Origin of the sequence: Flavobacterium microcysteis, from assembly GCF_006385255.1 — a bacterium.
Classification (GTDB): Bacteria; Bacteroidota; Bacteroidia; order Flavobacteriales; family Flavobacteriaceae; genus Flavobacterium; species Flavobacterium microcysteis.
In genome coordinates, this window is sequence record NZ_VFJE01000053.1 from 115,344 (window position 1) to 173,014 (window position 57,671).

The following is a 57,671-nucleotide window of genomic DNA, read 5'->3' on the forward strand; positions in this document are numbered from 1 at the left end:
CAACTGCAATACCTGATTTTTGTCGGCAATGAGTTCGCTTATTTTTTCAGCATATAAATTATGGTCTTGTGGATGTACCAAATAACCACTTTCCCCATCGATAATTAATTCTTTTGCCCAACCAATATTACTATTTACAACAGCTTTTTGCATTGCCATGCATTCAATTGTTACCATGCCTAAAGTTTCGGCAAAGGTTGGAAATACGCAAACATTGGCCTTTTTGATATGTTCCCGAATCTCATTATAAGGTACTCTGCCCAAATAACTGACTTTCTCTTTCAGCGATTCATCCAGCATGGAATGTAATAATTGCCAGGTTGAAGGTGATTGCGTCTGCAAATCATACGAATCCGAACCGATTAGCAACAATCGGATTTCAGGATTTTTTGCAACAGCTTTTTCCAGAATAGCCGGCAATTCCAAGACGCCTTTTTTTCTGATGATAGTACCGATATATAAAATCAGTCCGGGTTCAAAATCCTGTGGTGTTTCATTTGAAAAATCAGAAAGCAGGATTCCGTAATGCAGTGTCTGAATCGGTTTGTTCTTGATTTTAAAAATTTCTTTTGTCAAATCACCGGCAAATTGTGTCGGTGCGATATAGGCCTTTGCTTTTGCCAATCCGAGCTTTTCAAACCAGAAGTTTTTGGGTTTCTGTTTTCGGTTTTCCAAATGGCAGAAATAGGCATCACTGCCATGAAAACGAATAACCAAAGGCGCATTCAGATTCATAAAGGCCGTAATTCCTGTCCAATCCGGAGCCTCTACCAAATCAATTTTATCTTGAGAAATGTACCTGTTTAGATAGTTCTGAAGATGTTTTCTATAAAAATACCAACCAAAAGCTTTGTATTTTTTATGTTGTATCAGATGAATCTTTATACCGTTTTCTTCCAGAACTTCATTTGTTTTTTGGGAATACACAAAAACCGAAACCTTGATTCCTTCCTTATGCAAAGCCAGAACAAGGTTCTTGATGCTGGTTCCGATTCCGGCTGCATGTCGTACCTTTTCATGAGGGTATTCTGGTGTTAGAAAAGCAATGTGCATTATTGAAAAAATTTATCTAAAAGAAACTGTGTAAAAATAGTGGCTCCTTTTTCGTTCATATGTCCGCAGGAAGAAAAATAATCATCGCTGGTTACTACAGCTTCAAAATTATGAACTTCCGGATATAGTTTGACAACATCTTCAAAATATGCTGCATTTTTTACGTTCTCGCACATTGGTGTCGTTACAGCAATCAAACGTATTCCGTTAGTCTTACAGATTGTTTTAATCCTTTCATACGCCTTGTTTCGTTTGGGTTTGTATTTTGAAAGGTCATACTTCATATTTTTCCCTTTCCCTTTTAATGGATAAAACCCATGACGCTGTAGGGATTTCGACGGTCTTTCCGCTACCGTAAAAAACAATTCTCTGGCTCCTATTTTCGCATCGTATTTTAGATAACGATAAAACGGCAGATAATACAGTTGGTCAAAATCTTTTATGTTTTTATAATAATCGCTAATCTGATCTGACTCTTTTAAATAAGGATAAAAGTAAGCTCGGGTACCGTCAGAAAATCCATTGGAATTGATGTTTAAGTCTACCTCAACGACAAGGTTTTTAATTTTTGTTCCTTTTGCCAATAGCAGTTCCAGCAGCAAAGCGCTCTCCTCCAATCGGGAGCCACTCATTCCAAAATTATAAGCCGAATAGCCTTTATCAATAAACAATTGCGGAACAAAATGATTATTAGCTCTTGATGAACCTAAGAAAATCACATCATAATTTTCAGGTTTTCCTGCATAGGCCAACGCAATCTTATTTCTGGGCTTGCTGTTTATATAACCAGCCGTGAAAGCATAATCCAACAGGTATAGTACGGCTATAAAACCGATAAAAACCTTAAGTAGATAAAGCAAAAATCTTCTCATCAGAACTGGAAATAAATAAAACTTTTGTACTCGCTATACACTCCAAACAACAGTAGAACAGCAATGGCTAAAGCAATTTTTAGATAGCTGTATCGTCCTGAAACAGGTTCAACTTTATAGCGGTTGAACCACTCAAAACCAACAAACAATACAATCATGAGTATCAGTTCATAATTATAGCGTTCAATACTAAAGTACTGGCTTTTGAATTTCAAATTGGTAAACATTCTCTGTATATAACCAAATGCATCAGTAATTGTTGGCGCCCTAAAAAATATCCAGGCAAAACATGTCAATAGAAATGTCAATCCGATTTGAGGAATCAGTTTGAATCCCTGAACCACATTTACATTTTCGATATTTCCGGTATGTATCCTATTTTTCTGACTCAAAAGTAATGGCAGGAAATACAAGGCATTTAAGAATCCCCAAACCAGATAGGTCCAGTTAGCGCCATGCCAAAAGCCACTTACCAAAAAGATGATAAATGTATTCCTGATTTTCATCCACGTTCCGCCTTTACTGCCTCCTAAAGGAATATAAAGATAATCCCGGAACCAGGATGAAAGCGAAATATGCCAACGACGCCAGAATTCTGCAATATCCCGGGAGAAATACGGATAGTCGAAATTCTTGAGCAAGTTAATCCCAAATAATTTAGAGGTTCCCAAAGCAATATCTGAATAACCTGAAAAGTCTCCATAAATCTGGAAAGCGAAATAAACGGCTCCCAGCATAAGCGACAGGCTGTTCATGTTTTCGTAATTGTCAAAAATAGCATTGGCATATTGGGCACAACTGTCTGCGATTACTATTTTTTTGACCAACCCCCATAAAATCTGGTGTAGACCTTCTTTAGTTTGCTGATAGTCAAAATTTCTTTTGACTTTTACCTGTGGCAAAAGATGTGTAGCTCTTTCTATTGGTCCTGCAACTAACAATGGAAAATAGCTCACAAAAAGCGCATAATCTATAAAATTCCGTTCGGCACGGATACGTTCTTTGTAGATATCAATAATATAAGAAAGTCCGTGGAAGGTATAAAATGAAATTCCTACCGGTAGTACCAGATTCAACAATAATGGATTGGCCTGCAAGCCAAATCCTTCTAACAGTTTAGAAAAGGAAACCGCAAAAAAGTCATAGTATTTGAATACACCAAGAAATCCCAGATTGATACCTATGCTAATCCAAAACCATGTTTTTCTACTCGCTTTAGATTGGCTGTTTTCAATTTTTAATGCCGTAAAATAATCCAGTCCTGTAGAGAAAATCAAAAGAAACAAAAATCTCCAATCCCAACACGAATAAAAAAAGTAGCTCGCTATAATCAACAATGCATTTTGTGCTTTCTTGGATGTTTTGAACACAAACCAATAAAGACAAAAAACGATAGGAAGAAAAACCGCAAACGACAGGGAGTTGAAGTACATATTCTAGCGGATTATGTTTCGTATAGCTTCCCAAATTCGTGCAGAAGCATCCTGGATAGGTTGTTCGTTAATTACTTGAAACCATTCTTTTGCCGCAACTACATTCGATTCCGGATTTAGTAAGCCTGCTTCGATACGGTCAGCTATTTCCTCTGGAGAATTTAGCCAGATTACCGCATTTTTATGTGGCATGGAACGAAAATGGACGTAGTTATAAATCTTTTTGACTGATGAGTTGCCGCCTACAGTACGGTCAGTATCATAGTTGACAAAACAACAAGGCTTATCATAACATACATAGTCAAAAACCATTGACGAACCCAGATTGACAACCATTTCTGTATGGAAAATTGTGTTCTGTTGCAAGATTACATCTTCCTTAGTAGGCAGAATAGTATTCCAGCCTTCTCCAATCTTTTTCCACAATGGTGGCAGATTGACAATCAAATCTTTATTGGCTTCCAATACCGCATCGTAACGTGAGGAGAAGTCTACAGGACAACGACGGAACAGGATTCCTAAATTATGTCCTTTCGCATTTAAACTGCGAACAGCTTTTGCCGTGTCTGCCAGATATTGCTGGTCATCTGGAGAAGTCGTAATATCATCTCCCGAATAACAAATGTATTTTTTTGCTCTATCCAAGCCATTTGCTTCAAAAAAAGCCTGTTTTGACTGAATAGTAGCCTTGTTGGCATGGGATTCAAATTGCGGCGTGCCCGTTACAAAAACCTGTTCCGGACGTATATAGTCATAATAATATAGCAGTTCCTTTTTCATATGGTCGCTCCATACAAAATAGTAGTCGGTTTCAACAACCATAGTTGCTTTTGGGAGATTGTCCCATGAAAAAATAAAAGAAGCCGTTGGAATTCCTAAATCACGGGCTGCTAAAAGTGGAGCAATTGCCAGTACAGGACGCTGATTGGTACAAAAAACCATAGCCGGTTTTTCTTTTTGTAATGTGGCTAAAGAGTCTCGGTAAAAATCAGTCTTTCTTTCCAGTTGCTGTATTTTCTCCCGAACTTTTTCTAGTCCTTTTTTTGAGGAATTGGTTGCAATAATACCACGAGTAGCCAAACTCTTTAGCGAACTTTTCAGATTCTTATACGAAAAAGGAAAACGATAGGCATCATACACCTTATCATCGCTTTTTTGGATGTTTAGGTTCAGTTCGATATGCTTTCGGGCATTTTTATAAATATCAGTCAGCGGATGCGTTTTTGCCCTGCTAATTTTTACTTCTTCATAACCCGATGCTTTTAAGTCAAAAGGCGTATTGTTCCAGAAAACCGGTTCAAATCCTTCCTTTTGCCCCAATTCATGAAAATGTGAATATGCAAAATTACGCAGGCCAATGCCGTCTGGCAGTAGTATAAAGATTTTTTTATGGTGCATCAATATCTCTAAATTGCTTCTGATGATTCAGTTGCCAAATATCTTGATTTTTTAGTGAACTGAGGAATAATTCAGCGCTGTTTCCGGCACCAAAATCTTCTTCTTCCGGATTGACCGTATGGCTATCAATAGTTTTAAGTGCATTATTTATAGCTTCAACACTATAATCTACGTTGATAATTTCGGAATGTACGGCTCTGTTTTGCTGACGTGTTCCGATATTGATAATCGGAATACCATAATACGGAGCTTCACGGATTCCCGCACTGCTGTTTCCAATTATGAATTGGGCATTTTTCAATAAGGTTAGGAAATATTCAAAGCGAAGTGAAGGAAATATCCTGAACCTCGGATTGTCTTTTAATTGTTGGTACGAATCTAATATTGCTTTGCTTCCCAAATCATTATTTGGATAAATAACCACATAGCTATGATTGTCATTGAGCAAGGCTTGCGTGAAATTAGCAGCATACTCCATCATGTATTTTGCCTCCGTTGTTACGGGATGGAACATGGCAATGGCAAAATCATCATATTTAATATCGTAATATGTTTTTGCAGTTTCCAGATCAGGAAGGTTTTCAGAAAACATAATATCAACATCAGGAGAACCAATAGTAAAGATTGAAGAAGATAGTTCTCCCATCTGAATCAGTCTTTTGGCGGCTTGTTCATTAGACACAAAATGGATATGGCAGAGCTTACTCACACTATGACGAATCAATTCGTCTACAGTTCCTGAAATCTCTCCGCCTTCAATATGTGCCACCAGAATGTTATTGAGTGAACCTACTATGGCTCCTGCCAATGTCTCTACTCTATCGCCATGAACGATAATCAGGTCTGGTTGACATTCTTTGACGTATGCAGATAAACCTTCTATTGTTTTTGCCAGCGTCAAATCCATCGTTGTTTCGTGGGTATGATTCGAAAACGTATGGATATTTTCAAAACCGCAGCGTTCAATCTCAATAAGCGTATAGCCATATTCTTGTTGCAGGTGCATTCCGGTTACGGCAATATAGGGTACAAAATCCTGGTCTTTTTCCAATATCTGGATTAACGATTTTATCTTCCCGAAATCAGCCCGGGTTCCTGTAAGAAAAAGTATTTTTTTCACGGCCTACTGAATATCATTCCAAACTAGCTGTTCATCGTTTCCGATGGCTCTTGTTGCTTTTTTGCCCAAAATATCATTAAAGTGTTCTGCAAGAATTTTTCCGGTTCCCGGTCGTTTTACCCAGATGTTTTCTTTGGTAAAAATTTCTCCTTCTGCAATTGGTTTTATAGAACAGACTGTAGCAAAAGCAAAATCAATGGTAACCTGTTCTTCTTTTGCGGGTTCTTTGCTTCCACCTCGCATTTGCCAGATCTCGTTACTGCCTGTAATCAATTCTTTACAGGCTGTTTCATCCATACTGCAAACAATATCCGGTCCTGTACGGTTCATATAGTCTGTAAAATGTCGCTCTAAAATAGAAGCACCCAAAGCCACAGCTCCAAGACAAGCATTATTATTTAGCGTATGGTCGCTCAATCCAAAAACCTTATCCGAGAAAGCTTCATGCAGTTCTGTCATCGCACCAAAACGTACCAAATGGATAGGCGTTGGATATAGATTTGTCGTATGCAAAAGCGCTACGGGAATATTATGTTTGTCAAAAATAGCTACTGCTTTTCTGACACTTTCAATCGTATTCATTCCGGTACTCAATATAACCGGCTTTCCAAAACTGGCAATATGCTCCAATAATGGATAATTATTGCATTCTCCTGAACCTATCTTATAGGCTGGAATATCAAATTTCTTTAAACGTTCTGCCGCAGCACGAGAAAAAGGCGTTGAAATAAAAATCATGCCTTTACTTTCTACATATTCTTTTAATTCGAGTTCTTCTGCTTCATTTAAGGCACAACGTTCCATGATTTCGTAAATAGAAACCGTTGCATTCCCGGGAACTACCTTTTTGGCTGCACCACTCATTTCATCCTCAACAATATGCGTCTGGTGTTTTACTACTTCGGCTCCTGCCCTATGGGCTGCATCCACCATTTCTTTGGCAACAGCAAGCGAACCTTCATGGTTGATGCCTATTTCTGCAATGACCAATGGCGGATAGTCCATTCCTATTTTTCTTCCTGCGATTTCTATGTAGGGCTTCATTATCTAGTATTCTGTTTTATTTATTTTTTTGGTATAGGTATTCGGCATAATCAAAATCTTCAGCCGTATCGATGTCAACTCCGGCAAAAGCGTGTTCTATCAATAGCGGATAGGCATTTTTGCTAATAATTGTTTCTTCTAAAATCAAATCGGATTTGCAGATATACAACAGCCCGTTTTCAAAATATAAAGGTTCTAAATCCTGGCTTCGTTGTCCCGGTTTATAATTAAATGGTACAAATCTATTGTTTTCTATTTTCCCTAATTTGTGATGGCTGCGTGTTACCGTAAATAGGCTTTCACAGTTCTCCTTTTCATATAGTTCAAAAGCTTGCTGTAGTAATTTTTCAGGACGCAACGGATTGGTAGGCTGTAACAAAATTACTGTTTCAGGTCTTGTTTCTAAAGATTCAAGAACATGTTTTAATGCTGTTACCGTAGGTTCATGGTCTCCTGCCAAATGAGCCGGCCTGTCAATTACCTTAGCGTCATATTCCAAAGCTATTTTTTTGATTTCAGGATCATCCGTGCTTACAAAAACAGCATCAATAACATTTGAATTCACTTTTGCATATAAAATGCTATGGGCGATTAATGGAATTCCATCAAGCAGCATCACGTTTTTTCCCGGCAGTCTTTTTGATCCCCCTCTGGCTGGAATTATGGCTATCGTTTTCATCGTTCCAAACTTTTTTTAGCTTCTGCAATTCTTTCGTTCATGCCTTTATTCCATGCTGTTCTTGAATAGAGATCCTCCGAAAGTGAAGGGTAGCTTCGACTTCCTGATAAAAATTCTTCTATTGCCTCCATCCATTCAGCAATAAAATGTGGATTTTCAACCAGTCTTCCTAAATCACCATGTTGCATAACTTCCGGAACACCACCCAAAGCAGATACAATACTATAACAACCACAATGAAGTGCTTCAATCAGGCTTAGTCCGAAGCCTTCGTGCCATAAAGTCGGGAAAAGATACACATCAGAAGCTTGGTAATATTGAGGCAATTCTTCATTCGGGATTCTTCCTAAAAATGAAACGCCTTCAATAGCTTCATCACGTTTAGCACCTATGACCAACAATGTGCAGTCGTTATGTTTTTCATAAATACGAGTCCATACATCCAAAATCAAATCCAATCCTTTTTTAGGTCGGTCTTGCGAACACCAGATAAAAACATTTTTTGATGTCAGTCCTAGTTTTTCACGTAACTTTTGTTTTTGTGATGCTTCGACTTTATAAAATTTGCTGTTATCGATTCCATTATGCAATACAGAAAAACGACAAGGCAATATGGTGTAGTAGTCTTTATGGGCTTTATAGCTGTCATAAGTCAAAAGTACCATTTCGTCTATAAACTCATAAAAATTTCTGCTTTCGAAATTGCCATAAAAAGGAGCAAAACCATGATAGAAAAATTGAATATAGCATTGGTTTCGTTTCCCTTTGGATTCTAAAAATTCCTGTAATGGTTTGATAATCCCGAAATTATCGACAATCTGAATGATACACTTTTCTCCAGATGTCACTATTTTTTCAAGGGCTTCGATATAGCCGATGTAATTATTCTTTTGGTATTTTTTCTTGAGCTTAAGCGTGAGTGTCTTGCTTACAATACTATATTCCACATTTTGGAATGGCGCATCAGGCTGTTCGCAAATGATGTAATCAATCGCATGGTTGCCATTCAGGTAATTTTGATACAAAGTAGTCCAGCTTCCTATTTTTGGATAAGGCAGCGGGAGTTGGGATATCAAAATTACTTTGGCCATATTTATTTTTTAAAAGGACATACGTCCATTAGGTTATTCTGTATTTCTTCAATTTTTTCGACTTTCGGAAGTGAATTTGTTTGGCTAAAAAGTAATTCTGTCTGGCTATTGTCCAGTGCTTGCGTCAGAAATTGTGGCGTATAGTTTTCAAGACCTACTGATTCAAAATAATCCTGGTATTTGATTCCGTCTCCAAAAACATTTTCTGAAAACTTGACCCAAACAGCCGGAATCTGGTAAGCGTGGGCTATTATGACTCCGTGCAAGGAAGACGATATTATTCTCCTACATTGCAAAATCTGGTCAGTTACACTTTCAACATCATTGGTCATCAAGTCAATAATCAGAACGTTTTTTTGGTCTTTATATAGTTCTGTAACGATTTGGTAATCAGCATAATGCGGAATTATTCCCAAATCATATTGTATTTTCCTTTCAGGATTATAAAATCGTGGCATTAAAAGCGCCGGATCTCCATAGATTTCAGGAACATCATATCCCTGTGCCATGAGATGCTTTCGTGTTTGTGGTCCACGAACAGCTAAAAATACGGCTTTTTTTATTTTATATTCTTTTGAAATGATACCACTTCCCCAAACCACACATTTTCCACTCACTTGCGTCAGAATGCTTCCTGCTGTGAAATACACGGTTTTGAAACTATCCAAAAAAGAACGTTTTTTAGGATGTGTCCAAACTGCTTTCTTTCCGGAAATCTTTTCCACAAGATAATGGCCTACCAAATCGCCATAGTTTTCCTTTTTCTTACCGGCAAGCTGGATTTCGCTCCACCAAAAAAGTCTGATATTTCCGTTTTGGGACATAAACCGGTTACGTTGTTTTAAAAGTTTTTAGGAAAAGCTGTATCACTTGAATACAAATTTATAGAGAAGACAGGAACTATTTACAACGGTGCCTGTTGCACTATATTTTCAATCTGTTCCCCATTAGTTCAAAGCGAAAGTAGAAAATTTTATCTGATTTGCGAAAAGTAATTACGGTTTGGCACTCTATATTTTTTTACATTTGAGAATGTTAAATTGAAATCAGGGATAATTGCAAGAGAATAAAGGCAAAACTTGTGGGCATTCTAAATTTCTTCAAAATTGTATTTTTAATTTGCAGAATGAAAGCACCGAAAAAATGAAAATCCTGATAATAGAAGACGAAAAGGAGCTTGCAAAAAGCATAGTAGAATATCTTTCTGAAGAAAGCTATTTATGTGAAGTTGCCCCTACTTTTACGGAAGCAATGAACAAAATAGAAACGTTCAATTATGACTGTATTTTATTGGATATCACACTGCCGGATGGTAACGGACTGAAAATCTTAGAAGAATTAAAGAAAGAGAACAAACAGGACGGTGTTATTATTATTTCTGCCAAAAACTCTCTAGATGATAAGATAAAAGGATTGCAGATTGGTGCCGATGATTATCTGACCAAGCCTTTCCACTTGTCAGAACTCACAGCCCGGATTTATTCTCTTATGCGTAGGAGGCAGTTTAACAACTCTAATATTATAACGCAGGATGAACTGGTTATTGACCTTTTGGCAAAAACCGTTTCTGTAAACTGTGAATCTATTGCGCTTACAAAAAAGGAATTCGATTTGCTTATTTACTTTATTGGGAATAAAAATCGTGTACTTTCCAAAAGTATTTTAGCAGAACATCTTTCAGGGGATTTTGCCGACATGCTTGACAATCACGATTTTGTATACGCCCATGTTAAGAACCTGAAGAAAAAACTAAGTGATGCTGGTTGTGAACAATATATAAAAACCGTTTACGGTACAGGCTATAAATGGGAAGGATGAAAAATTTATTACAGAAATCGCTTAGACAGCTTACCATCTTTGCATCTATCGTATTTGCATTGAGTATTCCGTCCTATTTCTTTTTAGTCGATTGGATTTGGCTAAAAGAACTAGACGAAAACAATTATCTTATTGCTCAAAGAATAGAGAATGAATTTAATGAGCAAAACATCAGCGACGAAAAATTAGCTGAAAGTATTAAATTCTGGAATGAGATACAGCCGGTTAGTAAAATAAAATACTCCCTACAGCCTTTATTGAAAGACAGCCTATACACCATCAAACGGCAAAATGTATATTCTAAAAAAGAAATCATAGACCGTTTTCGGGGTTTAAAAACCAATATTAAAATCAATAACAAAAACCATGTATTGATTGTCGAAACCAATGTGGAAGAAACCGAAGAAACCGTTGCTTATATTGCTATGGCAACAGTATTTTTCTTTCTTATTTTAGTCATTGGATTTTGGGTTTTAAACAAAAGACTTTCGAAAAAAATATGGCAACCGTTTCAGGATACTTTACAGAAATTAAAGTCGTTCCAATTAAACAGCCAGAAGTCAATTGACTTTCTGGAAACCGATACTATTGAATTTGCCGAACTGAATGCAACACTTGATAAATTACTTCAACATAGTATTGCTACTTATAGAAACCAGAAGGAATTTACAGAGAACGCTTCCCATGAATTGCAGACACCATTGGCAATTTTAAAAAACAAAGTGGATATTTTACTGCAAAGCGATGACCTGACCGAAAAACAATACCACATCGCAGAAGAAATGAACAAGGCGCTGTTAAGGAGTTCGCGCACAAATAAAAACCTCCTATTGTTAGCCAAAATCGAAAACAGCCAGTTTGATAGTTCTGAGCTTATCAATTTCGATACGTTGGCTGCTCAAAGCATAGACGGACTGCTTGAACATTTTAAAGAGAAGAATCTAACGGTCAGTTCTGATATTCAACCAGGCATTGAAGTAAAAGGTAATAGTGCATTAACTGAAATCTTAATCAACAATCTTATCATTAATGCAATTCGCTATACTTCGCCAGGAGGTACAATAAAAGTAGGATTGTCAAAATCAGGTTTTGAGATTAGAAATTCTGGTGATGAGACTCTCAATCCCGATTTATTGTTTAAAAGATTTTCAAGAATTGCTACCGATGATAATGGCAGCGGATTAGGCCTGTCTATCGTTCAGGAAATATGCAGTTTTCACAGCTGGAAGACAACCTATAATTTTGAAAATGGCGAGCATATTTTTAAAGTCCTATTTTGAAATAGCTTTAACTGTTCCTGATAAAAATTCATTGCTTATATAGAATTCTAAATTTCTTCTAAATTGATAATGTTCTTTACTCGTTTTTTAACGTGTAACTATGGACACCAATGTTATCAATAATTATTCAAGACTTAAGGCAACTCTGTTTTTACTGCCACTGTTTCTGTTAGCTGCGATTGCCTTGTTTCTGTATAGCCAAAATGCTTTATGCGTTGAAGGTTATATACAAATCCAAAAGAATAGTTTCTTTTTTATCAATCAGCATCTTGGGCAATTTCCGAGCCTACAATATAACCTTACCCAATTCGGAGATGCTTTGGTTTTTCTGTCATTTTTAAGTATTTTCATAGTTTATGCTCCAAAAATCTGGGAGGCGCTGCTGTCTGGCTCTCTGGTTTCTCTCCTGTTTTGCAGTTTCTTGAAGAAAATATTTGCTATACCAAGACCGCCTGTGGTGTTTGACAACGAAAGCTTTACCATTGTCGGGAAAAGACTATCCGGGTGTACCAGTCTTCCTTCCGGGCATTCAATTACTATCTTTACCATCCTTACGGTGCTCTTGTTTTCCTTTTTGCCTCAAAGATTGAAGTATAAAACTTTATGGTGCTTGGCAATACTTATTATGGGATTGCTATTTGCTTTTACCAGGGTGGGTGTTGGAGCACATTATCCACTTGATGTTATTGCAGGTTGTATTCTGGGATATATTTTTGGACTTACCGGAATATTTATCAGCCGAAACTATAAAATCTGGGGCTGGATAGGTAATAAAAAATACTACCCAGTTTTTATACTGCTATTTCTGGCTTGCTGTATTTTGCTGGTTTGCAGAATAATTAATGAAAATTTGATGATATTTTACATGGCTTTTGTTAGCTTAGCCATCTCACTGTATAAAATTATTTACGCCTATGTTAAAGATAAAAAATAACCTAAAGATAGCCCACTTCGCCTTACTGATGAGTTTATTGAACTTCTTGTTCTTTCATTTTCCATTCTTTGCCTATGTCTTTAATAATGTCGACTACAAAAGTCTAAACGGTATTATCCTGATTGCAAGCCTTGTAATCCTAATGATTATCGCCAATGCTTTTGCCTTCTATCTTATACTTTATCTCTTACGCAAAGTCGGGAAATTTTTATTGGTTTTATTTTTTATCATTAATTCAATTGCAGTCTATTTTGTCAATACCTATAGCGTGATAATAGACGAAAGCATGATTGGTAACGTGTTCAACACCAATTATGAAGAATCCAGCAGCTTTTTTTCTTTTAAACTGGTGCTATACATAATTCTGTTTGGTATTATCCCAAGCATTTTTATCATTAGAACGAAGATAATAAGTGTGCCTCCAAAGAAGTTTTTGATTACTTCCTCGCTTACCTTACTTTTTATCGTGGCCATGGCCTTTGCCAACGCCAGCAACTGGCTTTGGATTGATAAGAATTCCAAGCGATTGGGCGGACTTGCCATGCCTTGGTCATATTCCGTAAACACATCTTTATTCTATATTCACCAATACCAAAAAAACAGAAAAGAAATCCAGTTGCCGGATGCCACGATAAAAGACAATCGGAAATCAGTCGTAGTACTTGTTATTGGAGAATCCGCACGAAGCCAGAATTTTTCATTATACGGCTACGGAAGAGATACGAATCCGTTGCTTTCCAAAACGCCAAACGTATTCCATTTTGAGGCTTCTTCCTGTGCTACCTATACCACAGCAGGTGTGAAATGCATATTAGAACATGAGGATACCGGCGATTTATATGAGATACTTCCTAATTACCTATACAGAAACAATGTGGAAGTTATCTGGAGAACCTCCAACTGGGGAGAACCTCCGGTTCATATAAAAAATTACCAGAAAAGAGATGACCTAAAGGCGAATTGTCAAGGCGAAGGATGTAATTATGACGAAGTTCTTCTGGCCGGTCTGAAAGACCAGATAGAAGCTAGTAAAAAGGACAAGATACTGGTAGTATTACATACCAGTACGAGCCACGGTCCTACCTATAGCAAGAAATATCCGCTCCAATTTGAGACTTTTAAACCTGTATGCAACAGCGTTGAACTAGGAAACTGTTCTCAACAGGAATTAATCAATGCGTATGACAATACTATCGTTTATACAGACTATCTTCTGCACAGTGTGATTGAAGACCTGAAACAGCTAAAAGACTATCAAAGCACGATGCTTTTTGTTTCAGATCATGGAGAATCTTTGGGAGAAAAGAATTTGTACATGCACGGACTACCTAAAGGTATTGCTCCCAAAGAACAGTATGAGATTCCTTTCATTGTATGGGTTGACGGTTCAAGGCAGCTAAAGCCTAATACGACACTGTCTCAGAATCACGTGTTTCACAGCGTTCTGAACTTTTTAGGTATAGAAAGTCCTGTTTATAAAGAAGAAATGAATATTTATAAATAATTAACAACCAAAACTATTTAGTATTCTAAATTTCTTCTAAATCAGTTTGAAATTTTGTACCTGTAAATAAAAATTTCAGATTATGGGTTTTAATAAAAAAATTTCAATCAGTTTTATCTCCTTGTTGTTGGGTGTTGTTTCGTTTGCACAAACAACATCTGTTACTATTTCAGGCGTTATAAAAAACAAAGCTGATAAATCGGCTATTGCTTATGCAAATGTTGTTGTAAAAAGTGAAAAGGACAATACTTTTGTAGCTGGTACGGTAACCAATGACGAAGGAAGATTTTCTATCGCCTCTATTAAGCCCGGAAACTATCACCTTGAAATTTCATTTATTGGATTTGAGAACAAAGAACAACCTTTATTTGTTGGTAGCCTTTCTGCTTTTTTAGATATTCCCGTCATAGAGCTGGATGAAACAGCGATGAATTTGGAAAGCGTAGTTATTACTGGAGGAAGAAGTGATATAAGCAACAAACTGGACAAGAAAACCTACTCCGTTGCCGATAATATCAGCCAGAGCGGTGGTTCCGTCTTACAGAGTATGCAGAATTTGCCTGGTGTTACTGTACAGGATGGCAAAGTCCAATTACGAGGAAACGATAAAGTTACCGTTCTGATTGACGGCAAACAGACGGCATTAACCGGTTTTGGCAGTCAAACCGGACTCGACAATATTCCTTCTTCTGCCATTGATAAGATAGAGATTGTCAATAATCCATCTTCAAAATATGATGCTAATGGCAATGCCGGTATCATCAATATTGTCATGAAGAAAAACAAACAGGAAGGTTTTAATGGTAAAGTAGGTTTTACATCCGGTACGGGTTCGCTTTGGGTTCGAAAAGAAAATCTGCCAACTATCAGGCCGCAATATGTTTTTACGCCAAAAGCCAATCCTTCGTTATCGCTTAACTACAGAAAGGAAAATATAAATGTTTTTCTGCAGGCAGATAATCTTTATACCGAGACACTAAATAAGAATGAGTTCGTAACCCGAACTTATGACGATGGAACCGTTATCAACTCACAGCTAAAACGAAACCGAAACACCAACTTTTTCACGACAAAAGCAGGGATTGATTGGACAATTGACGAGCAGAATACCTTGACTGTTTCTGGAATGTATGGCAACGAAAAAATTATTGACCGTGGCGACCAACCTTTTTTCAACGGCAATATGTCGCAACGTTTGCGTCTTTGGCAGTTTTTAGAAGATGAATTGAAAACTACAGCCATGGCAACGGCAGCTTACCAATACAAATTTAAAGAGGCCGGCCATTTATTGAATGTTGGTTTTAATTACACCTTTCACAGAGAAGACGAGCAATATTTTTATGACAATTACCTACCGTCATCCATAGGAACAGACGCGTTTAAATTATTGTCTGATGAGCAGGTATATGATTTCAATATAGATTATATCAAACCTTTGAAATATGGACGCATTGAAACCGGTGTCAAACTCCGCAACAGAAGCATTCCGACTAATATGCAGTTCAAACCCGGGGCTAATTCTGTTTTGGATATGGATGCCGGAGGTTGGGCAAACTATAAAGAACTAATTCCGGCAGTGTATGGTAATTATGTTTTTGAAAATGAAAAATGGGAAGCTGAATTGGGTTTGCGTATGGAATATGTAAAAATCAAGTATGATGTGAATCCCGATCATAGTACTTACAAAAGTGACGGTTACAATTATACGCAACCGTTTCCGAATATGAGATTGGCCTATAAACTCAATGACAACAATAAACTTTCGGTTTTCTATAATCGCAGAGTAGACAGGCCAAATGAAGTCGATATTCGTATTTTCCCTAAGTATGATGATGCTGAGATTATCAAGGTTGGAAATCCCGCTTTGCGTCAGCAGTATACCAATTCTGTAGAACTCGGTTATAAAAACAGTTGGAGCAATGGTTATTTCTATTCGGCATTGTACCATCGTTTTGCAAACGGAACCATTACTAGAATATCGAGCATTGTTCCGGGTAGTACGTTGATTTATGCTATATTTCAGAATGCGGGCAAAAGCTACAATACCGGTATAGAAGCTATTTTAAACCAAAAAGTTTCAGACATCTATTCATTTAATGTTAATGGAAATATTTACAGAAATCAGATCAATGCTTTTACAGTGCAAAACTTGTATCCTGAGCCTAATACTTTTTCGGCTGATAAGCAAACTATCGTTTCAGGCAATTTGAAACTGAACAATACGTTCCGATTTGCCAAAGGATGGGATGCGCAAATGACAGCAGTTTATTTAGCACCTGATATTATACCACAAGGAAAAATCCTATCCCGATTTTCAATGGATGCCGGATTGAAAAAGTCAGTTCAACAAGGCAAAGGAGAGATTTTCCTGAATGCAACCGACTTGCTGAATACAATGGTTATTAAAAGAAAAATAGACGGAGGCGGGTTTAATTATACCGCCAATGATTATTATGAAACACAGGTTATTCGATTGGGATATAGTTATAAGTTTTAAAAGAGGTGCTAAGGTTCTAAGGCACTAAGACGCTAAGGTTGTTTGTTTTACATGTAAGGTGAGATGGTTATTGAAAGTAAACTTTTTGTATTTTCTTTCATCTGACATAAACTTCTTAAATCTGTGTAATCATTCAAATCTGTGGCTAAAAGAGGTGCTAAGGTTATGAGGTACTAAGGCGCTAAGGTTGGGTGTTTTGTATGTAAACGAGACAGTTATTGAAATTGAACTTTGTTGTTTTCTTTAAAGTTTAATTTTAAAAATGATACTTTTTAAATCTTCGCTAACCTGATAGCTATAGGGTTTTGTGTGATAAAAGGAAACGATGTGTCGTAGGATTTTATCATTGATTTTTTTTAGGTTGTAAAATTGCGGAACTTTTTTGCCTAATTTTTTCTTAAGTAGGTATTTTAATTCCTTTTGGATTGGGTTCTCTTTTATTTCTACAGCCAGAATCTGATTTTTGGAGTTAGGCAGTTGTTGATATAGAAAATAATTGATTAGCTTTTTTTCGTTGGACAATAGCGTAGCGGGAAAAGCTTGCAGTTCTTCCCATTCTGCTTTATCCATTATAGTGCCCCAGCCTTTTGGGTTAACCTGTGTAATGCCTGATTTTTGGTTGTGTAGCAAGTGTTGGTGATTGATTTCTACAATACCTGATAACTGTAATTCCCTGTTTAGTGTTTTGGTTTCTCTTTGGCGGTAATTCGGGTGCCATTGGTGCAGCATCAATAGCTTTTTATCATAATAATTCACTTTGCATCCTGCATTTTTCAGACGATTGTGAATGTCGGTATCTTCGGCTCCCCAAAAATGAAAAAACTCATCAAATCCGTTTATCTTTTTCAGATATGAAACTGGAAAGAGTGTCATTCCCGTGGCTTCTTCATTGGTTTTAAAATTAATCGGATAGGACTCAAAGGGTCCATCTTTCTTAGTATCATTTTCTGAAAGAAAACCTACTTGAAAATAGGTGGCCGTGTCAGCATCTGAACATTGTTCTAAAACCGAGGTAAACTCAGGATGAAAAATCATATCAACATCGGCAACAAAACAATATCCTTCGTCTAGCTTTTTTATGGCATAGTTTAAGGCTTTGCATTTATTCCACGGTTGGTTTTTTGAATATAAGTAAGTATAGGAAGCAAAATCGTATTTTCCGACCAAAGACTTTGCTTCGGCTGCAATGGCATCTTCAGAACCATAATCTATAAACACAACTTTAAAGTTTTGTGCTTTTTGTTGTGCCAACGAATCCATAGAACGCTGTATGCGTTTTATTTCACGGTTTCGATAGGGATAGAGTAAGGTTATCATTATTTGTTATTTTAAAATCTTTTCGCCTTTTCCGATAATTTTCAGTGAAAAATAAGCCAAAAATACTTTAATCCAACGGATAAAAATTTCCAGATTCAAAAAAGATAGTTTTCTAAGCAGCCTGAATAAAGCTTTTAGATCTTGTTTGTTTGAAATTACAAATGGCAAATATTTCATCATTGCCTTGAAAAAATGCAACTTCAGGTCATTAGAAAGTCTGTTATTTTTCTCCAATAAGACTATCAATCGGATAACGCTGTGCAAATGCGAAATTTTTAGTCTTGCATTTTTCCTGTTATCAATATGCGATGTAATATTCTGTGGATGTTTCCTGTAATAGGTCAGATACTCGTTTACAACTTCAAGTTTAGGCTGTTCGATAAGCATACGTGCATAAAAATCACTGTCCTGTCCGGCTAGAAGTTCTTCATCAAAAAGCTGCTTTTCTTTTAAAAAGGCACTATTCCACATAATATCCGGCAAATACCAGGAAATTTTTAGCTTTAAAAAATCTTCCAATACATTCTCAGTCAGGAATGTCCTGTTTTCGCGTCCCGTGATATTTTCTATGTTATTTTCAAACATCATTGTTTTAGAAATGATGCCATCGAGAGTGTTATTATTGCTTAGAGCAGCGACTTTCTTGCTGATAAATTCGGGATGCATAATGTCATCACTATCAAACCAGTTTACGAATTCGCCTTGTGACATTTCAAACCCATAATTGCGGCAGGCATTGGCTCCTTTTAGCTTTTCAGAAGGTCTTTGATATAGCTTAAATCTGGAATCCTGACTGATAAATTCTGATATAACTCCAACAGAATTATCTGTTGAATGATCGTCAACCAAAATGCATTCCCAATTTAAAAAGCTTTGCGACCTTATGCTTTCAAGGGTTTCTATAATCAGATGTTCCCGATTATAAACCGGAATTAGGATTGAGACTTGCGGCTTCACGAATTAGATGCTTTTAAAATCAAATCATTCAATACATCAATATGTCGTTTCATTGAAAAGTTAGCTTGTATGTTCAATCGGCCTTTTGCTCCTAATTCTTTTGCAAGCTGCTTATCTTTCAATACCGATTTCATATGTTCTGCCATTGCTTTGACATCATGCTCGTCAAACAGAAGTCCTGTTTCACCATCAATAATAACTTCGGGAATTCCGGCGTGCCTTGAAGCAATAACCGGTAAACCGGCTGCGCTTGATTCTAAAACAGCCAGCGGTGTTCCTTCCATATCGCCATTTTTTGCCGTAATGGAATGTTGTACAAAAGCCAACGATTCTTTCAGATAGTTTTTAACTTCTTCTGGTGTTACTGCTCCAGTAAACTTAACCGAATTTTCTATTTGATAAAAACGACAGATGTTTTCACAGGTTTCTAAAAGATTACCGTCTCCACATAGTACCAAAGTCGCTTCGGGAAATTCTTTCAGCGTTTCGTTAAACGCAAGTAAGGTATAATAAGGTGCTTTTTTTCCGGTAAATCTGCCAATAGACAGAAACTGCGGTTTTGAAAAAGCGGGTTCCAAATCAAAGAATATTTCATTTGGGCCGTATATATTTTTTACTATTTTTTCTTTTGGACAGCCTAGTTCTAAAAGCTTTTTATGCATCACTTCTGACACCACTATTACATAGGTAGCATAGGCAAACATGGCTGCGTATTGCTTTTCAAATTCTTTTAGGGTAGCATGTGCAGAAGCATCATAGCCATGAAAATGAATTATCAAGGGCAATCCGGATTCTTTTATGACATCAATAAATTGGGCTGCCGTTGTTCCATATTCAAAAAACAGTAAATCGATCTTATGTTTCTTCCAAGAATCAAGCAAAGCCTTTTTTTGTGAATGCAGTTTTTTAGAGGAAACAGCGTCCATTGCTTTACCAAGCAATTTTTTGGTACCGCTGAGCAACTCGCCTTCGCCTTCTAATTTGACATTAGAAACCGATCCATAATAATACTTGACATTTCCATCAAGCCAATTTTTATGGGCCTGAATAAACGTTTCAGAATAAGCATTCTGCGATGGTGCTACTATAGCAATATTTAGACTGTTGCTTTTCAATGGTTATTTTATTTTAAAAATACTCAGTATTTTTTTCTTGTATGTTTTTATAATTTCACTGCGATGATAGGCTATAATGTCATCCAATTGGGTTAGATAAAGATTAAAATGGCCTTTAAAAAACCGCATTAATCGGATACGATTTTTATGGTAGTCTATTATTTTCTGGCCTGATGTAACACCTTTTTCATTTTTTCTATACACCGCCATTATTCCATCAATAAGCCTTAGCTTTCCTTTGGCAGCGATAAGAGAAAATAGTGCCATGTCGCCACTTTTCACCTTTTCAAACCAGGCCGGGAATTCTAAAAAACGTTGCCTGAAAACAAAAGAACAGGTATGAAAGAGCGCCACTTTTGAAAAAGTATCTGGCTGTGTAAAATCATGCTTGTCGTATGTACGCCATGGTTTGGGTTTAAAATCCGGCACCATTTCATTCACAACCAAAACATTATGAAAACAGCCTGCACAATCGTTATTAGTATCTAAAAAAGCAATCTGCTGTTGGAGCTTGTTTTCGTCTGTCCAATAATCATCACCTTCACATAGGGCTATATATTCGCCTACACATTGTTGCAATGTAAATATAAAATTAGGCATCATTCCTAAATTCTGCTTATGAGAGAAATATTTAATGAGCGAGCCTTTGGGATGTGATTCGATGATTTCTTTTATTATGTCATCAGTAGTATCAGTAGAGCAATCATTAGAAATTACCAACTCCATATCAAAGTCTATATTTTGCATCAAAACACCTTCAATGGCTTCACGAATATAGTTTTCGTGATTGTATGTTATCATGCAAACGCTAACTTTCATATTTTAAATCTAATGATTTTAGATGATAATTGCTGTATTTTATGAACTGCAATTCTTTTATTTCTTCCCGATATAAAGTACGCTTCCTGAGCTGACGCCATATTTTTTAAATACCGATTCTCCAAAGTAACTCTTATCTAGTTCTTCAAGATTGAATCCGACGGATTTGATTCTTTGGATAAAATCGTTTTTGCTATACAGTCGTTCATGGTCATCTTGCCCGAAATATTTCCAGCGTTCAGAAATTGTATATTCCCTACCTTTTTCGGCTTCAAAACTTTTTTCCAGTCCTAAGTTTATTGGAGCCATCAGTATGGCTGTTCCTCCTTTTTTGAGCACTCGATAGATTTCACTTAACGCTTTGACATCATCAGGAACGTGTTCCAGAACATGAGAGCATATAATCAAATCCCAGGAATCATCCGGATAAATATCCATGGCTTGAATGTCAACATTGTCATCGACATCTTTCATAAATAAATCTGCCGATCTGTAATTTTGTGGCGGCACCTGCCTATTTAAATAGTCTTTTAAATGTTCTGTTGGAGCAATATCCAAAACCTTTACATCTTTAGCCTTTGAGAAGAAATCATTCAGATATAAAGCATATAGTCTTGAACGGTCTGAAGCAGCACAATTGGCACAAGAATATTCAAAAAGGTTTAAGGTTTCGAATAAAAAAATGGAATGGATAAATCCTTCTTTGGCAAATGTCCTTAAGTATTTTTCCGGCAAAGGATTCATTCTGACATGATCCTTACCACAAACAGAACAGGAAAAATTGCCTTTGGGAGCTATTATTTTTTTTTTAATTTTTTTGAGAATGTTCATCTTACACTTTTTTGAAGTCCCAATCAATCAGGTTTTGTGGCCTTACTGCCCCAATCCATTTTCCATACCAGGAGACATCTCTTTTTTCTTCAAGAAAAGAAATGTTGAGGACGTTGTATTCATTGCATAAAGGCTTTGAAGAATCTTCAACAAGCAAAACCCTGATAGAGTACGTATCCGTATTCATCAAATTCTTAGGTATTACGGTACTGATAGAATATCTGCCTTTTTCACAATTATAGGAATCCGAAACTACATTAAAAACAGGAACTTCAGAGCTTGAATACACAACCATGCTTATGTTCAGGTTTTTTGGTGTTTCACCAAGATTCTCAATTACAAACTCAATTTCTAAGTCTTTATTGATGAATATTGACTTTTCATCCGTCTTGGCTGTAACGCTGATAAGCTTACAAACGCTATCGCCTGGAGCTTTTTCTATAGGCCAAATTTTCTCTAAAACATTAGAGCTTTTTTCAGCTTTTAAGTATTCGTCTATGGTTCTTTCCGGTGTACCTGAAAAAACAAATCTTCCGTTGTCTATCAGAACTGCTCTTGTACATAAACTTTTGACAGCCGCCATATTATGACTAACAAATAACACGGTTCTTCCTTCTCCTTTAGAAATATCCTGCATTTTGCCAATTGCCTTTTTTTGGAATTCGGCATCACCCACCGCCAATACTTCGTCAACAACCAAAATTTCCGGTTCTAAGAATGCTGCTACGGCAAACGCCAAACGTACGGTCATTCCTGAACTGTATCTTTTTACGGGAGTATCGATATAGCGCTGGCATCCGCTGAACTCTATGATTTCGTCTATTTTGGATCTGATTTCCTTTTTGGTCATTCCGAGAATGGCGCCATTCAAGTAAATATTTTCACGCCCAGTCATTTCGCTATGGAATCCAGTCCCTACTTCAAGCAAAGAAGCAATACGTCCTTTTGTTTTTATGTTTCCTGTTGTAGGAGCTGTAACTCTTGAAAGGATTTTGAGCAGGGTTGATTTTCCGGCACCGTTTTTACCTATGATGCCTAAAACCTCACCTTTCTCCACTTCAAAATTTATATCCTGCAAAGCCCATACATAATCTGACGAGCCTTTTGAAGTACGGTCATTGGTATCGCCTACTTTAAGATACGGGTCTTCTTTTCCACGAACGTTTGCCCACCAACGGTTAAGATCATGGCTGAGTGTTCCCGTACCCACTTTACCCAAACGGTATTGTTTTGAGATTCCTTCAACTTTCAGTATTATTTCTTTGTCCATTTTGTGGTAGAAGCTTAAAATATTGCGATATTGATATGCTTGCCAAATATAGCAATAAGAAATTTAATTTTATGACAGCGAAACTTGCAAAAGCGCCTGATATAACAACTTTTTTACTGTTATATTTTGTTTTAAAAAAGAAGAATTATTAAATATATGTTATAAATTTGTTGCTAAATTTTCAAACACACAACTTTGCTTTTCTTTTCCAAAAAAAAACCGATTCTTAGGGATCTGATCGAGAATTATACCGATATCCATTCCCATTTACTACCGGGAATTGACGATGGTTCTAAAAGTTTCGAAACCACGCTTTCTCTAATCCAATCACTTCAGAAAATAGGGTTCGAACAGTTTGTCACCACTCCTCATATTATCAAAAATATCTGGGACAATTCGAGAGCTGATATTGAAACGCTTCATGCTGCTACTTCAGAAAAACTTGTCAAAGAAAATTTCAACCTGCCGTTTAAAGCGGCAGCGGAATATATGATGGATGATTCTTTTTCTAAATTGATGCAATCAGAAAAATTGCTTACACTGAAAGACAATTATCTGCTGGTAGAAATGTCGTATATCAATCCGCCAATGCAACTGTACGATATTATTTTTGACATTAGAATTGCCGGATATCAACCTGTATTGGCACATCCTGAACGCTACATTTTTTATCATTCTAATTTTGACGAGTACAAAAAACTGAAAAAAGCCGGATGTTTGTTTCAATTGAATCTGTTATCGACTGTAGGTTATTATGGTTCTGGTGTAGCCAAAGTAGCTCAGAAACTTCTTGATACCGGAATGATTGATTTTACCGGTTCCGATTTGCATCATGAAAATCACTTAAAAAGCTTTGACAAGAAATTGGCATTTTCTGATACTGCTGCTTTGAAGGAAGCAATCAGACGCAACGATTTTTTCCGAATATAATTTTAATAAAAAAGCCCTTTAAAAAAGGGCTTTTTTATTATTTCTTGAATATAGTTTTATACCACGGTTTTACTTCCGTATCGGCTCCATAGCCGTAACCGTAACCATAGCCATAGCCTTTGTTAATTACTTCTGTTGCATTCAACACAAGAGACATATTAGGTAGTTTTTGTTGGTTATAGAACATTTCCGGTACATGAAGCAGTCGCTTGTCAAGGTAATTTGCTCTTACAACATAGATAAATGCGTCCGCATTTTTAGCAATAAGCAAAGTATCAGTAACCACACTTACCGGAGCCGTATCAACAATGATGTAATCATACGTTTCTTTAAGTTCCGCAAACATCTTGTTTATCTTATCGTTCATCAAAAGCTCCACCGGGTTTGGAGGAATAACTCCCGAAGACAATACATGGAAATTTTCAAAGTTGTCCAACTTAGTAATATAACTCGCCAAATCTTTGTCTTGTTTTGAAAGATAATTCGTAACACCTTCCGGTCTGATTGGAATATATTCTGCCAATTTCGGATTTCTGATATCCATTCCTACCAGCAATACTTTTTTTCCGGACAAAGCGATTGTTCCTGCCAAGTTCACAGAAATAAAAGTTTTTCCTTCACCCGGAATTGTCGAGGTAACGAAAATTGTTTTTCCTCTTTCGCCACTTGTTCCGGTTAGCATAAATTCCAGGTTGGTTCTGACAATTCGTATCGCTTCCGCAGAACCGGAACGGCTGTTGGTATTGATCATTTCTTCATGAGAATCCGATTTCGGAACATCTCCTAAGAAAGGAATTGTTAAACGTTTTTCAATATCCAGTCTGCTTTTGATTTTAGTGTTTAGCAGTTCTTGCAAATAGATAATTGCTGCAGGAATAGCCAATCCTATTACCAAAGCAATAAGATAAATCATGCTTCTTTTAGGAGAAACCGGAACTCCTGAAAAATAACTGGAATCTATAACTTTCGCACTTTGCTCGGTTGCCGCCAAGGTCAAAGCTGTTTCTTCTCTTTTCTGAAGAAGATAAAGATATAAAGCTTCTTTTACTTTTTGCTGTCTGTCAATAATCCTGAATTCTCTTTCTAAGCGAGGCACGTTAGCTTTTTTACTTCCTATAACCGATCCTTGCTGATCCAAATTCTTTTTAGTAATGGTTAAAGAAGACTGCATTCTGGCCAGGCTTTGGCTTATGTTTGATTTCATTGCCTGGATTTTTTTGGCAGCATTAACCACTACTGGGTTTTCAGCTGTCGCTCCGGCAGCGATTCGATTGTATTCAATTACAAGCCTATTGTATTCCATGATCAAGTCTGATGCTTCAGACTGAGTTGAAAGGAGATTACTAGGAATAAGATCTCCAGGCCCGCTTGAATTTAAAAACTGGCGCATTGACGAAACTACGTTCAATTGGATTTCTGTTTCTATCTGCTTCTTTTCATATTCGGACGCATTTTCAAGAAACATAGTAGCTTCCGTAGGAATATCAGTAAGATTGTTTTGCTTTTTAAAGCCTTCCACATCTTTTTCTACATCTGTAAGTTCTTCCGTTATGAGTCCGAGACGTGTAGAGATAAATTGCGAGGTCTTTTCTGCAACTAAGTTTTTATCTTCAATAGCATCATTATTATAGATTTCTACCAAAGTATTTAAGAAATCGGCTGCTCTTTGTGAGTTTTGGTCTACTACAGACAGCTCGATTACACTTGTATTTTTCCCAACAGATACTATTCCTAAAGCTCCTCTGTAATAAGTCGTCATGGTTTCAACAGGGTAAATAGTACAATCTATTGAAAATGAACTTTTATCTGCGATATCAACTTTTGTAACCGAAAGTGTTCCTTCCGGTATTTTAATCAGACTACCATAATTAAAGGTGCCCAGCTCTTTGTCTTCCCCTTTAAAAAGCTTAAATTTATTATCATTAACTGATTGAATTGTAAAAGCATGTGCTTCTCTTTTGTACTGGTCACTTGCCGGAGAATAGATTACGGTTACAGGTGATGCCTTATATAATTCGGATGATTTGACACGACCATGGCTCAAATAATGAATATTCAGATGCAACTTATCTACGGCTTTTTCTGTCAGCGTACGAGACTTTAGAATTTCAACTTCGTTATCTACATTGCTTTTAGATGTTCCTACACCCAGATCAGACAAAACTGAAAGTTCAGAAGCCAAACCACCTTTCTTGTCGTCTTTCACCAGAATAGTTGCAGTAGCTCTATATAATGGCGTCGTATATCTTAAATATAAAAAAGCCAGGCATAAAACTACAATAACTGAAAGTGCAAACCATTTCCAATGAACAAGATATTTTTCTACCTGTTCTCTTATATTAAAATCTGATTCGTGGTTTTCCTGTTGTATTTCTTGCTTATTACTCATTACTTACTATCGTATTGTTAAGGCTATTATCGTTACAATTATGGAAATGGAGGAAAGAACAATCGCAGTATTCGGGCCAACCGCAGAAGAATTTACTTTAGTCTTATTCGGTTCTACATATACCACGTCATTCTGTTTCAGGTAATAAAAAGGAGAATTTAAAAAATCTGCTTTTGTGATATCTACCCTGGTGGCTTGTTTTTTTCCATCCACCTCTCGAATGATCAGAATATTATCTCTTTTACCATAAACCGTAAGATCTCCTGACATGCTCAATGCTTCGGACAGTGTAATTCGTTCACTGGTAATATTGTGAATTCCAGGTTGCGTAACTTCACCCTGAACGGTAACCTTATAATTTAATATTCTAAGGTTTATGGAAGGTTTTTTGATATATTTCTCAAGCTCTTTGGTTATTTTAGCTATCGCTTGCGTTCTGGTAAGACCACCTATTTGGAGAGGTCCTAATATTGGAAATTGGATAAATCCTTTCGAATCTATCAAATAACTATTCATGCGCATCTGCTGATTTTCAAGCTCAGTAGTTGATTGCATAATAACAGACGGTAAGTTAAAAGGTGCCGCCACTTCAGGATTTTCTGCCATAACAATGATCATTAATAGATCATCTGGCTGCAGTATAGTTTCGTATGAGGATGCGCTTTCCAGGTTAGGAAGCTGGTCAATATTTTGATAATAAGCTACATTCTTTCTCGAAGCACATGAGAAGATGAAAAGGGATAAAAAGAGTATGATTACAGGCCTAAAATAATTCAACTTTTTCATATGGTTTTTAATACAAAGATACTATTTAACAATTAACAGACTAAAGAAAACTAAATTTGACTTACGTGATTGTTGTCTAATGTTTCAAAAATAGAGTTCATGCTTTTAAATTCCGGAACAATTAGCTTCATTTTTGTCACAATTTCCTCATTTGAAGTAATTTCTGAAATCTCGATAAGATCATGAATGGCCATCGTAACCGCTTCATAATCATCAAATATTTCTTCTGCAATCATTATCTTTTCGTGATGCGTTGGCAATGTCTTGGCTGTATCATTTAGCAATTCTTCATATAGTTTTTCCCCAGGGCGAAGACCTACTATTTTTATCTTTATCTGTTTGTCTGGTGTAAATCCTGCCAGCTTGATCATTTTTCTTGCCAAATCGATAATCTTAACTGGATCACCCATATCAAAGATATAAATCTCACCTCCGTTACCCATCGCTCCTGCCTCAAGAACCAGCTGGCATGCTTCAGGAATTGTCATAAAATAACGGATAATGTCAGGATGCGTAATTGTAACCGGGCCTCCCTCTTCGATTTGCTTTTTGAAAAGTGGCACGACAGAACCATTAGAACCTAGAACGTTTCCGAATCGGGTTGTTATAAATTTGGTGCCATTGTTTTCGGCATCATTTTTATATTTATAATTCAGAGACTGGACATATTTTTCTGCTATCCTTTTGCTCGCTCCCATAACGCTGCTTGGGTTTACTGCTTTATCTGTAGAAACCATAACAAATCGTTCTACTTTATGCTTGTGCGCCAAATCAGCCAGAATTTTTGTTCCCAAAATATTTGTAAATATGGCTTGGGATGGATTTTCTTCCATTAACGGCACATGTTTGTATGCTGCAGCATGGTATACGACTTGCGGCTGGTAGAGCTTAAATACTTGCTTCAATATTTGTTTGTTTCTGACATCTGCCAAAACATTATGTATTCTGATATTAGGATTGCAATTGGCTATTTCAAGTGAAAGATTGTGCAAAGGTGTTTCGGCCTGATCAAGAATCACGATTGTTTTCGGGTTAAATCCAATTACCTGCCTTACTATCTCACTCCCTATCGAGCCAGCAGCGCCAGTCACCATAATTGTCTTGTCACACAATTGTGAAGAAATAGAATGCATATCAAGAACAATAGGCTTTCTTTCCAACAAATCCTGGATTTCGAAACTCTTGATATTCTTGGAAATTTCCTCTTGATTTTCCCAATCGGTAATCAGAGATATGGTATATACTTTATAGTTGTATTCTAAACATTCATCAACAATGGCGAGCCTTTCTTCTTTTGTCAATGATTTGTCGGCAATAATAAGCGCTTCAGCTCCTACGGAACGCATCACTACTGGCACACGTCTTTTGAGCTGTAAGATTGGCAAGTCGAGAATCCTTTTTGAACTATTCTGATTGAATTTATCAATAAAACCTAGCAGTTTGAATCGGCTTGGATTTTCTGATCTCAATGCATTTGCAACAGCTATCGCATTATTATCAAAACCATAAATCAAAGCACGCATTTGGCCTTCTTTTCTTGAAATACTGAGATATTTTTCAAAAGTCTGCTTAACGACTATCCTGTAAAAGAACAGAAAACAGAAAGAAAATACGCCATTAAAAAATATTCCCGTGTTCAAAAATATCTTGTAGTCATGATCCAGCAGGAATACAAAATTGATAAACACAAGTGTAATTAAGGCACAGAACTGCGCAAAGAAAATCTTAACTGCATCAATATAGGAAGAGTGCCGTATAATTCCTGAATAGGTTCGAAAAACCCAAAAGAAGAAAATGTTTACTGAAAAATATAACATGACCCCATAAAAGAGGTAACCATCAGGAATGTAGGTTAACTTCATTCCTTTTAGCAGAAGATAGGTTATTAGCCCAGAAGCAAATACAATCCCCAAATCTAACAGCAAAACTACCCACCTGGGAAGGTATCCCAAATTTTTAAAACTAAAATTCAATTTTAGTCCTGACATTGCTGTTAACAAATCAGTTCTAAAAGATTTCTTGTCCAATTCTTCTCAATTTTTACTTGGTTAAAACTTTTGGGGGGTTTTAATAGTCTGGTCTATTTATTTGGCAAAGTTATATAAAAAACAACTATGTTAAGCAAATACTAAAATTTTAAGGCTTTATTAACTTTTTTTGTTAAACAATTATCCCATTACAGCCTTTACCACAACTATATAACAATTGTTTTTTAAAATTCTGATAATTTTCTATTTATATTTTTTTGTTAAAAAACTGATTTAAAACGGTTCTGATTCTGTTTTTATCTTCTTCCGTTAAATTTGAACCTGATGGCATGCAAAGTCCGTCATCAAACAGCTTTTCCGAAACATTTTTACCGTAGTAAGGATAGCTTTCAAAAACGGGCTGTAAATGCATCGGTTTCCATAACGGACGACTTTCTATATTGGCTTGCTCTAAGGCCAATCTTAAATCTTCACGAGTCTTTCCTCCTGTTTTTGAAGGATCTAGCACAATAGCAGATAGCCAATGATTTGAAAAATAATTGCTATCCGGCTCGCTAAATACTGTTACTCCTTCAACGTCTTTGAAATAATCCTTATAGAATTCGTGCATTTTTCTCCTTAGACCAACATGATCTTCAAGAACTTCCATCTGACCTCGTCCAATTCCGGCGCAGATATTGCTCATTCTGTAATTATAGCCTACTTCGCTATGTTGGTAATGTGGAGCGTTGTCTCTCGCTTGAGTGGAGAGAAATATCACTTTATCTTTAGATTCTTTATTTTTCGTTACTATAGCACCTCCACCAGAAGTAGTAATGATTTTATTTCCGTTAAATGAAAGGACACCAATTTCTCCGAAAGTACCGCATTTCTGATTTTTGTAATGACTACCTAATGCTTCAGCACTATCTTCCAAAACCGGAATTTCATATTTTTTAGCAATCGCATGGATTTCATCTACTTTATAAGGCATTCCATAAAGATGTACCGCTATGATAGCCTTAGGCTTTTTCCCTTTGGAAATCCTGTCGGTTATAGCTTCTTCTAAAGCAATTGGGCAAAGGTTCCAGGTTTCTTTTTCGCTATCAATAAAAATCGGAGTAGCACCCTGATACATTATTGGATTAGCAGAAGCTGAAAAAGTCATACTCTGACAAATAACCTCATCGCCTGCTTTTACGCCTAAGAGTATCAATCCTAAGTGCAAGGCAGCAGTTCCGGAACTCAAAGCTCCTACATGAGAATCCTGTCCGATAAATTTTTCTAAATCTTGTTCAAATCCGGTCACATTAGGCCCAAGTGGTGCCACCCAGTTTGATTCAAAAGCTTCATTTACATAATTTTGCTCGGTACCTCCCATGTGCGGGGAAGAAAGCCATATTTTTTGATTGCTCATTTTATCTTATCTATTTTTCTGTATATTTTATAATTTTGCCCGGGTTCCCAACAACAACGGCATAATCTTCAACGTCTTTCAGCACTACTGATCCGGCTCCTATAATAGCCCATTTCCCAATCGTGACACCCTGTATTACAGAAGCACCAATACCAACATGTGTCCCTTCACCTACTTTGACATCTCCGGCCAATGAGGCATTTGGAGAAATATGGGCATAGTCGCCTATATTGCAATCATGATCTATTACGGCACCTGTATTAATAATACAATGTTTTCCAATAACCGAATCCGGATTTACAATAGCTCCAGCCATCACTACTGTTCCTTCTCCAATAGAAGAATATTCAGACAGTATTGCTTTTGGATGTATTACTGTATGAAATTTTGCACTGACTTTTTCAGATATCATTTTGCGAACCTTATTATCGCCAATAGAAATGGTCAAAAGAGTGTCGCTGCTCACTTTAAAATCTCCTGCTTTAACGATGGGAATTTCATAAAGATGCTTTTTCTTCGGACTATCGTCCAAAATAGCTTCTATAGTATCGCCTTGCAAAAAAATGGAATCCATAATTACTTTGCAGTGCCCACTTGCTCCATATAATACAATATTATTCTCCATTAAAAGGTTCTATTGTGGCAGCATCTGCTGCATTTATTCCTTCGCTTATTATCACTTTTTTCACTGTCATAAAAAGTATTTTCATATCTAATTTAAAAGAGATGTTATCAACATACCAAACATCCAGTTCAAATTTTTTATCCCAGCTAATGGCGTTTCTGCCATTTACTTGAGCCCAACCCGTGATTCCTGGCTTTACTTCGTGCCTTCTGTTCTGAAAATCAGAATATAAATGCAGATAGTGTACCAATAACGGCCTAGGGCCTATAAGACTCATATCTCCTTTTATAACGTTTATCAACTGCGGAATCTCATCAAGTGAAGTCTTACGGACAAAAGCACCAATTTTGGTCAAGCGATCAGCGTCAGGAAGCAGCTTCCCTTGCTTGTCCTTCCTATCGTTCATCGTCTTAAACTTGACTATTTTGAAAATCTCGCCATTTTTTCCCGGCCGTTTCTGTACAAAAAACGGTTTTCCCTGATTGGCAAAAAACAAAAAGATCGTTATCACCAGAAATATGGGTAACAAGCATATAAATCCCAACAGGGACAAACTAAAGTCGATTATTCTTTTTATATATTTTTTATATATCATGTACTAAATCAGTTTTTTAGCAACGAATTATAATATTCAAGCCATAGTCCTGTCAAGATGTTTTTTGAAAAATGCTCTTCAACATACTTCCTGCCATTTATCCCAAGATTTTGTCTTAAGGCACTATCTTTTATCAAAACCTCCATCTGGTTATAGATGGAATCTACATCATGAGCCTTATGTCTTAAACCTGTAACATTTTCTACAATAGTATCTTTAAGTCCATAGGTATCACTGCACAATATTGGTCTTCCACAAGCCGAAGCTTCAATTATACTTAAGCCGAATGCTTCTCTATGGCTAGGCAGGCAAAAAACATCACCTACTTGCATCAGGTTTTCGGGCTTATCCGTAGAACCATACAAAGTGTAAGTTCCCTCATCTAATTCCGCAGTGATTTTTGCATTTATATTCTCTTCATCCGGCCCAATTACCAAAAGCTTTGCTTCCGGATACTTTGCATTGATTTTTTTAAAAGCCTGAACTAAATCCATTATGCCTTTGTCGGTATTCAATCTTCCGAGAAACATAAAAACGAAGTCTTCCTGAGAATAGTTCAATTCTAATCGGATTTTTTCTCTGATTTCATTTTTCAACGAAAATCTTGAAATATCAATACCGCTTATTGTTCCTTTCCCCAACACGATTGATCTGTTGGGTTTGATAATTTTATTTTCTATTAAAAAATTTCTTTGTGGCTCTCCATCAACAATTATATCTGTACTTAAAGCCACCACAAACTTATCCAAAGTCATCAGAAATTTTTTAAAAACTCCTTTTTTAGTGTGCCAAACCTGTCCGGTAAAAAAATAAACCCTCTTCTTTACGCCTACTATCTTACTGGCAAGAATACCTATAAGTCCTGCTTTGGGTGTAAAAGTCGTCGTTACATCAAAGTTGCTTTTATTGAGATAACGAATTAACAGAAACAATGCTTTGATATCTTTTAACAGACTAATTTTTCTAAAAATTGGTATGTGCTTTACTTCCTGTAAGTAGCCATTCGAATAATTTTTAATTTCCGAATCATCCAAATTAGCGACAAGGTAAACATCATAATCTTTGGAAAGCACTTCAAAATGGTTTTCCAGAAAGGCTTTTGCGGTATATGGAGTAGACACTATAAAACAGATTTTCTTTTTCATAGCGCTATTCCTTTTTTAGGGCTTCCAGATTATCCTCAAAATTCTTTAGCACGTCTTTTTTATTATGCTTTTCTTTTCCAAAACTCCATGCTTTTAAGCCTTTATCATTTAAGCTTTCTGTATGGTCAATCAGATCCTTTAACTTATCTTGAACTTCTTGATTGTTGTTTGCCGTAACGCCAATATCATTATCATGAAGGTATTTGATTGATGCCGCTTCTTTCCAACCCATTGCAAAGATAGGTTTTCCAGCCTCTAAATAATCTACTATTTTGGTAGAGAATGACAGCGAAGTGGCTAACATCTGCTGTTTTTCAAAAGACTCCACATGTACGAGTATGTCGCCATCATTTAAAATTCCCGGAATTTGAGAATACGGAACTTTGCCCATTATTTCAACCGAACCGGAACTTTCTAATCTGTGCTTTACCTCTGGAGTAATTTCATTTGCGGTATACAAATATAATTTTGCCTTAATTCCATCTGAATTAATCATCTTTAAAGCATCAGCAATAGAAAAAAGGCTGTGAATCCTGCCGTAAATTATATTACCGGTATAGATTAGCTTTAAAGGGACATTTGGAGAATGTGTTTGTGGAAAATTTGTAAAATCTCCTGTTTTATATAAGATATCAAAATCGAGATTATAGATTTTTTTATAAACTCTGGATTGCTCATCAATGATGCAATAGTTTTTAGCTGCCAACTGTATGCTTTTGTCCATATGTTTCCGAAGGACAAATCTGTTTACCCAATACAAAGGCGACCAGGAATATTGCCTGTAAGTAACCAAATCATCACAGTGAAAATATACGACTTTTACACCTGATTCCTTTTGGACAAATTTTAAAATATCATGCATGTAAAAGGAATCATAGGAAGGCGAATAGATAACATCAGGATTAAAGTCTTTAATAAAATCTTTTAACTCTTTGCTTTTCCAATTTACCATTTTCCAAAGCAGTTCCCTGCCCCATAAAAATATATGGAATCTGTTTTTTCTAAAAAAGTCGTAGATTTTCTTCTCATTCTGCTCATCTTTGACTTCAGATGTGGCTAGGACAGCTTCTTGCTTCTGAACCTTTATGCCTGCCACGGGAGTTTTCCGCAGGAGTTTTTTCAGAAGAAGACTTTCTGAGATTTTGAAATAATTTGAACAAATCTTGTTGTTTGGAATTTCGTCTCTACAGTATATATTGGCAATATTCTCCGCATCCCAATTTTGGAAGAGATTGGACAAAGTATTCCCGCTATTGTTCGTGTCATTCCAGGAGTCACGACTTATTACTAAAACTTTTGGCTGTTTTTTCATTCCTTGAGATTTACCAGTAACAAGCACCTTCAATAGCTTCTGCTTTCTTAGGCTTTTCAGTTTCTAAAGGGCGAATCCAATTTTCGTTGAAAATTTTTTCAAATATCGGCTTGTAATTTCCTTGTTCCCAACGACTGCCTTTAATACCAAATAACAATTGCGTAGCTCCTGCCAAATGGATTGCCTGCTTGTTCATCTTTTTCACTCTTGCTGCCAAAGGAAAACCATAAGCTCCACATCCAATAATGGCTATATCAAAATCAATCTTTTCAATTTCTCTTGTCATATAATCCAATGCGTCAAACCATGTGTCAAATCCTTCCGGCTGATTGCCTGCTATTGACTGAACTGCTTTGAATGTCTTTAATTCGAATTCCGGTAAAATATCAGAGCCTGGGAATAGCAGTTCTCTTTTTTTATACTGCAGTTCGATCGAATCCTGAAACGGATGCACAACCAGTACTTTCTTTCCTTTTAAAGCTGCGCTCCATGGTTTTTCAGAAAACCAGGGCTCCAAATTTCCTAGTGTCGTAATTTGTGATTGAGGGGCAAAAGTCCCGATGATATAGTCTTCTAAAAACCAATTCCAGGCACCAAGAATATCAACCTGTGTAGCTGCAGTTTCCATTTCATTTACATATCCTTGCAAAAGAGAAATGTCCTTAGGAAAAAATCCAGCATTAGAACACAAATAATTGAACTTTAATTTGGATATAGGAGCCCCTAACTTTTTGTGCAGGTAATAACTCGCCAAAATATCATTTTCACACCCTCCGTATCTGCCTGCCATAAATGGTTTGCCAGATAGAATTCCTTCGTAGATAATCTTATTTGCCTGTTGGATATCTAAAACTTTTTTACCTGCCACAACTTGTCCTTGCGGAACGCTTTTCTTTAAAAACCGTACCGTGGAGTATTTGTAAACTGTTTTAAAAAGGCTTTTTATAAAAATCATGATTATTTGTTTTTAAATTTTGCTGCCAGCTTTAAAAGTACCGATTTAAAAAGTTCTTTTTCGTCAGCACGCAGTCCCGTAAACCATACCGAAATTATATAAAAAAGAGATAACAGAACAACTTTACAGGAAAAACGAATCAAAGTTTCTGCGGGCAGAAAATAATTCAATAAAAATCCGACAGAAAGCGTCAATACAAAAGCTCCAATCAGACTGTAATAGCATTCTTTAAAAAATCGTGGTATCTCTAATTTTATTTTTTTCCAGTAAATGAAATTCATACCTATGACATGGCAAAGCATGGTACCAGAAAAGATTCCTATAGCGCATCCCATAGCTCCATAATGAGGTGCTAAAATAAAAGAGATTATAACGCTGAGAATAGAGGCACCTACAAATATCACGGCTCTATATCGCAATTCGTTTATAACAAACAAATAGGTATAGGCAATTTCCTGAGTTAGCGTTATAAATCCTGGCAAGATTAATAGGAGGATGACATAATACGACTCACTAAAACCACTTCCCATCCATAGAACTACAAATTCTTGTCCAAGAACCACAAGTCCGATCATTAATAGTCCCATCACTATCAATTGAATCCTGCCAACCCGAATCATCAGATTGGTGATCTCATGAAGATTATTCTTTTGTGTATCAAGCTGTGATACTTTAGGCAAGAACAAACCATTCAAGGCATGTGCCAATGTCCATGTATAGCCTTCAATAATGATTCCGATTGAGAAAATGGCTATTTGCTCTGTCCCGGAAACTATACCCAAAATAAACGGGGCAATATTGATTAAAAGTCTTTGTGCAATTCCGATAATTGATACCCAGAAAGAAAACTTGACCAACTCTCCTAAGAGTTTTTTGCTTTTAAACCCGAAGTCAATCTTAATGGGTGTTTTCTTTGAGAGATAGAAAAATTTTATACCTATAATAAGTATACCAATAGCTGCATTTATGGCGACCAAGGCATATAGCTTATAGCCTAATAGTAATGCTATAATCATTAAGATTACGATTCCTACCTTACTGATGATATCGCATAATTTCAAAAGAACAAAGCGTTCATAGGCAATCAGAACTCCGTCCAACGGCATAAACGGAAAAGAAATCAAACTAAAACCGCCAGCAATCAAATAGACTATTTTAAATTTTTCAATTTCAACTGGACTTAGCTCTATGAATATGTTCTCTATAAAAAAATAAACAACGATTAGCGTAATCAGGATCAAGCCATTAATCAGCAGATAAAATTTTGAGGTAAGCCCCAGCATCTGGTTTATTTTTTCAGGCTCATTATTTGCCTTGTATTTGGATAAAAAGCGTGCAATTGTTTGTCCCAAACCAAAATCCATCACAAAATAAGACAGAAATGCAGTAACTAAAATATACAAACCATAATCTGATTTGCCTATTTGCTTAATCATCCAGGGTGTGTATAGGAAACCTACAATAATATTAAATACTATTGCTATGTAGGAGATGATGGCTCCTAATTTAATCTGTTGAGAACTATTCATTACTATATACTTCCTGTTAATGTGCTGTACACTCTATTTAATCCCAACTTGTTAGATTGTATATTTTCCTATAATTTTTAATAGTTCACAAACCAGCATATATATTACTGGATTTATAAATTATGTCAAGAATTCTGAAGTAAAAATTGAACTAAGCTCAGTATTCGTTAGATTGCAATCCCTATTTTTTAAACCTTCTTTTTGCTCCGTTTAAAATACTTTTAAAATCTCCATCCAAAGCTCTGTAAGTTATAGATTCAACAAAACGGTACATTTTTACAAATGGATGTCCATGCGCCATAATCCTATCTATTCTTTTTTTATAGTTCACGTCTTCAATGACATACTTGGGGTGTTTTAAAGGAAATTCAATTTCATGAGGTTTCATGTAGAATATTTTTTTAATTCCTTTGGGAAGTATGTGCATAGAAGTAGCTCCATGTGTGGCATTAGAATCAATTCCAATATTAGAAATCAGGTTATATTTAGGAACAATATTTAATCTGCTGTTCAAAATTGCTGCAGAACCAAAAATAGACTCATAATGTGCCTTACCGCTATTCTTGTGGTTTGTGGCATTTTGGACAAAATGTTTATAGGCTTTATTTCCCAAAACGCCTTTTGCACTTTTCAGGGCATATTCGTCTTTTAAAAAGTCATAATGTTCCTCCCATTTATCAAAAACTCTTCGCCATGAAGCCCAGCCTGTAATTGAGCCAGATTTTGAGAATGTATAACTATAGGGCGTGTCTTCATAAACCTCCATCTGATTCATTCCGCAAATCATATTGATACGCTCGTCATTTTTATAAAATTCCAAAAGTTCAAGACAATATCTAAAAAAGCTTTGAGAAGGCACATCATCATCTTCAAGGACAATTCCGTGTTCTTCGTTCGTAAAAAGCCATTTTTGAGAGATAAATTCTGATGGGTCACATCCAAAATTTTCTTCCTGATACATATGCTTTACCTCACAATCCCAATCTATATCTGCCACTATTTCACGACAGAGTCTTATATTTTCAATATCATCTTCCCTGTTTGCTCTTGGTCCATCCTGATATAAATATAACTTCGAAGGCCTTGCAATTTTTATTTGTTCAAAAACCTTTTCCAATGGTCTTGGACGTGCAAAGAAAAGGATCAAAACGGGTATATCAATTAAATATGGTTTTTTATCATTCTGCATCATTTCAGTATATTTGTTCTTAACTCATTTATAAATTGTTCATCTAATAATTTGATTGTTTCTCTGCTATTATAAGGCAAATTAACGTCTATTTTTTGTATTGCCCCTGCTATCTCTTCAGGAAAATCATTTTCATAAAAATAAATCTGATTTCCTATTTTCGATTTTTCAACACAGTCAACCTTGCCAGACACTACCCTGAGACCAAGGCCCATATAGGATAATATTTTACTAGGAAATGAGGTTTCTAAATATTTACCTTCCATTTTTTGGGTACTTAGCCCTATATGGCATTGTTGTGCATACCGGATATAATCATCTCCATAATAAGCCCCATCAAAAATAATCTTACAAGCAGAAACCGGACTTACTTCTTCAATTCTTTTTTTCAAAATATCTACTTCTCCAAAGCCAATAATATGAAGGACGTAATTTTCATTTAAGAATAACGCACTTTCAATCGCATTAAATGCTCCTGCTTTAATCTGGTCAATAATCCCGGCATAAAGTATATGGATTTTACCATCCTGTACTGGCTCAGCAAATATCTCATTTACAGTATAGCTTCCATATATTACATAACCAGGTCTGCCTTTTGCTATTTTATCAACGAGAAGATCTGTGGAAAACAGAAATGAATCTGCAGCATTAAATATTTTTATCTCAAGTTTATCAAAGAAAGAATGCAAAGACGAAACATCCGAATAAATTTCTTCCACTTCCAAAACCAGATAGAATCCTTTTATTTTTTTTGCCAATAAAACAGGAAGACATAGCCAAGGAGAATGGTATACAATTATCTTTTCATTCTTTTTTGCATTTTTGAGAAGAAAGAAAAACAGCCATGATAAAGAAAAAAATATTTTGATAAATTTTGTAATTCTCCCTGAAAACGCAATACTTGGCGAAAAAGTTATTTGCTTTTTGCTATTTACTTTTAAAACAGTTTTTCTAAGAAGCGGTTTATTTTTTACCTCATCATAAAACCACGAAGGAGATATCAAATGCAACTTATATCCTGCATTTAAGATTGAACTACAAATATAATCCATCTTACTAATTGCTGCTGGCGATGAAACTCTTAACCCATTTCCGGCAATATCATATAATCCGATATACTTTATTTCCCTTTCCATAAATTATAGATAAACTTCTTGGAGTCGCATTTCTTGCCAAAAAAACCTATACTGCATATCCATATTTGATTTTAAGAAAAAGAAAAGTAATATGGCTATAGTATAGAAATACGCTAATCGTTCTATCTTCTTACTCGAAGAGCCAAATGACCTTAAAATTAAAGGGATGATCAGCATAATAAATATTGAGAAATATTGCACTATTCTCATATATCCGTGTATGGCAAAAACTAATGAGAGAAATACTATTCCAATCATTAAAGCAAAATAGTAAAATGTCGATTCAGAATTAAGTTTAATAATCCTTTTATACCGTATTAAAGCCATAATTGATACTAAGAGCATCAAACATACAAACGTTACTGGTCTCAATTCTTCCATATGCTGGTATTCTTCATATGAATTAGTCAAGCTAAAGATATATAAGGCAATACTGTTACTGATTAGCAACAGGACAGGAAATAATGCTATAACTATCCAAAAATAATAGTTGGGTTTCCTCAGATATGAAATAAAATAAAGAGGTATAAATACAAGGCAGGTTTTATGAATTGTTGATGCAATCAAAATAATTAGGAGAAAATAGAATAGTTTTCTTTTCTTTAAAAACTCAAAAGCAAAAAGTGTTCCTGCTGTTGCTATAGTCTGCCGATGCCCTGTAATTGAAAAAAAACTATAAAATAAAACTGAGTAGATCACAAAAGCAACCATCGCTTCACTGAGTTGATGGGTATTCTTATAAATAAAACGACCTAATGCTGAAAAAAACAATATGGCAATTCCAAAAAGGAAAAGCTGATATTCGCCAAAAACTGAGGACACTACTTTTTCTAAAACCGTAAACCCCGGGTCTTTCCCCAAATTATATTTATAATAATCTATAACGACTTGCCAAACTCTGTCCCATGACATTGTTTTTGTTTCCTCAAAAGACAAAAAATAGTTATAGGTATCTGTACCGACAGCAACATTTCGTAGTCCGGATTGAAGTATTAAAATAAAACATATTGTTTTTATATATCTTTTTCTATTAAAGTCGCTATCCTTATTCCTTTTTCTGGAATAATGAAATCCTACTAATAGAATAAGCGCTATAACGATCAAATTAACTATCATAGCCTAAAATATCTTTATATACACCAATCGTCTGATTTATATTGGTATAATAATCAAAATTTTCAATTACCCTTTTTCTACAGCTATCAGAAAAATAGTTCCTGCCCTTTTCTTTAACCTTATCAATAGCTCCAGATAATTGCTCAACATTTCTTTTTTCTACAACATAGCCGCAATTTTCTCCCAGTACTTCCGGACAGGCGGTTGAATCATAAACTATTGCCGGAGTTCCACAACTTAAAGCTTCTGCTATTACTTTCCCGAACGTATCTTCGGTTGAAAGATGAACATATACATCTGAAAAAGAATAAGCTTTAGCCAACTCTTCTTTTCCATGCACATAAGGAATATGCTTTATGTTATGTGGCAGCAACTTCTTATCGTCTATATTTCCAATCATCACGATTTGCATATCATCAGAGATAATTTTTGACAATTTTAAGGCATCCTGAAATTTCGGATCATTGGAATGCCAACTGGCGCTAACCAATAAAATTGTAAACTTCCCGGAATCTACATCATACGTGGTTGAAAAATTCTGCTCTCCAAAATCTTTAAAAGTAGCATGGTCTATCCAGTTGTATATCGGGTTGATAGTATACTTATTCAGAAAAGATTTTTGTACCTCGCCTGCCAGCCAGTTTGAAACCGGAATAACAGTCATTTGTGATACGTTCGTAAACCATTTCTTTTTGTCATCATACATTTCGCTCGATCGGTCAAAAAACAAGCTTGGCGGGTATTTTTTTACTTGCGGACATTCATAACAATGAGTCTGCCATTTATAACATTGAACATCTGTATAATGGGCGCATTTTCCGGTAAAAGCCCAACAATCATGAAGCGTCCACGCCAATGGAGTTCCAGATTCAATCAAATATTCAAACAAAATCTGAAGATTCAGGTAATTTCCATGAAGATTGTGAAGATGGATAACATCTGGCTTTATTTCCTTAATATAGGAAACCAGCTTGTGGGTGCCTTTTTTTGTAAAATAGCCTTGCTTTCCCAACAATCTTGAACCCACATTATGCAGATGATTTTCGATAACTGTACCAACTTTATAACTTCTGGCATAATCTGTCGTCAGTTGTCCATAAGCAATAAAGCATTCGTGTCCTTGATGCTCCAAGACACTTGCAATATCTTCACAGATAGAGCCTGTACTTCCGTAACCGGAAACGGTATTAATCATCAGGACCCTCACGCCTTTCTTAGTTTTTTTTCCAAACAGTACGATTCACATAATCGGTATAGCTCAGTATAATGCGAACCATTTTCTCAGACACATTTGGCATTGAATAGTCTGCAACAGGTCTGAAATTGCGTTCATCACCTGTTTTTTGATACTGAAGCTGCACTAATCCCTGCATTATTCTTTCCGGACTTAGCCCTACCATCATTACTGATGCTTCTTCCATTGCTTCTGGCCTTTCGTGAGCTTCACGGATATTTAATGCCCTGAAATTCAAAACAGAAGATTCCTCTGAAATGGTTCCGCTATCAGAAAGCACTGCAAACGATTTCATTTGCAAAGCATTATAATCATTGAATCCTAATGGTTTTAAAAACTGAACATTAGGATGCATCTGTATGTTTTTTTTCTCGATCATATTTCGTGTACGTGGGTGTGTACTTACGATAATCGGATAATTATATTTTTCTGCAATGAGATTCAAACTCTCCATTAAGCCATTAAAGTTCTTTTCGCTGTTGATGTTTTCTTCACGGTGTGAAGACACAACAAAAAACTTTCCTTCCTGCAATCCTAATCTTTCCAAAACATCAGAAGATTTGATTGATGGAAGGTAATGGTTTAAGACCTCAAACATTGGAGATCCCGTTTTTATAATCCTGTCTGCAGGCAATCCTTCTCTTAAAAGATATTCTCTTGCAATGTCACTATAGGTCAGATTGATATCTGAAATATGATCTACTATTTTTCTGTTAGTTTCTTCAGGAACTCTCTGGTCAAAGCAGCGGTTTCCTGCTTCCATATGAAAGATAGGAATTTGTCTTTTCTTAGCCGGAATAGCGCAAAGACAGCTATTCGTGTCTCCTAATACCAAAAAAGCATCAGGATTTTCGCTTTCTAATAACGGATCTATTTTAATTAAAATCTGTCCAACGGTTTCGGTAGCTGTTGCACCGGCTGCATTTAAGAAAAAATCAGGTTTGCGAATACCCAAATCATCAAAGAAAATCTGATTTAATTCATAATCATAATTTTGTCCAGTATGAACAATAATATGCTCAATTGCTTCTGATTTATCTAAAGCGGCCATAACACAAGAAAGACGGATAATCTCCGGCCTTGTCCCAACCACTGTCATTACTTTTAGTCTTGATTTCATTATAATCTTTCTCTGGTCCAGTTAATTTTTTCCTTTAGTATTTTTGCTGGTGTTCCTGCAATCAATAAATTTTCATCAAAAGTTTTGCTTACTAATGAACGAATTCCTATTACGCAATTATCCCCAATTGTTGTGTTTTTTAGCACAATAACATCTTGTCCTATCCAGACATGGTTTCCTATATAAATATTCCCCGCCGGGTTTATTCTTATATTTTTCTCAGCATCAATTATGCTATGGGAATCTCCTGTTTTAAATTTAACTCCCGAAGAAAGCATACAATCTTTTCCTATATAAACTTTGCTGTTATTTTCTGAAACTCCAAAATCAACAGATTCTATTGTTGTTTTGCTATCTATAAATATCTCACAGTTATTATCTTCTATCCAAAAAACTCCAGATTTAATGACACAATTATCTGCTATCGTAATCTTATTATCATTTCCATAAATAAAAATGGTAATGTCTCCTAAAAAACTATTTGACTCAAATTTTATTTGATTATTATTTCCTCTTATTTCAACTTTTAAGTTTCTCGGAAAAGATTTTTTAGTAAAGCTATTATTAACTCCGTTTATTTTTTTTCTGAAAACATTATAAACAGGAATTATTAATCTCTTTACATTCGATATTAATCTACTTTGTCTCATACATTTTCAAAATAAGTATCAGGATCATTTGGATCATAAAATTCATTTATCCAAAAAATCGTATATAATTCCTCATCGCCTACGTTCTTGATGTTATGCGTATACCAGATAGGCATGTCTACATAAGCCGGTTCATTACCATCTAAATAAAAATCGAGTACTTCATCTGTACCAATTTGTCTCAGTTGGATTAGCGCCTTACCTTTAATTACAGCAAAACGTTCAATTTTTCGGGTATGGAAATGATTTCCTCTTGTTATGCCGGGAACGGTCGTAGAAAACGAAACCTGGCCGCCAACATTCAAACGTATTACTTCTACAAAAGCACCTCTAGGGTCTGTATGTTGTGTGAATTTAACCGGGAAATAATTTGGAATATCAATATAACAACGAAACGTATTGAAAAGGTTGGTTTCAAATTTGTTTTCTAATTGAGGGATAATTCCCTTGTCTTGATATTCTGACTTATACCTTTCCAGCAAAGCCAGCAAATTTGAAACTTTGGATTCTGCTGTATGAGGTACTATAAGCGATTCATTACTTTCGCCTTTTTTAATAACTTTTAAAATTTCATCGACTAACTCTCCTACATAAATTAGCTTCAAATCTCCATCAACTTCAATAGTTGGTGTTTCATTTCGAGCTATTTTATGGGAAAAAGTAGCAACTACAGAATTGTAGTTGGGGTGACCAAAAGGACCAAAAACATTAGGAATAATCATGCCTGTGAATTTTCCTCCGGAAGTTTTAGCCCATTGAGCCATTAATTCCCTGCCTTCCTTTTTGGATTTCCCATACAGATTGTCTCTTTCTTCTTGAGTTGAAGAAGAAAAAATGACATGGGCTTTACTGTTTGTTTTGTTTAAAGCATTGATTAGCTTTTGAACCAATCCTAAATTGGTATCATAAATTACCTGAGGATCATTATGCCTGTTCATAGCAGCCAAATGTACAATTACATCGCATTGCGAAACAAAATCGGATAGTTTTGCTTCGTCTTCAAAGAAATCTTTTTCAAATTCAATTCTTTCAAATTCCTCTTGAAAAAGTCCGATTGTATTATACAAATGTTTCCCTACAAATCCGGCCTGGCCAGTAACTCCTATTCTTAGCATCTTTATTTATATGTTTTTAATTCCAGTCAAACCACAGTTTGCCGTCAAATCTAAAGTTATCTTTTGACGATTCTTCTAATGAAAAATCAGAGAAAACAATCATTCTTGAGTTTTTTTCCAAGGCTTTAAATCCATTTGCAAAATTACCCGGAATATGCAAAATCTGATTTTCATTAGCATTCAAAACAAATTTTCTGACTTCTAGTTTCTCAGAAGGTTTTCCCCAATTATCCGGCTGGACAACTGCTACTAAAAAGCTTCCTGAAATGACCTGAAACCATTTCTGTTCTTTTTGATGTGCCTGCCATGCCCTGATTATCTTAGTATCCGGATGTTCTATGATGTAATAACGCTTAACATCTGAAAGGTCAAATTCATTGGCATAAAACAATTTTCCTCTTTCATCCTCGTGGATATTACCTTGAATTATTTGAGGCTCTTCCTTCATCTTAACTTGGCAATTGGGCTACATCTTCTCCAAAAACTTCTTTTCTTACCAAAGGCAATTTGACTAATAATTTTTTCATGCCTTCCACACCAAGTTGTTCCGTGTTGTGAGAATGGTAATCTTCGATAATTGAAATGTCTTTTTCGCCTTCAGAAAAGTATTGAGCATAATTCAAATCTCTATTGTCTGCCGGAATTCTATAAAACTCTCCCATATCTTCCGCTTTTGCCATTTCTTCACGAGTACACAATGTTTCGTATAATTTCTCACCATGGCGGGTTCCTATGACTTTGATTTCATTATCTGACTGGCACAAGTCTTTTAAAGCTAAAGCCAAGTCATTAATGGTTCCTGCCGGAGCTTTATTTACAAAAAGATCGCCTTGATTTCCATGTTCAAACGCAAAAAGAACTAATTCTACAGCCTCATCAAGCGACATTAAAAATCGTGTCATTTTTGGGTCTGTTATCGTAATTTGATTTCCTGCTTTGATCTGACTCAAGAACAAAGGAATTACTGATCCTCGCGACGCCATCACGTTTCCATATCTTGTCAAACAGACAACTGTTTTGTTTTCGTGTATGTTTCTGGATGCTGCAATTGCTACTTTTTCCATCAATGCTTTTGAAATTCCCATAGCGTTTATAGGATAAGCAGCCTTATCAGTACTCAAACAAATTATCTTTTTTACTCCGTTTGCCACAGCAGCATCAATTGTATTTTGCGTTCCAAAAACATTAGTTTTGGTAGCTTCAATCGGGAAAAATTCGCAAGATGGAACCTGTTTTAAAGCGGCAGCATGAAAAACATAATCCACACCATGCATGGCTTTTTCAATACTGCTATAATCACGGACATCTCCGATATAGAATTTCAGCTTATCGTTTTTAAGCTGATTTCTCATATCATCTTGTTTTTTCTCATCTCTGGAAAAAATCCTAATTTCTTTAAAATGGTCAGTATGCAGAAAACGATGTAATACTGCATTTCCAAATGAACCTGTTCCTCCCGTTATTAAAAGCGTTTTATTTTTCAACATATCTATTTTGACTTTTGCTTCTTCTCGTATTTTTTTTATTTATAACCTTCCGTCTGCGTTATCCAAAACTCCTTTTACGTCATATACCAATCCATTTTCTTTGCTTAAGGACGCCATATCCAGATTTAAAAATTCTTTATGTGCTACTCCTAAAACTACTGAATCAAATCGCTTATTTGGTAATGATTTTGTAGTGACCAGGTCATATTCGTATCTGACTTCTTCCGGATTTGCCCATGGGTCGTAGATCGTAATTTTCATAGAGTATTCTTCTAAAGCCTTAATGACATCAATAATCTTTGTATTGCGCACATCCGGACAATTTTCTTTAAAAGTAATTCCCAACATTAGTAATTCTGCACCGTTGACTGTGATTCCTTTTTTGATCATCAGCTTTACGATCTGCGAAGCTACATATTCTCCCATACTGTCATTGAGCCTTCTTCCAGCCAGGATAATTTCCGGATGATAGCCTGCTTCCTGTGCTTTTTGTGCCAGATAATATGGGTCGACACCTATGCAGTGACCCCCAACCAATCCTGGCTTAAATGCCAAGAAATTCCATTTTGTACCTGCTGCTTTAAGCACATCATGCGTATCAATACCTAACAGATTAAAAATTTTTGCCAATTCGTTTACAAAAGCAATATTAATATCTCTTTGTGAATTCTCTATTACTTTTGCTGCTTCTGCTACTTTAATTGTAGGTGCCAAATGTGTTCCGGCCGTAATTACCGATTTGTATAATTCATTTACTTTTTGTCCAATTTCAGGCGTTGATCCTGCCGTTACTTTTAGGATTTTTTCTACAGTATGTTCCTTATCGCCGGGATTGATCCTTTCAGGGGAATAGCCTGCATAAAAATCTATATTAAATTTTAAGCCTGATATTTTTTCTAAAACAGGTACGCATTCTTCTTCAGTAACTCCCGGATAAACCGTAGATTCATAAATAACAATATCTCCTTTTTTCAGTACTTTTCCCACTGTCTCACTTGCTTTATAAAGCGGAGTCAGATCAGGGCGGTTATTTTTATCAACAGGTGTAGGAACAGTGACTATATAATAATTGCAGTTGGCTATATCCTCTAAGTTAGATGAACAAAACAATCCATTCTCCTGCCCATCAAGATTAACAGTCAGGACTTCTTGCAGTTCAACATCAGAAACTTCAAGAGTAGTATCTATACCTGAACGCAGTTCCTTTATCCTATTTTGGTTAATATCAAATCCTACTACCGGATATTTTGTAGAAAACAGCCTTGCTAAAGGCAATCCCACATAACCCAGGCCTATTACAGCTATTTTTTTTAAACTCATTGAAGTTTATTTAGTTATTCTGTCATCATTATTTAAAAACCTGCAGGTATCATTTCAAATTTTCCCAATACCAGCCTACAGCTTCTTCTAAACCTTCTTTTATCCTATGTGTTGGTTCATACCCTAATAATTTCTTGGCTTTATCAATACTTGCCAATGAATGCGGTATATCCCCTTTTCTGTTAGGTCCGTGTTTTATTTCTACAGCATCAATCTTTGAATCTAATACGGTCAAAAATTGCTTCAAATAGTTTACCAATTCATTCAGTGTCGTTCGGTCACCAACAGCCGTATTGTAAACGGTGTTTATTGCTTCCGGATTTTCCGTTAGGATTGCCTTTTCATTCATCTGAATCACATTGTCAATATACGTAAAATCTCGGGAAAAATCTCCTGACCCATTTATTACCGGGCTTTCATAATTCATAAATTGCTTTACGAACAACGGTATAACGGCTGCATAGGCTCCATTTGGATCCTGCCGTCTACCAAAAACATTAAAATATCGTAAGCCTATTGTTTCTAATCCGTAAGTCCTGCTAAAAACATCTGCATACAGCTCGTTGACATATTTAGTGATGGCATATGGAGATAACGGCTTTCCTATTTTATCTTCTACTTTTGGCAAGGCTTCCGAATCACCATAGGTAGATGAACTGGCAGCATATATAAAACGTTTTACATTAGCATCACGAGAAGCGACAAGCATGTTCAAAAAGCCTGAAACATTGACTTCATTGCTTGTTATCGGATCGTTTATAGAACGGGGAACCGACCCTAAAGCGGCTTGATGTAAAACGTAATCGACTCCTTGCACTGCTTCTTTGCAGGTATCAAGGTTTCGAATATCGCCTTCTATCAATGTAAAATTAGGATTGCTGAAAAACGGCGCAATATTATACCTATGACCTGTGGCAAAATTGTCCAGACAAACAATCTGGTGTCCTTTTTCTAGGAAATGTTCGCACAAATTGGATCCAATAAATCCTGCCCCTCCTGTAATAAGTATTTTCGACATTTCTTTCTACCTCGCTTAGGTTATATGCAACACTAAAGTACTTATTTTCTATTCGCCAATCGTAACAAATACTGTCCGTATTCGTTTTTTTGCAGTGGGGTTGCCAATTCAATCAGTTTTTCTTTTGAAATATATCCCATCTCAAAAGCGATTTCTTCTAAACAGGCAACCTTAAGTCCTTGTCTTTTTTCAATAGTCTGAATAAAGTTTGAAGCTTCTAATAACGATTCGTGAGTTCCTGTATCCAGCCACGCATAACCACGCCCCATCAATTCTACTTTTAAATTTTTCGAATGCAGGTATTCCTGGTTAACTGTAGTAATTTCCAGCTCTCCTCTATAGCTTGGTTTTATACTTTTTGCTATTTCAACAACCGAATTTGGATAAAAATAAAGTCCTACAACGACATAATTGCTTTTTGGTTCTTTCGGTTTTTCTTCAATCGAAATTACGCTTCCTGTTTTGTCAAATTCGGCAACGCCATAACGTTCCGGATCCTGTACATAGTATCCAAAAACCGTTGCTTTTCTATCAACTACCACGTTGTTCACCGCTGTTTTAAGCAGGTCTGTGAGTCCGTGTCCGTAAAAGATATTGTCTCCTAAAATAAGACATACATCATCAGAGCCGATAAATTCTTCTCCAATTATAAAAGCTTGTGCTAATCCGTCAGGACTTGGCTGTTCTGCATATTGTATTTTGATTCCGAAATCATCTCCGTTTCCTAAAAGATTCCTGAAATTAGGTAGGTCATGTGGTGTAGATATTACCAAAACCTCATCGATTCCTGCAAGCATCAAAACCGATAACGGATAATAAATCATTGGCTTGTCATAAATAGCCATTAATTGCTTCGATATCGATCGGGTTAGCGGGTATAACCTTGTTCCCGAACCTCCGGCTAATATTATACCTTTCATATGTTTTTGCTTAGGTTGTTTAAACATTTTTCCAGACTGGATTTATAATCTGAAATCTTGATTTTATAAACTTCTTTAATTTTTGTCTTATCTAATAATGAATATGCCGGCCTTTTGGCAGGAGTAGGATATGCTTCTGAAGGAATTCCTTTCACATCACAATTACTTCCGGAAATTTCTTTTATAGCCAAAGCAAATTCAAACCAGCTTATTTTTCCCTCATTTGAAAAATTATAGATTCCAGGATACCAGCCTTCTGTTTCAATGATTTTAAAGATGGCTTCTGCCAAATCTTTTGCATAGGTTGGACTTCCAATTTGGTCATTTACAACACTTATCGACTCTCTTTCATTCATCAAACGCAACATTGTCTTAACAAAATTAGCACCGAATTCAGAATATACCCACGCAGTCCTGATAATAATGCTGTCGGGATTGTTTTCCTGGCAAGCAATCTCACCCAACAGTTTAGTCCTGCCATATTCATTTTGGGGATTGGTCCGGTCGTTTTCTTTTAGAGGAATTTCAGAAGTGCCATCAAAAACATAATCGGTAGATATATGAAGGAACTTACAGTTGTTTTCAAAACTCCATTTTGCCAGTATTGCTACTGCTTTATGATTGACCAAATCAGCCAATTCGATTTCTGTTTCTGCTTTATCAACAGCAGTATAGGCTGCGCAATTAACCAGATAATCGGCTTTAGTTTCTTCTAAAAACGATAGTGTTTCTGACTCGCTTTCAAGTGAAAATTCAGATCGGTCAGCAAAAACAAAATCAAAATCAGGGAAAAGCGGAGACAGAACTCTTATTTCACTTCCTAATTGTCCGTTGGCACCAGTTATAAGTATTTTTTTCATAGATTATGACTACACTAAATCTTTTAGTTCTCCCAGAATTTGATCTTTCGCAGAAACGATACTTTCTTCACGATTGATTTTCCAGTCGATATTTAGCGATGGGTCGTCAAAACGGATCCCCCTTTCGCTATTCTTATCATACAGCTGGTCTACTTTATATGAAACCATAGCTGTTGGACTCAAAACTGAAAAACCATGTGCAAATCCCTGTGGGATCAACAATTGTTTTTTATTTTCTGCAGATAGTACAATGCTAAAATGCTGGCCATAGGTTTTAGAATCCTTACGGATATCTACAGCAACATCAAGGATTTCACCTTGCAGTACGCGAACTAACTTTGTCTGAGCAAAAGGGGGAACTTGCAGATGAAGTCCGCGTATAACGCCATATTTTGAAAATGACTGGTTGTCTTGTATAAATTTTATATTAATGCCGTTTTCTCTAAACAATGTTTCATTGTAAGATTCAAAAAAGTATCCTCTTTCATCTTCAAACACTCTTGGAGTAATGACGAGCAAATCTTCTATCGGCGCATTTTCAATTTTCATTTCAATTTTATTTTGTCAGGTTGGTTTTGGAATGTGAATTTTATTTGCAGATCAACCGATTAGCTGTATTGCTTTTCGTAATATTTGCTATACTCTCCGCTGGTTACGTTTTTGAGCCAATCTTCATTAGATAAATACCAGTCGATTGTTCTTTCCAGTCCTTGTTCAAAAGTAACAGAAGGTTTCCAACCCAGTTCTTTATTAATTTTTGAAGCATCAATAGCATATCGCAAATCATGGCCAGGACGGTCTTTTACATAGGTAATCAGTTTTTCAGATGTTCCTTCTTCTCTTCCTAGCTTGCTGTCCATAATCTTGCAAAGCAATCGTACTAAATCAATATTCTTCCATTCGTTGAAACCGCCAATATTGTAGGTTTCATGATTATTTCCTTTATGGAAAACCAAATCAATAGCCACAGCATGATCTTCTACAAAAAGCCAATCACGGGTATAATTTCCATCGCCATAAACCGGCAAGGCCTTATTATTGATGATATTATTTATGAAAAGCGGAATTAGTTTTTCCGGAAAATGATTTGGTCCATAATTATTTGAACAGTTTGTCAAGACATAAGGCAACCCATAGGTTTCACCATAAGCACGGACAAAATGATCAGAACTTGCTTTTGATGCCGAATAAGGCGAATTCGGATCGTAAGGTGTAGTTTCAGTAAAAAGTCCTTCAGCTCCTAAACTTCCATAAACCTCATCGGTACTGATATGATAAAAACGCTTTCCTTCAAAATTTCCTTTCCATTTCTCTTTAAAAGCATTCAACAAGTTCATGGTTCCGATGACATTTGTCTTTACGAATGCTAACGGGTCTGTTATGGAACGATCTACATGAGATTCTGCCGCCAGGTGCAATACGCCTTCAAACTGGTGTTTTGCAAACAAATCGTTTATAAAATCAGCATCAACAATATCGCCTTTTATAAAAGTATAATTAGGTTCTTTCTCTATGTCGGCTATATTTTCAAGATTTCCCGCATAGGTCAATGCATCTAAATTAAAAATATGATAGTTCGGATATTTTTTTACAAATCTCCTGACAACATGTGACCCTATAAAGCCTGCACCGCCTGTGATTAATATTTGTTTCATCTTTTAAATTTTATGATCCGATCCCTTTATATACAAATCCAATTTCTGTCAGTTTTTTGGCATCCAGAATATTTCTTCCGTCAAATACAAAAGCTGGTTTCATCATATTGTCATAGATTTTTTTCCAGTCATAGTTTCTAAACTCATCCCATTCTGTCAAAACCGCAATTGCATGCGCTCCTTTGCAGGCTTCATATGGATTTTCAGCAACGGTCATTTGTTTTCTGTTTTCTTCCGGAGTTCGAGAATCCAAATAATTCAGATCTGAAAGAATCTGATTTTCTCCTACTTTAGGATCAAAAACATGCAACTCTGCCTGTTCGTTAATCAAGTCATCAGCTACATAAATAGCTGCAGACTCCCGCGTATCATTGGTATCTTTTTTGAAAGCCCAACCTAGAAATGCTATTTTTTTCCCTGAAACTGTATTATAAAGTGTCGTAACTATCTTGTGTGCGAACCTTCTTTTTTGATGGTCGTTCATGATAATTACCTGCCCCCAATAATCCGCCACTTCATTAAGGCCGTAGGCTTTGGCAATATAAACCAGATTTAATATATCTTTTTGGAAACAGGATCCTCCAAAACCAACTGATGCTTTTAGGAATTTTGGTCCGATACGACTGTCCATTCCTATAGCCTTGGCTACTTCATTTACATCTGCTCCAGTTTTTTCACAAAGTTCTGAAAGTGCATTTATTGAAGAAACTCGTTGAGCCAAAAATGCATTAGCGGTGAGCTTCGACAATTCTGAAGACCAAAGGTTTGTGGTCAATATACGTGCTCTGTCTACCCAATTGGCATAAACATCTACAAGAGCATTTATAGCATGCTGTCCTTCTTCTGTAGTATCACCACCAATTAATATTCTGTCCGGATTCAGCAAGTCCTGCACGGCAGTTCCTTCAGCTAAAAATTCTGGATTGGATAGAATCTGGAAACGTACACCGTTTCCAGTATTGTCTAAAATATTTTTAATTGCTTCGGCTGTTCGTACCGGAAGTGTTGATTTTTCAACAACAATTTTATTGGATTTGGAGACTCGGGCAATCTGTCTGGCGCATAATTCAATATATTTCAAATCAGCCGCCATTCCTTTTCCGGAACCATATGTTTTTGTAGGTGTATTAACCGAGATGAAAATCATTTCTGCTTCATCAATTGCCTTTTCAACTTCGGTAGAAAAAAACAGGTTTCTTCCTCTTGCTTCGGCAACAACATCAGATAATCCGGGTTCATATATTGGAATATTGTTAGTATCAGGGTCGTTCCATGCTGCAATTCTTGCCTCATTCAGATCGACAACAGTTACTTTTATATCTGGACATTTTTGTGCGATGACAGCCATAGTCGGACCTCCGACATATCCTGCACCGATACAGCAAATCTTTGTTATCTTCATTTTTATTTTTGAACTAATTTACTACTGAATCGTAAAATTATTCACTACGATACAGATTTTGGCAAAAGTAAGGCTTTTAACATTATAACTCATTATAGTGACATCCATTTTCTAAATTATAAAAGTAAAATTCTCATTGCAAAAAACAATAGCTACATAAAACTCTTTTTATTATGCTTTTACGATTTAATTCAAATTTATAAACAATTTATTAGGTGTCTTTTAATGGTATTAGAATTAATTCTAATTTTACCACCCCTATTTTAATTTACACACGAACATATTTTATTACTACCACTACTATGCTAAAAAAGGTAATTTTTCTTCTCATCCCCATGGGAATTTTTGCACAAAACAAACCTTTTGATCCTGTTAAAACTCAGGAACGTATTACTCAGTATATTTTTTCTAAGCCGGATAGCGCTCGAATTTATCTTGAGATAATGCTTAAAAACAACCATCTGCTTCATGACACGGTTATTTCTAAAAACTACAATAATTACGGCATTTATTACAGCCTGACCTCCAAGCACGATTCGGCTAAGATATTTTTTAACAAAGCCGTACTGAAATCGGCTAAATATCCTAAAAGCAAGGCCGGAAGTCTTGTCAATCTTTCTATTGCTTATAGAAACTCTGGCGATTATAAAACTTCATTAGATTATCAGGATGATGCCTTGAAGTTATATGAGTCTATAGATTATGAAAAAGGAAAAGCCATAGTATATGGCGAAATGGCTTCCAACTATGCTTATATGATTGATAATAAAAGTGCTACCAAATACTTATTGAAAGGCATTGAAATCTTAAGCAAATCAACAGATAAAACGGACCGAAGAAACCTGGTCGTACAAAAGCAGAAGCTTGCGAATATCTATTTCAAATTAGAAAACTTCAAATTTGCTATTGATTTATATGAAGAATGCCTGCCTGCCATGAAGGAAGTCAAGGATTTGAAGAATTACTATCTGACTCTTATCAATTATGGCGACTGCCTGACATATGTCAAAAACAATTCCAAGGCAAAAAAAGTGCTTATGGAAGCAGCAAAAGGCCTTGAAGACTTTCATAATGCAGAATTCATAAGCCTTGCCTATAGCAAATTGGGAAAAATAGCACTCCATGAAAAAAGACACGATCTCTCAAGTGCTTACTATAAAAAAGCATTCGATGGAATCAAAAACACGAATTCTTTCCGGTTCATGCTTATTGGAGCAGAGTATATCCAACTTTTGAATCAGATTGGAGATTTTGAAAAAGCATTGGGTATTATCAAACTCGTTGAAAATTCTCCAAACCGAAAAACCTTCAATGCCGAAGATCAGATGTTTTTTTATGAGGTTTCTGCCATTACTTTTAAGAACACCAATATCAAGGATAAAGGAATCGAAGCCCTTGAAAAAGCTATAATCATTAAAGATTCTTTAGCTAAAGTCTATAAAGAAACTACTACTGAAGAACTTCAAGCAAAATTCCAAACCGAAATACAGCACAAAAAGAACACATCCCTAAAACAAAAAAATGAGCTTCTAAGTCAAAAAGTAAGTGCCCAAAGACGCAACTATATGCTTATTGGTTCAGGAATAATAGTCATTTGCATTTTAGGTTTTGCTATCTCAAGAGCTTATTGGCTTAAACATAAACTAGAAAAAGCCAAACTAAAAGAAGCTGAAGTTGAAAAGATGACTCTCTTGGAAAGAAACGCTTACAAGAAAAGAATTACTGAAGACCAACAACAAATCATACAGTTAAGAGAGCAGGAACTAACTTCAATGACTTTGCAGCTGGCCAATTTACAGGACCAGATTTCTTCAATTATCGAAAATGAATCTTCCAACAATGATCCGAAATCAAATTCTGTGAAGTCCTCCTTACAGCAAATCATCAAGCAAAAAGATTATTGGAAAGAGTTTTCGATTAAGTTCGGACAGATACATCCGGACTTCAACGACAAGCTGCAGGAACGGTTTCCAGTACTGACCAAAAACGATATCAATTTCTGTTCGTTGTTAAAGCTAAATCTTTCCAATAAGGAAATCGCAACCCTACTTCAGATTTCGCATGAAAGCGTGATTACGAAAAAGTATCGTATCAAGAAAAAAATACACATCCAGGACGACAATGAATTTCAAAAAATAATTTCAGAAATCTAGTTCGATATCTTAAAAAAAAGACCCGCTTGAAGCGGGTCTTTTTTTGCCCATTCCACACCATCAATTCTTCCTCTTTTTATTCCTAAAAAGAAAATAAACGACCAACTGACCTATTTATCCGATGAAGTGCATAAAATTGAAGGAAAATGAGTTTTAAAAAGCTGATTTCAGCTTTTTAAATACGCAAAAACGGCCTTGTCGGATTTAGCAATCTATAGACAAAATATAGATTAATATATAACTTACTGAATTGCAACAAATTAACACCCTTAATATAGACACTCAAAAACACGTTTGTCTATATTTTATCTATACCATTTCCTCCTTTTTCAGTCTACTTATGGGCTTAATTTGTAACAACATTAACAAATACCACGCCCCAAATCTAATTTATTAATTGTGCACTCACACTTCCATTACTCATGGAAGAATGATATGTCGAGAGCAAAAACTAAAAAATTAATTCTTTAATTCAATGACTATCTATGCTAAAAAAATCCCCTATCGACTTCGTGTCATGCTGTACTTTTTTGCGGGCCTGATTCTATTTACAGTAATCAGATTACTGCTCTCTTAAAAAAGCTTTATGATTTCAATAAACAAAATGTCATGAACAATGATCTTTTGTTTCTGTCCCACATTTCAATAATCGTTAACCAATTAATTTAGATATGAGAAAATTATCACTAATTCTCTTCATGGTCATCTTGTGCATTAGCCAAACCTATGCACAATCCCCCGATGACCAAATTAAGGTGCTACAAAAATGCATCGATCTTAAAGAACTCCAGGATTATCTGCCTGGAAAATCTACCCAGCCCCTATATGTTATGCAACATGGCGTTTCTTTTAACAAAGACATAAAGGTTTCAAAAAACGGAAAACCTTTAGTTTTTTTATCTAAACAAGAAGTCAAATCACAGCATTTGGAAGCTTATTTCCTGTTTTGGACATTTGAAATAAATGAAAAAACAGCCCGTGTGTCATTTGTTTATAATTATGACCAGAATAAGAGCCCAAAAGCAGTTCGAACAGATCTGGAACTTAGCAAGCAAGGTTCTGAATGGACTGTCACTACTGTAGCAATCAATAAAGTCTAATCATGGGAAATAGTAAAAAATACTTTCGAAAATTATCCCTGGCTATTGTATTGATTGTTCCTGTCCTTATGCTACTGATGCCTTCTTTCGCAGAAGCTCAGACAAGGGTCATCAACAACAATAAATTGCGAGTTGGAAATGGATCTGAAAATTCCATCAACAACTCGGGAAATATGCAGCAGCCTTTTTATTATAATGCAATTGCTGCGCAATGGAGAAAATTAACCTATAGCAATTATGCTCTTGACAATGCATATGCTGTAGGGGGTGATGGAACCAATGAATGGAACACAAACGGAGTTACAGTTCAAAATCCGGCATTGACCAACCAAACTATCGATTATTCAGGATTCACTTTTACGACCGCTCCAAACGGATATGGAAAGGTGGTTTCTAAAGGAAATATAAATGTTGGAGGCTCTCTTCTTGAAGTCGAAAATACCTTCACACTTTTACAAAGTGCCGGTTATATTGAGGTAAAAGTAAAAGTTAAGAACGTTAGCGCTGCTCCTATTAGCAATGTCAGAATTTGGGTAGGAACCCGGGACGACTTTGTTGGTTTGACAGATAGCAACATCAAACAAAAAGGAAATCTTGTAAACGGAGCTTTTGTATTAAACACTTTGCCTTCGCAGCCTTCTGCCGCTTTAAAAATTTATAATAATGATGAGGCTATTCTTTTCTATTCTAATTCTCCAAGAGGAAATACAATCGTAAATGCTTGTTGCGATTGGACTAATGTCATCGGCCAAAATCCAGCAACTTCTGTTGTAAACTCCGGAACTACCGATGGATCTTATGGCTTTTATGTACGTTTCAATAACTTAGCCGTAAATGCAAGTGATGATTTTACCTGGTATTATGCTGCAGGTACTCTTGCAGATATTGACGATATTATTGAAGATGTAGCCCAGGCAAGCGGTGCTGTAAACAACATTACTTATACATCTGCTGTTTTTAACTCAACTTCACAAAACCCTGTAAATGGTTATTATGTTGTTGTTCCGCAAGGTTCAGCAGCACCAACAGAGGCTCAAATCCAAGCAGGTACTGCCTATGGAGCTGTTACACCTGTGGCACATGGCTCATCTGCAATGGCAGCCAATGTTGAAGTACCTTTCCCTATCACAGGACTGACGCCAAATACAACTTATGAATTGTATTTTGTAACTCGCGATGCAGTTCCTGCCTATTCAACGATTTATCATACCTCATTTACTACACTGGCATATACTGTTCCTAATGTTACTGCTACAACAGCCGCTAGTGCCATTACAGCAAATTCTGCATCTTCAGGAGGAACTGTAGGTTCAGACGGTGGACAAGCTGTTACTGAAAGAGGTATTTGCTGGAGCACTACTGCAAATCCATCCATTGCAAACAGTAGGACTACAGATGGTTCTGGTTTGGGCACTTTTACAAGTGCAATGGCAGGATTAAATGCAGGAACTACTTATTATGTTAGGGCTTATGCTACTAACTCTGTGGGTACTGCTTATGGGCCACAAGTTACA

Annotated in this window: 50 protein-coding genes (2 of these 50 cut by a window edge); 9 read left to right on the forward strand and 41 right to left on the reverse strand. The window is 36.0% G+C overall.

Annotation, left to right across the window (positions count from 1 at the left end; genetic code table 11):
* The 9 genes in view from FJA49_RS07755 to FJA49_RS07795 are tightly spaced (at most 16 nt apart) and all read right to left on the reverse strand, a layout consistent with a single transcriptional unit that may run on beyond the window.
* Nucleotides 1-1,053 carry the 5' portion of a glycosyltransferase family 4 protein gene (locus FJA49_RS07755; protein ID WP_140000421.1) on the reverse strand. Its footprint begins 90 nt before the window's first position, so 1,053 of the gene's 1,143 nt are visible here — the first part of the coding sequence; the start codon lies at nt 1,051-1,053; the stop codon falls past the left edge of the window.
* The gene (locus FJA49_RS07760) at nt 1,053-1,925 is read right to left on the reverse strand and encodes a hypothetical protein (protein ID WP_140000422.1); all 873 of its coding nucleotides are present in this window, start codon (nt 1,923-1,925) and stop codon (nt 1,053-1,055) included. Before FJA49_RS07760 ends, FJA49_RS07755 begins: the two co-directional genes overlap by 1 nt.
* Nucleotides 1,925-3,358, reverse strand: a complete 1,434-nt coding sequence (locus FJA49_RS07765) for an MBOAT family O-acyltransferase (RefSeq protein ID WP_140000423.1) — start codon at nt 3,356-3,358, stop codon at nt 1,925-1,927. Before FJA49_RS07765 ends, FJA49_RS07760 begins: the two co-directional genes overlap by 1 nt.
* A 3-nt stretch (nt 3,359-3,361) precedes the next feature.
* Nucleotides 3,362-4,756 carry a UDP-glycosyltransferase gene (locus FJA49_RS07770; protein WP_140000424.1) on the reverse strand — a complete coding sequence of 465 codons (1,395 nt, stop codon included), beginning with the start codon at nt 4,754-4,756 and terminating at the stop codon, nt 3,362-3,364.
* The gene (gene neuC, locus FJA49_RS07775) at nt 4,746-5,876 is read right to left on the reverse strand and encodes a UDP-N-acetylglucosamine 2-epimerase (RefSeq protein ID WP_140000425.1); all 1,131 of its coding nucleotides are present in this window, start codon (nt 5,874-5,876) and stop codon (nt 4,746-4,748) included. The genes FJA49_RS07770 and neuC overlap by 11 nt, the downstream gene beginning before the upstream one ends.
* 3 nt (nt 5,877-5,879) lie before the next feature.
* Nucleotides 5,880-6,920: an N-acetylneuraminate synthase gene (gene neuB, locus FJA49_RS07780; RefSeq protein ID WP_140000426.1), complete on the reverse strand. Its 1,041-nt coding sequence runs from the start codon at nt 6,918-6,920 to the stop codon at nt 5,880-5,882.
* A 16-nt stretch (nt 6,921-6,936) separates the two neighbouring features.
* The gene (locus FJA49_RS07785) at nt 6,937-7,599 is read right to left on the reverse strand and encodes an acylneuraminate cytidylyltransferase family protein (RefSeq protein WP_140000427.1); all 663 of its coding nucleotides are present in this window, start codon (nt 7,597-7,599) and stop codon (nt 6,937-6,939) included.
* Nucleotides 7,596-8,690 (reverse strand): glycosyltransferase family 4 protein, encoded by a 1,095-nt coding sequence (locus tag FJA49_RS07790; RefSeq protein WP_140000428.1) that lies wholly within the window; start codon nt 8,688-8,690, stop codon nt 7,596-7,598. Before FJA49_RS07790 ends, FJA49_RS07785 begins: the two co-directional genes overlap by 4 nt.
* A 2-nt stretch (nt 8,691-8,692) precedes the next feature.
* Nucleotides 8,693-9,514, reverse strand: a complete 822-nt coding sequence (locus FJA49_RS07795) for a polysaccharide pyruvyl transferase family protein (RefSeq protein WP_140000429.1) — start codon at nt 9,512-9,514, stop codon at nt 8,693-8,695.
* A 319-nt stretch (nt 9,515-9,833) separates the two neighbouring features.
* Here FJA49_RS07795 and FJA49_RS07800 point away from each other — a divergent pair, with 319 nt between their 5' ends.
* The 5 genes from FJA49_RS07800 to FJA49_RS07820 all read left to right on the forward strand — a co-directional run bounded on the left by FJA49_RS07800 (nt 9,834) and on the right by FJA49_RS07820 (nt 16,723).
* Nucleotides 9,834-10,508, forward strand: a complete 675-nt coding sequence (locus tag FJA49_RS07800; protein WP_140000430.1) for a response regulator transcription factor — start codon at nt 9,834-9,836, stop codon at nt 10,506-10,508.
* Nucleotides 10,505-11,788, forward strand: coding sequence for a sensor histidine kinase (locus FJA49_RS07805; RefSeq protein ID WP_140000431.1), 1,284 nt, complete (start codon nt 10,505-10,507; stop codon nt 11,786-11,788). The genes FJA49_RS07800 and FJA49_RS07805 overlap by 4 nt, the downstream gene beginning before the upstream one ends.
* Nucleotides 11,789-11,888: 100 nt before the next feature.
* Nucleotides 11,889-12,722 (forward strand): phosphatase PAP2 family protein, encoded by an 834-nt coding sequence (locus FJA49_RS07810; RefSeq protein WP_140000432.1) that lies wholly within the window; start codon nt 11,889-11,891, stop codon nt 12,720-12,722.
* Complete coding sequence (eptA, locus tag FJA49_RS07815) at nt 12,703-14,226, forward strand: phosphoethanolamine--lipid A transferase EptA (RefSeq protein WP_140000433.1); 1,524 nt, start codon at nt 12,703-12,705, stop codon at nt 14,224-14,226. The genes FJA49_RS07810 and eptA overlap by 20 nt, the downstream gene beginning before the upstream one ends.
* Nucleotides 14,227-14,308: 82 nt before the next feature.
* Nucleotides 14,309-16,723 (forward strand): TonB-dependent receptor domain-containing protein, encoded by a 2,415-nt coding sequence (locus FJA49_RS07820; protein ID WP_140000434.1) that lies wholly within the window; start codon nt 14,309-14,311, stop codon nt 16,721-16,723.
* 243 nt (nt 16,724-16,966) lie between these two features.
* Here FJA49_RS07820 and FJA49_RS07825 read toward each other — a convergent pair whose 3' ends face one another.
* The 6 genes from FJA49_RS07825 to FJA49_RS07850 are packed head-to-tail and all read right to left on the reverse strand — an operon-like array spanning nt 16,967 to nt 23,032.
* Nucleotides 16,967-18,040 carry a glycosyltransferase family 2 protein gene (locus FJA49_RS07825; protein ID WP_140000435.1) on the reverse strand — a complete coding sequence of 358 codons (1,074 nt, stop codon included), beginning with the start codon at nt 18,038-18,040 and terminating at the stop codon, nt 16,967-16,969.
* 6 nt (nt 18,041-18,046) lie between these two features.
* A complete protein-coding gene (locus FJA49_RS07830) occupies nt 18,047-18,997 on the reverse strand; it encodes a glycosyltransferase family 2 protein (protein ID WP_140000436.1) in 951 nt (316 codons plus the stop codon).
* Nucleotides 18,994-20,112, reverse strand: a complete 1,119-nt coding sequence (locus FJA49_RS07835) for a glycosyltransferase family 4 protein (RefSeq protein ID WP_140000437.1) — start codon at nt 20,110-20,112, stop codon at nt 18,994-18,996. The genes FJA49_RS07830 and FJA49_RS07835 overlap by 4 nt, the downstream gene beginning before the upstream one ends.
* A gap of 3 nt (nt 20,113-20,115) precedes the next feature.
* Nucleotides 20,116-20,931: a glycosyltransferase gene (locus tag FJA49_RS07840; protein ID WP_140000438.1), complete on the reverse strand. Its 816-nt coding sequence runs from the start codon at nt 20,929-20,931 to the stop codon at nt 20,116-20,118.
* Between the two features lie 57 nt (nt 20,932-20,988).
* Entirely contained in the window at nt 20,989-21,762 is a 774-nt protein-coding gene (locus FJA49_RS07845) for a class I SAM-dependent methyltransferase (protein ID WP_199758369.1), read from the reverse strand.
* A gap of 1 nt (nt 21,763) precedes the next feature.
* Complete coding sequence (locus FJA49_RS07850; RefSeq protein ID WP_140000439.1) at nt 21,764-23,032, reverse strand: ABC transporter ATP-binding protein; 1,269 nt, start codon at nt 23,030-23,032, stop codon at nt 21,764-21,766.
* A 195-nt stretch (nt 23,033-23,227) separates the two neighbouring features.
* On the opposite strand from FJA49_RS07850, the gene FJA49_RS07855 reads away from it, so the two are divergent.
* Nucleotides 23,228-23,962, forward strand: coding sequence for a tyrosine-protein phosphatase (locus FJA49_RS07855; RefSeq protein WP_140000440.1), 735 nt, complete (start codon nt 23,228-23,230; stop codon nt 23,960-23,962).
* A 37-nt stretch (nt 23,963-23,999) separates the two neighbouring features.
* On the opposite strand, the gene FJA49_RS07860 is transcribed toward FJA49_RS07855, so the two are convergent.
* The 26 genes from FJA49_RS07860 to FJA49_RS07985 form a co-directional block, all read right to left on the reverse strand.
* A complete protein-coding gene (locus FJA49_RS07860; RefSeq protein WP_140000441.1) occupies nt 24,000-26,351 on the reverse strand; it encodes a GumC family protein in 2,352 nt (783 codons plus the stop codon).
* A gap of 6 nt (nt 26,352-26,357) precedes the next feature.
* On the reverse strand, nt 26,358-27,137 hold the full coding sequence (locus FJA49_RS07865) for a polysaccharide biosynthesis/export family protein (protein ID WP_140000442.1): 780 nt from the start codon (nt 27,135-27,137) through the stop codon (nt 26,358-26,360).
* Between the two features lie 50 nt (nt 27,138-27,187).
* Nucleotides 27,188-28,999 (reverse strand): polysaccharide biosynthesis protein, encoded by a 1,812-nt coding sequence (locus tag FJA49_RS07870; protein ID WP_233590088.1) that lies wholly within the window; start codon nt 28,997-28,999, stop codon nt 27,188-27,190.
* Nucleotides 29,000-29,372: 373 nt separating this feature from the next.
* Nucleotides 29,373-30,521: a DegT/DnrJ/EryC1/StrS family aminotransferase gene (locus tag FJA49_RS07875; RefSeq protein WP_140000443.1), complete on the reverse strand. Its 1,149-nt coding sequence runs from the start codon at nt 30,519-30,521 to the stop codon at nt 29,373-29,375.
* 10 nt (nt 30,522-30,531) lie between these two features.
* Nucleotides 30,532-31,146: an acetyltransferase gene (locus FJA49_RS07880; protein WP_140000444.1), complete on the reverse strand. Its 615-nt coding sequence runs from the start codon at nt 31,144-31,146 to the stop codon at nt 30,532-30,534.
* Complete coding sequence (locus FJA49_RS07885) at nt 31,136-31,738, reverse strand: sugar transferase (protein WP_140000635.1); 603 nt, start codon at nt 31,736-31,738, stop codon at nt 31,136-31,138. The genes FJA49_RS07880 and FJA49_RS07885 overlap by 11 nt, the downstream gene beginning before the upstream one ends.
* 11 nt (nt 31,739-31,749) lie before the next feature.
* Entirely contained in the window at nt 31,750-32,886 is a 1,137-nt protein-coding gene (locus tag FJA49_RS07890; RefSeq protein WP_140000445.1) for a glycosyltransferase family 4 protein, read from the reverse strand.
* Nucleotides 32,887-32,890: 4 nt separating this feature from the next.
* Entirely contained in the window at nt 32,891-34,198 is a 1,308-nt protein-coding gene (locus FJA49_RS07895) for a glycosyltransferase family protein (RefSeq protein ID WP_140000446.1), read from the reverse strand.
* Nucleotides 34,199-34,208: 10 nt separating this feature from the next.
* On the reverse strand, nt 34,209-35,153 hold the full coding sequence (locus tag FJA49_RS07900) for a hypothetical protein (protein ID WP_140000447.1): 945 nt from the start codon (nt 35,151-35,153) through the stop codon (nt 34,209-34,211).
* 2 nt (nt 35,154-35,155) lie between these two features.
* Complete coding sequence (locus tag FJA49_RS07905; RefSeq protein WP_140000448.1) at nt 35,156-36,682, reverse strand: lipopolysaccharide biosynthesis protein; 1,527 nt, start codon at nt 36,680-36,682, stop codon at nt 35,156-35,158.
* A 181-nt stretch (nt 36,683-36,863) separates the two neighbouring features.
* On the reverse strand, nt 36,864-37,874 hold the full coding sequence (locus tag FJA49_RS07910) for a hypothetical protein (protein ID WP_199758370.1): 1,011 nt from the start codon (nt 37,872-37,874) through the stop codon (nt 36,864-36,866).
* Complete coding sequence (locus FJA49_RS07915; protein WP_140000449.1) at nt 37,871-39,007, reverse strand: glycosyltransferase family protein; 1,137 nt, start codon at nt 39,005-39,007, stop codon at nt 37,871-37,873. Before FJA49_RS07915 ends, FJA49_RS07910 begins: the two co-directional genes overlap by 4 nt.
* 3 nt (nt 39,008-39,010) lie before the next feature.
* Complete coding sequence (locus tag FJA49_RS07920) at nt 39,011-40,123, reverse strand: EpsG family protein (protein ID WP_140000450.1); 1,113 nt, start codon at nt 40,121-40,123, stop codon at nt 39,011-39,013.
* On the reverse strand, nt 40,113-41,318 hold the full coding sequence (locus FJA49_RS07925) for a glycosyltransferase (RefSeq protein ID WP_140000451.1): 1,206 nt from the start codon (nt 41,316-41,318) through the stop codon (nt 40,113-40,115). Before FJA49_RS07925 ends, FJA49_RS07920 begins: the two co-directional genes overlap by 11 nt.
* Before the next feature lie 19 nt (nt 41,319-41,337).
* Nucleotides 41,338-42,477 carry a non-hydrolyzing UDP-N-acetylglucosamine 2-epimerase gene (wecB, locus tag FJA49_RS07930; RefSeq protein ID WP_140000452.1) on the reverse strand — a complete coding sequence of 380 codons (1,140 nt, stop codon included), beginning with the start codon at nt 42,475-42,477 and terminating at the stop codon, nt 41,338-41,340.
* A complete protein-coding gene (locus FJA49_RS07935) occupies nt 42,477-43,127 on the reverse strand; it encodes an acyltransferase (protein WP_140000453.1) in 651 nt (216 codons plus the stop codon). Before FJA49_RS07935 ends, wecB begins: the two co-directional genes overlap by 1 nt.
* Entirely contained in the window at nt 43,124-44,242 is a 1,119-nt protein-coding gene (locus tag FJA49_RS07940) for a polysaccharide biosynthesis C-terminal domain-containing protein (protein ID WP_140000454.1), read from the reverse strand. Before FJA49_RS07940 ends, FJA49_RS07935 begins: the two co-directional genes overlap by 4 nt.
* 16 nt (nt 44,243-44,258) lie before the next feature.
* A complete protein-coding gene (locus FJA49_RS07945) occupies nt 44,259-44,690 on the reverse strand; it encodes a dTDP-4-dehydrorhamnose 3,5-epimerase family protein (protein ID WP_140000455.1) in 432 nt (143 codons plus the stop codon).
* Between the two features lies 1 nt (nt 44,691).
* Nucleotides 44,692-45,729 carry a polysaccharide biosynthesis protein gene (locus tag FJA49_RS07950; RefSeq protein ID WP_140000456.1) on the reverse strand — a complete coding sequence of 346 codons (1,038 nt, stop codon included), beginning with the start codon at nt 45,727-45,729 and terminating at the stop codon, nt 44,692-44,694.
* Nucleotides 45,730-45,768: 39 nt separating this feature from the next.
* On the reverse strand, nt 45,769-47,049 hold the full coding sequence (locus tag FJA49_RS07955) for a nucleotide sugar dehydrogenase (protein ID WP_140000457.1): 1,281 nt from the start codon (nt 47,047-47,049) through the stop codon (nt 45,769-45,771).
* Between the two features lie 49 nt (nt 47,050-47,098).
* A complete protein-coding gene (locus FJA49_RS07960) occupies nt 47,099-48,067 on the reverse strand; it encodes an SDR family oxidoreductase (protein ID WP_140000458.1) in 969 nt (322 codons plus the stop codon).
* Between the two features lie 41 nt (nt 48,068-48,108).
* Nucleotides 48,109-48,987: a glucose-1-phosphate thymidylyltransferase RfbA gene (gene rfbA, locus FJA49_RS07965; protein ID WP_140000459.1), complete on the reverse strand. Its 879-nt coding sequence runs from the start codon at nt 48,985-48,987 to the stop codon at nt 48,109-48,111.
* A complete protein-coding gene (gene rfbD, locus FJA49_RS07970) occupies nt 48,984-49,847 on the reverse strand; it encodes a dTDP-4-dehydrorhamnose reductase (protein WP_140000460.1) in 864 nt (287 codons plus the stop codon). Before rfbD ends, rfbA begins: the two co-directional genes overlap by 4 nt.
* Before the next feature lie 9 nt (nt 49,848-49,856).
* Nucleotides 49,857-50,396 carry a dTDP-4-dehydrorhamnose 3,5-epimerase gene (gene rfbC / locus FJA49_RS07975; protein WP_140000461.1) on the reverse strand — a complete coding sequence of 180 codons (540 nt, stop codon included), beginning with the start codon at nt 50,394-50,396 and terminating at the stop codon, nt 49,857-49,859.
* A 59-nt stretch (nt 50,397-50,455) separates the two neighbouring features.
* The gene (gene rfbB / locus FJA49_RS07980) at nt 50,456-51,502 is read right to left on the reverse strand and encodes a dTDP-glucose 4,6-dehydratase (RefSeq protein ID WP_140000462.1); all 1,047 of its coding nucleotides are present in this window, start codon (nt 51,500-51,502) and stop codon (nt 50,456-50,458) included.
* A gap of 10 nt (nt 51,503-51,512) precedes the next feature.
* Nucleotides 51,513-52,904 carry a UDP-glucose 6-dehydrogenase gene (locus FJA49_RS07985; RefSeq protein ID WP_140000463.1) on the reverse strand — a complete coding sequence of 464 codons (1,392 nt, stop codon included), beginning with the start codon at nt 52,902-52,904 and terminating at the stop codon, nt 51,513-51,515.
* 302 nt (nt 52,905-53,206) lie between these two features.
* Between FJA49_RS07985 and FJA49_RS07990 the strand changes: the two genes are divergently transcribed.
* From FJA49_RS07990 to FJA49_RS08000, 3 genes are all read left to right on the forward strand, one after another.
* Complete coding sequence (locus FJA49_RS07990; protein ID WP_140000464.1) at nt 53,207-55,057, forward strand: tetratricopeptide repeat protein; 1,851 nt, start codon at nt 53,207-53,209, stop codon at nt 55,055-55,057.
* A gap of 671 nt (nt 55,058-55,728) precedes the next feature.
* Nucleotides 55,729-56,157 (forward strand): hypothetical protein, encoded by a 429-nt coding sequence (locus FJA49_RS07995; RefSeq protein ID WP_140000465.1) that lies wholly within the window; start codon nt 55,729-55,731, stop codon nt 56,155-56,157.
* Nucleotides 56,158-56,159: 2 nt separating this feature from the next.
* Nucleotides 56,160-57,671, forward strand: the beginning of a protein-coding gene (locus FJA49_RS08000) for a lectin-like domain-containing protein (protein ID WP_140000466.1). It continues 6,378 nt past the right edge of the window; 1,512 of the gene's 7,890 nt are visible here — the first part of the coding sequence; it begins with the start codon at nt 56,160-56,162; the stop codon falls past the right edge of the window.

Bases quoted from the DNA above. Each gene is read 5' to 3' on its own strand.
- FJA49_RS07760 (WP_140000422.1), bottom strand. From the start codon at position 1,925: ATGAGAAGATTTTTGCTTTATCTACTTAAGGTTTTTATCGGTTTTATA.
- FJA49_RS07765 (WP_140000423.1), bottom strand. From the start codon at position 3,358: ATGTACTTCAACTCCCTGTCGTTTGCGGTTTTTCTTCCTATCGTTTTT.
- FJA49_RS07770 (WP_140000424.1), bottom strand. From the start codon at position 4,756: ATGCACCATAAAAAAATCTTTATACTACTGCCAGACGGCATTGGCCTG.
- neuB (WP_140000426.1), bottom strand. From the start codon at position 6,920: ATGAAGCCCTACATAGAAATCGCAGGAAGAAAAATAGGAATGGACTAT.
- FJA49_RS07785 (WP_140000427.1), bottom strand. From the start codon at position 7,599: ATGAAAACGATAGCCATAATTCCAGCCAGAGGGGGATCAAAAAGACTG.
- FJA49_RS07790 (WP_140000428.1), bottom strand. From the start codon at position 8,690: ATGGCCAAAGTAATTTTGATATCCCAACTCCCGCTGCCTTATCCAAAA.
- FJA49_RS07795 (WP_140000429.1), bottom strand. From the start codon at position 9,514: ATGTCCCAAAACGGAAATATCAGACTTTTTTGGTGGAGCGAAATCCAG.
- FJA49_RS07800 (WP_140000430.1), top strand. From the start codon at position 9,834: ATGAAAATCCTGATAATAGAAGACGAAAAGGAGCTTGCAAAAAGCATA.
- FJA49_RS07805 (WP_140000431.1), top strand. From the start codon at position 10,505: ATGAAAAATTTATTACAGAAATCGCTTAGACAGCTTACCATCTTTGCA.
- FJA49_RS07810 (WP_140000432.1), top strand. From the start codon at position 11,889: ATGGACACCAATGTTATCAATAATTATTCAAGACTTAAGGCAACTCTG.
- eptA (WP_140000433.1), top strand. From the start codon at position 12,703: ATGTTAAAGATAAAAAATAACCTAAAGATAGCCCACTTCGCCTTACTG.
- FJA49_RS07820 (WP_140000434.1), top strand. From the start codon at position 14,309: ATGGGTTTTAATAAAAAAATTTCAATCAGTTTTATCTCCTTGTTGTTG.
- FJA49_RS07825 (WP_140000435.1), bottom strand. From the start codon at position 18,040: ATGATAACCTTACTCTATCCCTATCGAAACCGTGAAATAAAACGCATA.
- FJA49_RS07840 (WP_140000438.1), bottom strand. From the start codon at position 20,931: ATGAAAGTTAGCGTTTGCATGATAACATACAATCACGAAAACTATATT.
- FJA49_RS07845 (WP_199758369.1), bottom strand. From the start codon at position 21,762: ATGAACATTCTCAAAAAAATTAAAAAAAAAATAATAGCTCCCAAAGGC.
- FJA49_RS07850 (WP_140000439.1), bottom strand. From the start codon at position 23,032: ATGGACAAAGAAATAATACTGAAAGTTGAAGGAATCTCAAAACAATAC.
- FJA49_RS07860 (WP_140000441.1), bottom strand. From the start codon at position 26,351: ATGAGTAATAAGCAAGAAATACAACAGGAAAACCACGAATCAGATTTT.
- FJA49_RS07865 (WP_140000442.1), bottom strand. From the start codon at position 27,137: ATGAAAAAGTTGAATTATTTTAGGCCTGTAATCATACTCTTTTTATCC.
- FJA49_RS07870 (WP_233590088.1), bottom strand. From the start codon at position 28,999: ATGAAGTTAACCTACATTCCTGATGGTTACCTCTTTTATGGGGTCATG.
- FJA49_RS07875 (WP_140000443.1), bottom strand. From the start codon at position 30,521: ATGAGCAATCAAAAAATATGGCTTTCTTCCCCGCACATGGGAGGTACC.
- FJA49_RS07880 (WP_140000444.1), bottom strand. From the start codon at position 31,146: ATGGAGAATAATATTGTATTATATGGAGCAAGTGGGCACTGCAAAGTA.
- FJA49_RS07890 (WP_140000445.1), bottom strand. From the start codon at position 32,886: ATGAAAAAGAAAATCTGTTTTATAGTGTCTACTCCATATACCGCAAAA.
- FJA49_RS07895 (WP_140000446.1), bottom strand. From the start codon at position 34,198: ATGAAAAAACAGCCAAAAGTTTTAGTAATAAGTCGTGACTCCTGGAAT.
- FJA49_RS07900 (WP_140000447.1), bottom strand. From the start codon at position 35,153: ATGATTTTTATAAAAAGCCTTTTTAAAACAGTTTACAAATACTCCACG.
- FJA49_RS07905 (WP_140000448.1), bottom strand. From the start codon at position 36,682: ATGAATAGTTCTCAACAGATTAAATTAGGAGCCATCATCTCCTACATA.
- FJA49_RS07910 (WP_199758370.1), bottom strand. From the start codon at position 37,874: ATGATGCAGAATGATAAAAAACCATATTTAATTGATATACCCGTTTTG.
- FJA49_RS07915 (WP_140000449.1), bottom strand. From the start codon at position 39,007: ATGGAAAGGGAAATAAAGTATATCGGATTATATGATATTGCCGGAAAT.
- FJA49_RS07920 (WP_140000450.1), bottom strand. From the start codon at position 40,123: ATGATAGTTAATTTGATCGTTATAGCGCTTATTCTATTAGTAGGATTT.
- FJA49_RS07925 (WP_140000451.1), bottom strand. From the start codon at position 41,318: ATGATTAATACCGTTTCCGGTTACGGAAGTACAGGCTCTATCTGTGAA.
- wecB (WP_140000452.1), bottom strand. From the start codon at position 42,477: ATGAAATCAAGACTAAAAGTAATGACAGTGGTTGGGACAAGGCCGGAG.
- FJA49_RS07935 (WP_140000453.1), bottom strand. From the start codon at position 43,127: ATGAGACAAAGTAGATTAATATCGAATGTAAAGAGATTAATAATTCCT.
- FJA49_RS07940 (WP_140000454.1), bottom strand. From the start codon at position 44,242: ATGCTAAGAATAGGAGTTACTGGCCAGGCCGGATTTGTAGGGAAACAT.
- FJA49_RS07945 (WP_140000455.1), bottom strand. From the start codon at position 44,690: ATGAAGGAAGAGCCTCAAATAATTCAAGGTAATATCCACGAGGATGAA.
- FJA49_RS07950 (WP_140000456.1), bottom strand. From the start codon at position 45,729: ATGTTGAAAAATAAAACGCTTTTAATAACGGGAGGAACAGGTTCATTT.
- FJA49_RS07955 (WP_140000457.1), bottom strand. From the start codon at position 47,049: ATGAGTTTAAAAAAAATAGCTGTAATAGGCCTGGGTTATGTGGGATTG.
- FJA49_RS07960 (WP_140000458.1), bottom strand. From the start codon at position 48,067: ATGTCGAAAATACTTATTACAGGAGGGGCAGGATTTATTGGATCCAAT.
- rfbA (WP_140000459.1), bottom strand. From the start codon at position 48,987: ATGAAAGGTATAATATTAGCCGGAGGTTCGGGAACAAGGTTATACCCG.
- rfbD (WP_140000460.1), bottom strand. From the start codon at position 49,847: ATGAAAAAAATACTTATAACTGGTGCCAACGGACAATTAGGAAGTGAA.
- rfbC (WP_140000461.1), bottom strand. From the start codon at position 50,396: ATGAAAATTGAAAATGCGCCGATAGAAGATTTGCTCGTCATTACTCCA.
- rfbB (WP_140000462.1), bottom strand. From the start codon at position 51,502: ATGAAACAAATATTAATCACAGGCGGTGCAGGCTTTATAGGGTCACAT.
- FJA49_RS07985 (WP_140000463.1), bottom strand. From the start codon at position 52,904: ATGAAGATAACAAAGATTTGCTGTATCGGTGCAGGATATGTCGGAGGT.
- FJA49_RS07990 (WP_140000464.1), top strand. From the start codon at position 53,207: ATGCTAAAAAAGGTAATTTTTCTTCTCATCCCCATGGGAATTTTTGCA.
- FJA49_RS07995 (WP_140000465.1), top strand. From the start codon at position 55,729: ATGAGAAAATTATCACTAATTCTCTTCATGGTCATCTTGTGCATTAGC.